The organism is Pseudomonas sp. AP19 (genome assembly GCF_001728855.1).
GTDB lineage: Bacteria > Pseudomonadota > Gammaproteobacteria > Pseudomonadales > Pseudomonadaceae > Aquipseudomonas > Aquipseudomonas fluorescens.
In genome coordinates, this window is the sequence record NZ_LXJP01000053.1 from 1 (window position 1) to 46,686 (window position 46,686).

At 61.1% G+C, this 46,686-nt stretch carries 38 protein-coding genes; 13 read left to right on the forward strand and 25 right to left on the reverse strand.

Annotated features, from left to right (window positions below):
- Nucleotides 1-493: 493 nt before the first annotated feature.
- Nucleotides 494-1,654, reverse strand: a complete 1,161-nt coding sequence (locus A7D21_RS27080) for an AAA family ATPase (protein WP_053255768.1) — start codon at nucleotides 1,652-1,654, stop codon at nucleotides 494-496.
- A gap of 120 nt (nucleotides 1,655-1,774) precedes the next feature.
- On the opposite strand from A7D21_RS27080, the gene A7D21_RS27085 reads away from it, so the two are divergent.
- The 4 genes from A7D21_RS27085 (at nucleotide 1,775) to A7D21_RS27100 (ending at nucleotide 9,285) form a co-directional block, all read left to right on the forward strand.
- Nucleotides 1,775-2,857 (forward strand): efflux RND transporter periplasmic adaptor subunit, encoded by a 1,083-nt coding sequence (locus A7D21_RS27085; RefSeq protein ID WP_069553112.1) that lies wholly within the window; start codon nucleotides 1,775-1,777, stop codon nucleotides 2,855-2,857.
- The gene (locus A7D21_RS27090) at nucleotides 2,854-3,924 is read left to right on the forward strand and encodes an efflux RND transporter periplasmic adaptor subunit (protein ID WP_069553113.1); all 1,071 of its coding nucleotides are present in this window, start codon (nucleotides 2,854-2,856) and stop codon (nucleotides 3,922-3,924) included. Before A7D21_RS27085 ends, A7D21_RS27090 begins: the two co-directional genes overlap by 4 nt.
- Nucleotides 3,921-6,974, forward strand: coding sequence for an efflux RND transporter permease subunit (locus A7D21_RS27095; protein ID WP_069553114.1), 3,054 nt, complete (start codon nucleotides 3,921-3,923; stop codon nucleotides 6,972-6,974). Before A7D21_RS27090 ends, A7D21_RS27095 begins: the two co-directional genes overlap by 4 nt.
- Before the next feature lie 115 nt (nucleotides 6,975-7,089).
- Nucleotides 7,090-9,285: a glycoside hydrolase gene (locus A7D21_RS27100; protein ID WP_069553115.1), complete on the forward strand. Its 2,196-nt coding sequence runs from the start codon at nucleotides 7,090-7,092 to the stop codon at nucleotides 9,283-9,285.
- A 109-nt stretch (nucleotides 9,286-9,394) separates the two neighbouring features.
- Here the strand turns inward: A7D21_RS27100 and A7D21_RS27105 are convergent, their stop codons facing one another.
- From A7D21_RS27105 to A7D21_RS27160, 12 genes are all read right to left on the reverse strand, one after another.
- The gene (locus tag A7D21_RS27105) at nucleotides 9,395-10,021 is read right to left on the reverse strand and encodes a bifunctional 2-polyprenyl-6-hydroxyphenol methylase/3-demethylubiquinol 3-O-methyltransferase UbiG (RefSeq protein WP_053255722.1); all 627 of its coding nucleotides are present in this window, start codon (nucleotides 10,019-10,021) and stop codon (nucleotides 9,395-9,397) included.
- 39 nt (nucleotides 10,022-10,060) lie between these two features.
- Nucleotides 10,061-10,705, reverse strand: coding sequence for a methionine ABC transporter permease (locus tag A7D21_RS27110; protein ID WP_016974994.1), 645 nt, complete (start codon nucleotides 10,703-10,705; stop codon nucleotides 10,061-10,063).
- Nucleotides 10,695-11,810 carry a methionine ABC transporter ATP-binding protein gene (locus tag A7D21_RS27115; RefSeq protein ID WP_069553116.1) on the reverse strand — a complete coding sequence of 372 codons (1,116 nt, stop codon included), beginning with the start codon at nucleotides 11,808-11,810 and terminating at the stop codon, nucleotides 10,695-10,697. Before A7D21_RS27115 ends, A7D21_RS27110 begins: the two co-directional genes overlap by 11 nt.
- A gap of 2 nt (nucleotides 11,811-11,812) precedes the next feature.
- Nucleotides 11,813-12,622: a MetQ/NlpA family ABC transporter substrate-binding protein gene (locus A7D21_RS27120; RefSeq protein ID WP_053255724.1), complete on the reverse strand. Its 810-nt coding sequence runs from the start codon at nucleotides 12,620-12,622 to the stop codon at nucleotides 11,813-11,815.
- A 145-nt stretch (nucleotides 12,623-12,767) separates the two neighbouring features.
- Complete coding sequence (locus tag A7D21_RS27125) at nucleotides 12,768-14,135, reverse strand: LLM class flavin-dependent oxidoreductase (protein WP_069553117.1); 1,368 nt, start codon at nucleotides 14,133-14,135, stop codon at nucleotides 12,768-12,770.
- Complete coding sequence (locus tag A7D21_RS27130) at nucleotides 14,135-15,328, reverse strand: SfnB family sulfur acquisition oxidoreductase (protein ID WP_053255726.1); 1,194 nt, start codon at nucleotides 15,326-15,328, stop codon at nucleotides 14,135-14,137. The genes A7D21_RS27125 and A7D21_RS27130 overlap by 1 nt, the downstream gene beginning before the upstream one ends.
- A 39-nt stretch (nucleotides 15,329-15,367) precedes the next feature.
- A complete protein-coding gene (locus A7D21_RS27135; RefSeq protein WP_069553118.1) occupies nucleotides 15,368-16,609 on the reverse strand; it encodes an SfnB family sulfur acquisition oxidoreductase in 1,242 nt (413 codons plus the stop codon).
- Between the two features lie 187 nt (nucleotides 16,610-16,796).
- Nucleotides 16,797-17,582 carry a hypothetical protein gene (locus tag A7D21_RS27140; RefSeq protein ID WP_069553119.1) on the reverse strand — a complete coding sequence of 262 codons (786 nt, stop codon included), beginning with the start codon at nucleotides 17,580-17,582 and terminating at the stop codon, nucleotides 16,797-16,799.
- Between the two features lie 372 nt (nucleotides 17,583-17,954).
- Entirely contained in the window at nucleotides 17,955-18,701 is a 747-nt protein-coding gene (tcyN, locus tag A7D21_RS27145; RefSeq protein ID WP_069553120.1) for an L-cystine ABC transporter ATP-binding protein TcyN, read from the reverse strand.
- A 3-nt stretch (nucleotides 18,702-18,704) separates the two neighbouring features.
- Nucleotides 18,705-19,370 carry a cystine ABC transporter permease gene (gene tcyL, locus A7D21_RS27150; protein WP_017135731.1) on the reverse strand — a complete coding sequence of 222 codons (666 nt, stop codon included), beginning with the start codon at nucleotides 19,368-19,370 and terminating at the stop codon, nucleotides 18,705-18,707.
- Nucleotides 19,370-20,164, reverse strand: coding sequence for a cystine ABC transporter substrate-binding protein (gene tcyJ, locus A7D21_RS27155; protein WP_053255730.1), 795 nt, complete (start codon nucleotides 20,162-20,164; stop codon nucleotides 19,370-19,372). Before tcyJ ends, tcyL begins: the two co-directional genes overlap by 1 nt.
- Before the next feature lie 280 nt (nucleotides 20,165-20,444).
- Nucleotides 20,445-21,440: a D-cysteine desulfhydrase gene (locus A7D21_RS27160; RefSeq protein WP_069553121.1), complete on the reverse strand. Its 996-nt coding sequence runs from the start codon at nucleotides 21,438-21,440 to the stop codon at nucleotides 20,445-20,447.
- A 167-nt stretch (nucleotides 21,441-21,607) separates the two neighbouring features.
- Here A7D21_RS27160 and epsC point away from each other — a divergent pair, with 167 nt between their 5' ends.
- The 4 genes from epsC (at nucleotide 21,608) to mgrA (ending at nucleotide 27,585) form a co-directional block, all read left to right on the forward strand.
- Nucleotides 21,608-22,534, forward strand: a complete 927-nt coding sequence (epsC, locus tag A7D21_RS27165; protein WP_069553122.1) for a serine O-acetyltransferase EpsC — start codon at nucleotides 21,608-21,610, stop codon at nucleotides 22,532-22,534.
- Nucleotides 22,535-22,939: 405 nt separating this feature from the next.
- Nucleotides 22,940-24,901 carry a choline transporter BetT gene (gene betT, locus A7D21_RS27170; protein WP_171902645.1) on the forward strand — a complete coding sequence of 654 codons (1,962 nt, stop codon included), beginning with the start codon at nucleotides 22,940-22,942 and terminating at the stop codon, nucleotides 24,899-24,901.
- 208 nt (nucleotides 24,902-25,109) lie between these two features.
- On the forward strand, nucleotides 25,110-26,438 hold the full coding sequence (locus A7D21_RS27175) for an OprD family outer membrane porin (RefSeq protein WP_083272245.1): 1,329 nt from the start codon (nucleotides 25,110-25,112) through the stop codon (nucleotides 26,436-26,438).
- A gap of 109 nt (nucleotides 26,439-26,547) precedes the next feature.
- Nucleotides 26,548-27,585, forward strand: a complete 1,038-nt coding sequence (gene mgrA / locus A7D21_RS27180) for an L-glyceraldehyde 3-phosphate reductase (RefSeq protein ID WP_053255735.1) — start codon at nucleotides 26,548-26,550, stop codon at nucleotides 27,583-27,585.
- 962 nt (nucleotides 27,586-28,547) lie between these two features.
- Here the strand turns inward: mgrA and tauD are convergent.
- The 7 genes from tauD to A7D21_RS27220 form a co-directional block, all read right to left on the reverse strand.
- Complete coding sequence (tauD, locus tag A7D21_RS27190) at nucleotides 28,548-29,384, reverse strand: taurine dioxygenase (protein WP_069553126.1); 837 nt, start codon at nucleotides 29,382-29,384, stop codon at nucleotides 28,548-28,550.
- 11 nt (nucleotides 29,385-29,395) lie between these two features.
- On the reverse strand, nucleotides 29,396-30,232 hold the full coding sequence (gene tauC, locus A7D21_RS27195) for a taurine ABC transporter permease TauC (RefSeq protein ID WP_069553127.1): 837 nt from the start codon (nucleotides 30,230-30,232) through the stop codon (nucleotides 29,396-29,398).
- Complete coding sequence (tauB, locus tag A7D21_RS27200; RefSeq protein ID WP_069553128.1) at nucleotides 30,229-31,008, reverse strand: taurine ABC transporter ATP-binding subunit; 780 nt, start codon at nucleotides 31,006-31,008, stop codon at nucleotides 30,229-30,231. The genes tauC and tauB overlap by 4 nt, the downstream gene beginning before the upstream one ends.
- Nucleotides 31,009-31,025: 17 nt before the next feature.
- Nucleotides 31,026-32,003, reverse strand: a complete 978-nt coding sequence (gene tauA / locus A7D21_RS27205) for a taurine ABC transporter substrate-binding protein (protein WP_053255741.1) — start codon at nucleotides 32,001-32,003, stop codon at nucleotides 31,026-31,028.
- Between the two features lie 263 nt (nucleotides 32,004-32,266).
- Nucleotides 32,267-33,850, reverse strand: coding sequence for a glutamate--cysteine ligase (gene gshA, locus A7D21_RS27210; RefSeq protein WP_069553129.1), 1,584 nt, complete (start codon nucleotides 33,848-33,850; stop codon nucleotides 32,267-32,269).
- 214 nt (nucleotides 33,851-34,064) lie between these two features.
- Nucleotides 34,065-34,448, reverse strand: coding sequence for a PaaI family thioesterase (locus A7D21_RS27215; protein WP_069553130.1), 384 nt, complete (start codon nucleotides 34,446-34,448; stop codon nucleotides 34,065-34,067).
- Nucleotides 34,448-36,772 (reverse strand): Tex family protein, encoded by a 2,325-nt coding sequence (locus tag A7D21_RS27220; protein ID WP_053255744.1) that lies wholly within the window; start codon nucleotides 36,770-36,772, stop codon nucleotides 34,448-34,450. Before A7D21_RS27220 ends, A7D21_RS27215 begins: the two co-directional genes overlap by 1 nt.
- Before the next feature lie 356 nt (nucleotides 36,773-37,128).
- On the opposite strand from A7D21_RS27220, the gene ompR reads away from it, so the two are divergent.
- Nucleotides 37,129-37,869, forward strand: a complete 741-nt coding sequence (gene ompR, locus A7D21_RS27225) for a two-component system response regulator OmpR (RefSeq protein ID WP_053255745.1) — start codon at nucleotides 37,129-37,131, stop codon at nucleotides 37,867-37,869.
- Between the two features lie 117 nt (nucleotides 37,870-37,986).
- Nucleotides 37,987-39,300 carry an ATP-binding protein gene (locus A7D21_RS27230; protein WP_069553131.1) on the forward strand — a complete coding sequence of 438 codons (1,314 nt, stop codon included), beginning with the start codon at nucleotides 37,987-37,989 and terminating at the stop codon, nucleotides 39,298-39,300.
- Nucleotides 39,301-39,379: 79 nt separating this feature from the next.
- Here the strand turns inward: A7D21_RS27230 and rimK are convergent, their stop codons facing one another.
- The 3 genes from rimK to A7D21_RS27245 are packed head-to-tail and all read right to left on the reverse strand — an operon-like array spanning nucleotide 39,380 to nucleotide 41,557.
- Nucleotides 39,380-40,285 (reverse strand): 30S ribosomal protein S6--L-glutamate ligase, encoded by a 906-nt coding sequence (rimK, locus tag A7D21_RS27235; protein WP_003213178.1) that lies wholly within the window; start codon nucleotides 40,283-40,285, stop codon nucleotides 39,380-39,382.
- Nucleotides 40,282-40,746, reverse strand: a complete 465-nt coding sequence (locus A7D21_RS27240) for an ATP-dependent zinc protease (RefSeq protein ID WP_169876466.1) — start codon at nucleotides 40,744-40,746, stop codon at nucleotides 40,282-40,284. Before A7D21_RS27240 ends, rimK begins: the two co-directional genes overlap by 4 nt.
- A gap of 31 nt (nucleotides 40,747-40,777) precedes the next feature.
- Nucleotides 40,778-41,557: an EAL domain-containing protein gene (locus A7D21_RS27245; protein ID WP_069553132.1), complete on the reverse strand. Its 780-nt coding sequence runs from the start codon at nucleotides 41,555-41,557 to the stop codon at nucleotides 40,778-40,780.
- 117 nt (nucleotides 41,558-41,674) lie between these two features.
- On the opposite strand from A7D21_RS27245, the gene A7D21_RS27250 reads away from it, so the two are divergent.
- The gene (locus A7D21_RS27250) at nucleotides 41,675-42,082 is read left to right on the forward strand and encodes an RNA-binding S4 domain-containing protein (RefSeq protein ID WP_053255749.1); all 408 of its coding nucleotides are present in this window, start codon (nucleotides 41,675-41,677) and stop codon (nucleotides 42,080-42,082) included.
- Between the two features lie 88 nt (nucleotides 42,083-42,170).
- Here the strand turns inward: A7D21_RS27250 and A7D21_RS27255 are convergent, their stop codons facing one another.
- Complete coding sequence (locus A7D21_RS27255; protein WP_069553133.1) at nucleotides 42,171-42,974, reverse strand: phosphatase PAP2 family protein; 804 nt, start codon at nucleotides 42,972-42,974, stop codon at nucleotides 42,171-42,173.
- A 103-nt stretch (nucleotides 42,975-43,077) separates the two neighbouring features.
- On the opposite strand from A7D21_RS27255, the gene hslO reads away from it, so the two are divergent.
- Together hslO and A7D21_RS27265 are read left to right on the forward strand one after the other, a co-directional pair.
- Nucleotides 43,078-43,980 (forward strand): Hsp33 family molecular chaperone HslO, encoded by a 903-nt coding sequence (gene hslO / locus A7D21_RS27260; protein ID WP_053255751.1) that lies wholly within the window; start codon nucleotides 43,078-43,080, stop codon nucleotides 43,978-43,980.
- Between the two features lie 179 nt (nucleotides 43,981-44,159).
- Nucleotides 44,160-45,701: a phosphoenolpyruvate carboxykinase gene (locus A7D21_RS27265; RefSeq protein ID WP_069553134.1), complete on the forward strand. Its 1,542-nt coding sequence runs from the start codon at nucleotides 44,160-44,162 to the stop codon at nucleotides 45,699-45,701.
- A 56-nt stretch (nucleotides 45,702-45,757) separates the two neighbouring features.
- Here the strand turns inward: A7D21_RS27265 and A7D21_RS27270 are convergent, their stop codons facing one another.
- Complete coding sequence (locus A7D21_RS27270) at nucleotides 45,758-46,621, reverse strand: DMT family transporter (RefSeq protein WP_256556511.1); 864 nt, start codon at nucleotides 46,619-46,621, stop codon at nucleotides 45,758-45,760.
- Between the last annotated feature and the right edge of the window lie 65 nt (nucleotides 46,622-46,686).

Genomic DNA, 46,686 nt, shown 5'->3' on the forward strand with positions numbered 1-46,686 from the left:
CTGACCCACCGCCTTCGCGAGCAAGCCCGCTCCCACAATGTTGACCGAGTTCAGTTGCCTGCACCGCAGTGCTCTGCTTTTCTGTGGGAGCTGGCTTGCCTGCGATGCAGACACCTCGGTACATCAGGCAAACCCAGTCGCAGACCCCATGCCAGCTCCCAGATTGACCCAATACAGTCTGAAGAGCAGCCCACCCTCTGCCTGATGTACCCAGTTCCAAATGTGGGAGCGGGCTTGCTCGCGAATGCGGTGGGTCAGTCACCCACTCCATCAACTGACACACCACTTCGCTTGTGCTTTTGATCTAACCACTCAGGTCGGCTGTCAGGCCGCCGTGCTTTGCTTTTGACTTTGATCTTAGGTGCCGAGTGGTGGGGCAAGAGCCCTTTGGTTACTTTGGGGCTTTTCCAAAGTGACCCGCCGTAAGGGCGGAACCCATTGCGGCCGTGACCCAAACAACGGATATGTACTCAGCGCCCCCCACAGTCACCCTCTATTCCGGCCAATGCCACGCCGGCGCATCCAAAACCCCTTGCCCCACAATCCGCGTCTCGCCCAGCACCTTCTCCAGCACAATCGAATGACACCCTTCATCCTGCTGCAGCGCTGCAATCAACCGACTGGCATGGGATACCACCCACACCTGGCACTGCTGTGACGCCTGGATAATCAAGCGCGCCAGCGCCGGCAGCAAATCCGGGTGCAGGCTGGTCTCCGGCTCGTTCAGCACCATCATCGTGGGCGGCCGGGGCGTCAGCAGCGCGGCAACCAGCAGCAGATAACGCAAGGTGCCGTCCGACAACTCCGCGGCCGACAGCGGCCGCAGCAAACCTTCCTGATAAAATTCAAGCGCGAAACGCCCGCCTTGCAGCGGTTGGATATTCAAGCGCGCTCCGGGGAACGCATCGCTCACCGCGCGCTGCAAGGCCTCGGGGTCGCCAATCTCTCGAATGGTCTGCAACGCGGCTGCCAGGTCGCGCCCGTCGTGATGCAACACCGGCGTGCGCGTGCCCAGTTGTGGCTGGCGCACGGGCGCATCGACGTCGCTGCGAAAGTGATCATAAAACCGCCAGCCCCGGATGCTTTCGCGCAGCAGCAACACCTCCGGCGAGCCGCGCAGGTTGCCGACCTGGTCGAACAGGCTGTGGTAATTCGGTGTGTGCTGAGCCAACACGTCCCAGGCACGTCCTTCACGTGCTCGCACCATCGGCCCGGAACGCTGCACCAGCAGGCTGGCCGGGCGGTAGAGGTGGCCAGCCCAGATGCATTCCTTCTTCACTTCCGGGTCCAGGGAAAAATACGACTGGGTTTTTTCCGGCAGGCCCAGGGAGATCGCATAGCTGAAGTCCTCCCCGGCAAACCCCAGGCGCAGGCGTTTGACGCCTTGGCGTACCATGGGCTCCACCGGCACCTCGCCATTGCGCATGCGCCGGCTGATGGTTTCCGGCCCGGCCCAGAAGGTCGAGTCCAACCCGCCCTCACGGGCCAGCGCATTGATCACCCCGCCTTGGGCGGTTTCCGCCAGCAGCCGCAGGGCGCGATACAGGTTGGACTTACCGCTGCCATTGGGGCCGGTGACCAGGTTCAGCCGGTCCAGGGGCACCACCAACTTATTGATCGAGCGATAATTGGCTACTGCGAGGGTTTTCAGCATGTGCATTCAGTCTGCAGGGGAACCCTTGGAGTATGGGTTCCTGCCGGCAGATAAGGAACCCTGATCTAAGCTCACAGTCGCATACAAACTGGCACATCGCGTCACGCAAAAGGAGCCTGCATGGGCGGTCGCACTTCAAGAGTTGTACTCAGCCTTGGCCTGTTGGCGCTGCTGAGTGGCTGTGGTCAGGAAAACACCGAACCCAAGGCGCATTCACGGGTATTTGTGCAGACCGTACAGTCGGCGGATTTTGCCGCAGCGGTCACGCTGACCGGTGACATCCAGGCCCGCGTACAAACCGATTTGTCCTTTCGGGTGGGCGGCAAGATCATCCAGCGCATGGTCGACGTGGGCGACCGCGTGACCGCCAAGCAAGTGTTGGCCAAGCTCGACCCCAAGGATTTGCAGACCAACGTCGATTCCGCCCAGGCCCAGGTCGTGGCCGAACAGGCGCGGGTCAAGCAGACCGCCGCCGCCTTCGTGCGCCAGGAAAAGCTCCTGCCCAAGGGCTACACCAGCCGCAGCGAATACGACGCTGCCCAGGCCGCGCTGCGCAGCAGTCAAAGTGCCCTGGCGGCGGCGCAAGCCCAACTGGCCAACGCCCGTGAGCAACTCGGCTATAGCGCGTTGATCGCCGATGCGCCCGGCGTGATTACCGCTCGCCAGGCCGAGGTCGGCCAGGTGGTGCAGGCCACTGTGCCGATTTTCAGCCTGGCCCGTGACGGTGAGCGCGATGCGGTGTTCAACGTGTACGAATCGCTGTTAGTGGAGCCGCCGCCTGACGCACCGATCACGGTCAGCCTGTTGGATAACCCGAGCATCAAGGTCCAAGGCAAGGTCCGTGAAGTCACCCCAGCCGTCGCGGCCAATACCGGCACCGTGCAAGTCAAGATTGCGTTGCAGGCGCTGCCCAAAGACATGCAGCTGGGTTCGGTGGTGAGCGCCACTGCGAATGGCCCGGCCAAGGCCAGTATCGAGCTGCCCTGGTCTGCGTTGACCAAAGACCTCAACGAGCCCGCTGTGTGGCTGGTCGATGGCGACGGCAAGGCGCAACTGCACAAGGTCACGGTGGCGCGTTACCTGACCGGCAAAGTGATTATCGGCGAGGGCCTTAAAGGCGGCGAAAAAGTCGTGGTGGCCGGCGGGCAATTGTTGCACCCCGGCATGCTTGTCGAGATCGCCCAGCCAGGAGCCCAGCCATGAAACACCTGACGGCTCTACTCGCCACCAGCCTGTTGCTGGTCGCCTGCTCCAAGCAAGAACCGCCGCCCGAACCGGTGCGCCCGGTGTTATCGATGGAAGTCAAAGCCGAAGACCAGGAAAACCTCGGGCGCTTCGCCGGTACGATCCAGGCGCGTTATGAAAGCAATCTGGGTTTCCGCGTGCCCGGCCGTATTGCCCGTCGCGCCGTGGACGTCGGTGCCGAGGTGGAGAAGGGCGCCTTGCTCGCCGTTCTCGACCCCACCGACCAGCAGAACCAGTTGCGCGCCGCCCAAGGCGACCTCGCCCGTGTGCAGGCGCAATTTATCAATGCCCAGGCCAACGCCCGCCGCCAACAAGCGTTGTTCGACCGTGGCGTCGGCGCCCAGGCCCAGTTGGACGTGGCCCAGACCGACCTTAAAACCACCCAGGCCACGCTCGACCAGGCCAAGGCCTCGGTCAACCAGGCCAAAGACCAGCTCACTTACGCCGAACTGCGCACTGACCACGCCGGTGTTGTCACCGCGTGGAATGCCGAGGCCGGTCAAGTGGTCAGCGCCGGCCAGCAGGTGGTGACTCTGGCCCGCCCGGATATCAAGGAAGCGGTGATCGACCTGCCCGCCGGCCTCGCCGAGCGCTTGCCCGCCGATGTGGTGTTTCTGGTCGCCGGGCAACTCGACCCAAACGTCAACACCACCGCCATCGTGCGCGAAATCGAGCCTCAGGCCCAAAGTGCCACGCGCACCCGTCGCGCACGGCTGACCCTGGCCGAGACGCCGCCGGCGTTTCGCCTGGGAACCGCGATCAGCGTGACCTTGAGCAGCGCGATTGCGCCACGTATCGAACTGCCTGTCAGCGCGTTGCAGGACGTTGGCGGCAAAACCCGCATCTGGCTGCTCGATACCCAAAGCCAGACCGTGCAACCGCGTGACGTCACCGTGATCAGCCGGGACGCCGACAGCGCCTTGCTCAATGGCGGCGTCAAACCCGGCGAACGCATCGTCACCGCCGGTGTGAACAGCCTGAAAGCCGGGCAAAAAGTCAAAATCGACGAGGACAGCCCGCGATGAAAGGGAGCTTCAACTTATCCGACTGGGCCCTCAAGCATCAGTCCTTCGTCTGGTACCTGATGTTCGTCGCGCTGCTGATGGGCGTGTTCTCCTACATGAACCTTGGCCGTGAGGAAGACCCCTCGTTCACCATCAAAACCATGGTGATCCAGACCCGCTGGCCCGGTGCGACCCAGGAAGAAACCCTCAAGCAGGTCACCGACCGCATCGAGAAAAAACTCGAAGAACTCGACGCCCTCGACTACGTGAAAAGCTACACGCGGCCGGGCGAATCCACGGTATTCGTGTTTCTCAAGGACACCACCAGCGCCAAGGCCATCCCGGAGATCTGGTACCAGGTGCGCAAGAAGATCGACGATATTCGCGGCACATTCCCCCAGGGTTTGCAGGGGCCGTCGTTCAACGATGAGTTCGGTGACGTGTTCGGTTCGGTGTACGCCTTTACTGGCGATGGCCTGTCGATGCGCCAGTTGCGCGACTACGTGGAACAGGTATGTGCCGAGATCCGTTCGGTGCCGGGGTTGGGCAAGGTCGAGATGATCGGCCAGCAGGACGAAGTGATTTACCTGAATTTCTCCACGCGCAAACTCGCGGCACTGGGGATTGATCAGCGCCAGGTCGTGCAAAGCCTGCAATCACAGAACGCGGTGACCCCCGCCGGGGTCATCGAGGCCGGGCCGGAGCGGATCTCGGTGCGCACCTCGGGCCAGTTCGCCTCGGAGAAGGACTTGGCGGACGTTAACCTGCGGCTCAATGACCGTTTCTACCGTTTGGCGGATATCGCCGACATCAGCCGTGGCTATGTCGACCCGGCGCGGCCGCTGTTCCGTTTTAACGGCCAGCCGGCGATCGGCTTGGCCATCGCCATGCAGAAGGGCGGCAATATCCAGTCGTTCGGCAAGGCCCTGCACACGCGCATGGATGAGCTGACCGCCGACCTGCCGGTAGGCGTCGGCGTGCACAAAGTGTCCGACCAGGCGGAAGTGGTCGAGGAGGCGGTTGGCGGCTTTACCAGCGCCTTGTTTGAAGCGGTCATCATCGTCCTGGTGGTGAGCTTTATCAGCCTCGGTATGCGTGCCGGGTTGGTGGTGGCGTGTTCGATCCCGTTGGTGCTGGCGCTGGTGTTCGTGTTCATGGAGTACAGCGGCATCACTATGCAGCGGGTGTCGCTGGGCGCCTTGATCATCGCCCTCGGCCTGTTGGTGGACGATGCGATGATTACCGTGGAGATGATGATCACGCGCCTGGAAAAAGGCGAAACCAAGGAGCAGGCAGCGACGTACGCCTACACCTCGACCGCCTTCCCGATGCTTACCGGCACGTTGGTGACGGTGGCCGGTTTCGTGCCAATCGGCCTCAATGCCAGTTCGGCGGGCGAATACACCTTCACCCTGTTCGCGGTGATTGCCGTGGCGATGCTGGTGTCGTGGGTGGTGGCGGTGCTGTTTGCGCCGGTGATTGGGGTGCATATCCTCAGTGCCAATGTGAAACCGCATAACGCCGAGCCAGGGCGCATCGGCCGCGCGTTCAATGGCGGCATGCTGTGGGCGATGCGCAACCGCTGGTGGGCCATCGGCATCACCGTGGGCCTGTTCGTGGCGTCGGTGTTCTCCATGCAGTTTGTGCAGAACCAGTTCTTCCCGTCGTCGGACCGCCCGGAAATCCTCGTCGACCTCAACCTGCCGCAAAACGCCTCGATCAACGAAACGCGCAAAGCGGTCGACCGCCTGGAAGCCATCATCAAGGATGACCCGGACATTGCCCGCTGGAGCACCTATATCGGTCAGGGCGCGATTCGTTTCTACCTGCCCCTCGACCAGCAATTGGAAAACCCGTACTACGCCCAGTTGGTCATCGTCAGCAAAGGCCTGGAAGCTCGCGGCGCCTTGATTGCGCGCCTGCAAAAACGCCTGCGTGATGACTTTGTCGGTATCTCCAGCTATGTGCAGCCATTGGAAATGGGCCCACCGGTAGGCCGGCCCATTCAGTATCGGGTCTCCGGTAAAGACATTGACCAGGTGCGTAAACACGCGATTGAACTGGCAACCTTGCTGGATCAGAACACCCACTTGGGCGAGATCATCTACGACTGGAACGAGCCCGGCAAAGTGCTGCGCGTGGACATCGCCCAGGACAAGGCGCGGCAACTCGGGCTGTCGTCGGAAGACGTGGCGCAGTTGATGAACAGCGTGGTCAGCGGCGCCTCGGTCACCCAGGTGCACGACGATATCTACCTGATCAACGTGGTCGGCCGCGCCGAGGATGCCGAACGCGGCACGCCGGAAACCTTGCAGAACCTGCAGATCGTCACGCCCAACGGCACCTCGATTCCATTGCTGGCTTTTGCCACCGTGCGCTATGAGCTTGAGCAACCGTTGGTATGGCGCCGCGACCGCAAGCCGACGATCACGATCAAGGCATCGGTGCGCGATGAGATGCAGCCGACCGACCTGGTCAAGCAGTTGGCGCCGACGATCGAAAAATTCAGCGCCGGATTGCCGGTGGGTTACACGGTCGCCACCGGCGGCACCGTGGAAGAAAGCGGCAAGGCCCAGGGCCCGATCGCCAAAGTGGTGCCGTTGATGCTGTTTTTGATGGCCACCTTCCTGATGATCCAGTTGCACAGCGTGCAGAAGATGTTCCTGGTGGCGAGTGTTGCGCCGCTCGGCCTGATTGGTGTGGTGCTGGCACTGATTCCCACCGGCACGCCCATGGGGTTTGTGGCGATCCTCGGCATTCTCGCGCTGATCGGCATCATCATCCGCAACTCGGTGATTCTAGTGACGCAGATCGACGCCTACGAGCGCGACGGCTACACGCCGTGGGATGCCGTGGTGGAAGCCACCGAGCACCGACGCCGACCGATCCTGCTGACGGCGGCGGCGGCGAGTCTGGGCATGATCCCGATTGCGCGGGAAGTGTTCTGGGGGCCGATGGCGTACGCGATGATTGGCGGGATCATTATCGCCACGTTGCTGACGCTGCTGTTCCTGCCGGCGCTTTATGTGGCCTGGTACAAAATTCGTGAGCCCAAAGACCATCAGGCCTGACCCGCGAGGCCTTCCTGCGAGGGTGTAGGAAGGCTCCTGGAAACACTTTCCCTACAGTTGCCGGGCGCCAAGTGTTTTACCCTCCGGGCCTGATCCCGTTTGGAAGACCTGTGCCATGCGCCCTTTTGTGTTGGTTTGTTGCCTGTTGCTGTCTCCGCTGACGTACGCGGGGACGGTGCTGGAAAACGCCTTGTGGCGCGTCGAACTCGACCCCGCCACGTTGGCGCTGCGCGTCACGCCGGCAGGCGAGGCGCCCGTGCAAGCCTCCAGCGGCGTGGCGGCGCAGGTTGTCAGCGATATGCAGGCGGGCACTGAACAGGCGGCCTGGCAATGGGACAGCGGCGCCTATCGTCTGACGGCTCGCCTTGAGCAGCGCGACCTTGCCGTGACCATCAGCGCCCGCGAGCCGGGTACATTGCCGCTGCTGCGCCAACCCGCCGAGGCCATGGGCCAAGGGTTGATCTGGCCCTTGGCCGAAGGGCACTACGTGCCCGCAGGTAACCCCGTATGGAACGCGTTTTTGCTCGAACAGGGCGAGCTCAACACCACGCAGGACTTGAGCCTGCCGTTATGGGGCGTGGATCACGGGCGCTTTACGCTGAGTTGGTTGCTGACCAACCCCTATAACAATCACCTGGTGTGGCAAGCCGACGGAAAAGGCCTGGCGCTGCTGGCATCCCATACGTTCACCGCACTGGAGCCCAGCGCGCCGATGACCCTGCGCCTGCACCTGGGCGACGCCGACCCGTTGGCCGGTGCCAAGCGCTATCGCCAGTGGCTGGTGGAGCAGGGGCGTTATGAACCGTTGACGGACAAGCTGCGGCAAACGCCTGAAGCGCAAAAGCTGCTGGGGGCCAGCCAAGTCTATCTGTGGGGTAATGAGCTGTTGGGGGCGGATGATGTGCGTGATTGGCCGCTGCTGGTGAAAGTGCTGCGCGGCCACGAACTCAAGGGCTTGCTGGATAAAGAGGCCACGCAAGTGCTGGCGCAGTCCGCTGCGTTGGACCGCTATCAAAAGACGGTGCTGTTGCGTGGCCTCAACGCGGCAATCAATAAAAAGGCCCGGCAAACCTGGCAGGCTACCGAGGAGCCGGACATGCTCAAGCTCGCTGATGGCTATGGCGCACTGCGCCGTGAGCTGGCGACGGCGTTCAGCGGCGCGCTGCGTGACGGCCCTGAAACCTGGGGCAGCACGCTCTCGGCCAAGACCCTGAAGTCCCTGCAAGACGCTGGGCTCCCGCGCCTGCTGCTGGCCTTGGGCGACGGTTGGGAAGGTGGCCTGTGGCATCCCGAAGCGATTCAGGCGGGCGTCAACGCCGGTTACCTCATGGCACCGTACGATTCCTATGAAACGGCGTTATCCACCACCGAAAACCCGGACTGGACCACCGCCCACCTGGGCAGCAAGGCTTACCGCGAGTGTGCCATCGTGTTGAAGGACGGCAAGCTCAAGACCGGCTTCCAGCAATCGGGCCACTACACCGATCCACGCTGCGTTCGGCCATTGCTGGAAGCCCGGGTGAAGGCCGTGCAGGCCAAGGCAGGGTTCAACGCCTGGTTCCTCGATGCCTACGCCACCAGCATGGTCTTCGACAGCTATCGTAACGGCGCCCCAATGACCCAGGCGCAAAACGCCGAGGGCAATATCGACGCGTCGCGCTGGATCAACACCGCGCTCAAGCTGCCCGCCGGCTCCGAAGACGGCAACGCCATCACGGCCCAGGGCATCCTGTTCGCCCACGGGATGCAGACGCCCGTGATCGGCTGGGGTGACCACGCGATGACTCAGGACAAGCAGTCGCCCTATTACGTGGGCAACTGGTACCCGCCGGAGCAACCCGCGGTGTTCTTCAAGTCCGTGCCGTTGAAAGAGCCGTTTCGTACGGTGTACTTCGAGCCGACGATGCGTTTGCCGTTGTACCAGGCGGTGTTCCACGGGTCGGTCATCACCACCCACCACTGGCTGTTCGATAGCCTCAAGCTGAGCAATGTGCAGGCTGCAAACGAGCTGACTCAACTGCTGTACAACGTGCCGCCGCTGTACCACCTCAGCGCGGCGACGCTTAAGCAGCGGCTGCCGGTGATCCAGCGGCAGGACCGGTTTTTCCGGCCATTGCATCAGCGCTTGGCGACTCAGGCGATGACCGATTTCCGTTGGTTGACGGCGGACAAGCAGGTGCAGCAGACCACGTTTGCCGATGGCACGCGGTTAGTGGTGAATTTTGCTGCCGAGGAGCACCAGGGCTATGCCGCCCGCAGTGTGACCGCGTTGGTAGTGGGGGAAAAACCGCTGGTGTATCAGGTGCAGTAGCGCTGCCGGTCAAACCGCTATCGCAGGCACGCCAGCTCCCACAGGCAAATGCATTTCAACCGGAGGGAGCGGGCTTGCTCGCGAAGGCGTCAGCCCTGGCAACAAACATCTATAACGTGCGCCACACGCTCGCCAACCAAGGCTGCTGTTCCCGTGGCAACCCGGCGGGCCGGTAATAATGCTCCAGCTCCACAAACCCGGCCGCCGTGAGTAAACCCTGCCACGCCGCCAGGTCGTGGTAAGACCCGTACCGAGGCCCATTCCAGCCTTCCTGGTTTTCACCGCGAGGGTTGGAGCTGAACAGCACGCCGCCCTGTTTCAAGGCGCCATGTAGTTGCTTGAGGATGCGCGGTAATTCCTGCTTGGGGATATGAAACAACACCGCGTTGGCAAACACGCCATCAAATCGCCCGGCAGGCAAATCCAGCTTCAGGAAATCCTGCTGCAACACCTCACAACCACTGTCATCGCGGGCCATCTGCGCAAAGCGCTCGGAGCCATCCAGCCCCACTGCAATGTGCCCCATGCGGGTAAACGTCTGCAGATCGCGCCCCGGCCCGCAGCCGAAATCCAGCAGGGTAAACGGTGGCGTGCCGTGGATATGCCGCAGCAAGGCGTCGATGTTCTGGCTCACATCGTGATCGCGGGTGCCTTCACGGAAGTCCTCGGCCACCTGGTTGTAGTGGCCGAGCGTGGTGGACGTGATCTGGTCGAGGTCGTCGGGCTTAAGGGTCATGACGGGGAATACCGGGTACTGAGATAGCCCGACTATACCTCACCGCTTGTTGAGCACTCGCGCCAGGCGATCGCCCCCCAGCTGAATCACGGCCACCAGAATCACCAGCAGCACGATCACCGTCAGCATGATCTGTGTATCAAACCGCTGATAGCCATAGCGGTAGGCAATATCACCCAGGCCTCCCGCGCCGATCGCGCCAGCCATGGCCGACGAGTTGATCATCGTCACCAGCGTAATCGTAAACCCGCCGACGATTCCTGGCAGCGCTTCCGGCAACAACACGTGCCAGATGATATGCCAGCGTCGGCAGCCCATGGCTTGTGCGGCTTCGATCAAACCGTGGTCGACTTCACGCAAACTGACCTCGGCGATCCGGGCAAAGAATGGCGTGGCGGCGATGGTCAGCGGCACCACGGCCGCCCATACGCCATAGGTGGTGCCGACGATCAGCCGGGTAAACGGGATCAGCGCCACCATCAGGATCAAAAACGGAATGGAGCGGAACAGATTGACGAACGCCCCCAGCACGCGGTTCAGCGCGGGTGCCTGGTAGATCCCGCCCTTGTCGCTGGTGACCAGAAACACCGCCAGCGGAATGCCCACCAGCAATGCAATCAGTGACGACACGCCGACCATCAACAAGGTATCGATGGCGCCCTGCACTAAACGATCAAACCACATAACCGAGCACCTCCACGTGTTGCGCCCAACGCCCGGCGCGATTGCGCAATTCTTCAGCGTTGTGGGGCGAGCCATTCACCGCCAGCAGCAACTGCCCGAGGGCATGACCCTGAATGCGTTCCACACCGCCTTGCAGCAAGCGCACACGCCCGCCGAGGGCGTTGAACAGCGCGGCCAGGTCGGGTTCGTCGCTGGCGCTGCCGGTCAACTGCAAGCGCAGCACCAGTGCCGCGTCGGCAGATGGCCGGGTCAGTTGCAAGCGGCTTTGCAGTTCGTCCGGCAACCCGTGTTGCAGCGGCGCCAACAGGGTTTTGCTGACCTCGTGCTGCGGGTTGCCGAACACTTGCCACACCGGGCCTTGCTCCACGATGCGGCCGTGTTCCAGCACCACCACGCGGTCGCAGATTTCGCGAATCACCGCCATTTCATGGGTGATCAACACAATGGTCAGCCCCAGGCGCCGGTTGATCTTGCGCAGCAGGCCGAGGATCGATTGCGTGGTTTCCGGGTCGAGCGCCGAGGTGGCTTCGTCGCACAGCAGAATCTGCGGGTCGTGCACCAGCGAGCGGGCGATGCCCACGCGCTGTTTCTGCCCGCCGGAGAGCTGCGCCGGGTAGGCCTTGTGCTTGTCCTTGAGGCCCACCAGCTCGAGCAGCTCGCGGACCTTTTGCTCGCGTTGCAGCTTGGGCACACCGGCCACTTTCAGCGGCAACTCGACGTTTTGCCACACGGTCTTGGCCGACATCAGGTTGAAGTGCTGGAAGATCATGCCGATACGCCGACGCAACGCCACCAGTCGGTCTTCGTCGTACTCGCCGATGTCCACCTGATCGATCAACACCCTGCCGCTGCTGGGTTGCTCCAGGCGATTGATGGTGCGGATCAGCGACGACTTGCCGGCGCCGCTGCGGCCGATGATGCCGAACACTTCACCGCGCTGGATCGCCAGGTCAATGCCTTGCAAGGCCTGCACGGTGCCGTCATAGGTTTTGCCCAGGTTGATAAAACGCACATGGGCGCGGTTCAAGTCGGGGTGCAGTTCTGTCTGCTCGGCGTGCCTGGGCGGTAAGCCCAGGTCGCGCAGTTGCGTGTTGGCGGCGCTCATATTCAGCCTTCCCAGCCGACTTGGTAGAGCTTGCCGAGGGATTTATCCAGGGCCGCGCGCACCACCGGCGAGTGCTGGTAGATGTCGACGAACTTGATCACGCGCGGATCGGTTTTACTCTTGGGCTGGACGACAAACTGGATCACGTACTCCGGGTGGTCGAGGCCGTCGAACAGCAGTGCCGACTCGGCATCGAAGGTTTTGGACAGGCGGATATACGCCGGGTAGCCCTGCACCAGATCGGCGTCGTCATAGGCGCGCACCAGCTGCACGGCTTCTACCTGCAGGATTTTGATCTTCTTCGGGTTGGCGATGATGTCTTCTTCAGTGGCCTTGTAGCCCACCCCCGGCTTGAGGGTGATCAAGCCCGCTTTGGCCAGCAGTTGCAGGCCGCGACCACTGTTGATCGGGTCGTTGGCAATCGCCACGCTGGCGCCTTGAGGCAGGTCGTTGAAGCTTTTGTACTGCTTCGAATACAGCCCGACGTTGTTGATGATGCCGGGCGCATACGGCTCCAGCTTGAAGCCGGCGGCGGCCTTGGCGTTTTCCAGGAACGGGATGTGTTGGAAGTAGTTCACGTCGATATCGCCGGCCGCCAGGCTCACGTTGGGAGCGATCCAGTCGGTGAACTCCACCAGCTCGACTTTCAGGCCTTGCTTACCGGCTTCTGCCACGGCGGCTTCCAGGGGGATCGCGAACGCGGCGGTGGTGCCGACTTTCAGCGGCGCATCGGCAGCAAACACGGCCGAGCTCAATAATCCGAGGGTCAGGGCCAGTGCTTTGACTGGGTGGGTGAGCAGGGTCTTTTTCATGATCGGTTTCCAGTCATAAGAGAGTCGGTCAAACAATGAGGTTCTAATGCGGGAGCGGGCTTGCTCGCCTAAGCGGTGGGTCAGCAAACGAATCTGGTGACGGAATCACCGCATTCGCGAGCAAGCCCGCTCCCACAGTTTTGGTTCAGTGTCGGTAGGTCGATCCGGTGTGTTGTTCGGGTAACCGCGCCGTGCCCTGGAAGACTTTTTCGCGCAGCGTTCCTTGCGCGTAGGCGGTCTTGTACGACCCGCGCCGCTGCAACTCCGGCACCACCAGGTCGATAAAGTCGACATAGCTTTCCGGCGTCACAATGCGCGTCAGGTTGAAGCCATCCAGCCCGGTTTCGCTGATCCACGATTCCAGTTCATCAGCCACGTGCTCGGGTGAACCGACCAGGGTGATGTAGCGCCCGCCGAGGGCGTGTTGCTCAAGCAACTTGCGCCGGGTCCAGTCGTTGTTTTGCAGGTTCTTGGTGGCCGACTGGATCGCGTTGCTTTTCACGTACTGGATCGGTTCATCGATGTCGTATTGGGCAAAATCAATCGCCGTCGACGCGGAAAAATGCGCCACGCCGGCTTCAGGGCTGGCGTAGCTCAAGTACTCGGCGTGCTTGGCCCAGGCCAGTTCGTGCGTGGCGCCAACAATCACGTTGAGGCCCATGAACACCTTGATGTCATCCGGGTTGCGTCCGGCTTCGGCGGCGCTGGCGCGTACCTTGTCGACCTGGATTTTGGTCGCCGCCTTGTTCTGCCCGCTGATGAACACACACTCGGCATGTCGCCCGGCAAACAGCAGGCCACGGTCTGAACTGCCGGCCTGGAACAGCACCGGTGTGCGCTGTGGCGACGGCTCGCAGAGGTGATAACCCTCCACTTGATAGAACTCGCCATGGTGCTCGACCTTGTGCACCTTGCCCGGCTGCGCGTAGACCCGTTGCTGCGGATCATTGATGACCGCATCGTCTTCCCAGCTGCCTTCCCAGAGTTTGTACAGCACCTGCAGGTACTCGTCGGCCTGGTCGTAACGCCGGTCATGCTCGACCTGTTCGGTAAGGCCCATGGCCTTGGCGGCGCTGTCGAGGTAACCGGTGACGATATTCCAGCCGACCCGGCCACGGCTCAGGTGGTCGAGCGTGGACATGCGCCGGGCGAACAGATAAGGCGGTTCGTAGGTCAGGTTGGCAGTGAGGCCGAAGCCGAGGTTTTTGGTCACGGCGGCCATGGCCGAGACGAGCAGCAGCGGGTCATTGACCGGCAGTTGGATCGACTCTTTGAGCGGCACGTCGATGGAATTCTGGTAGACGTCGTACACGCCGACGATGTCGGCGATGAACAGGCCGTCGAACAGCCCACGCTCCAGGGTCTGCGCCAGTTCGGTCCAGTATTCGACGGTTTTATACTGCGTCGAGGTGTCCCGTGGGTGAGTCCACAAACCGTGGTTGATATGCCCGATGCAATTCATGTTGAACGCATTGAGCAGGATTTTTTTCTTTGGGTTTACCGGCAGGCTCATCAGATAGTCCCCCGCAGTGGCGGGTTTTCATCGTTGAGGTAGTAATTGCCCACTGCGTGGTACTTCCAGCGCACCGGGTCATGCAGGGTGTGCACCCGGGCATTGCGCCAGTGGCGGTCGAGGCCGTGTTCGGCCAGGGTCGCCTGGCTGCCGGCCAGTTCGAACAGGGTGCTGCCGGCGGCCAGGGAAATTTCCGTGCTCAGGGCGCGCACTTCGGCGACGGCGATGGAGGCCGCCGCGACGTTCTCGGCCGTGCTGTCGGCCTGGGCGCGGTCGAGAAATTCGCCGGAGCGCTCCAGCAAGGCCTCGGTGGCATGCAGCCGAATGCTCAGGTGGCCGAAGCTTTTCAGGGTGAGCGGGTCTTCGGTGGCCTTGTCGTTGCCGGCGTCGATCCACGGGCGGGTCTTGGTGCGCACAAAGTGCAACGCATCTTCGAAGGCGGCGCGCGCGATGCCGGTGTCGATGGCGGCGTGAAGAATCTGTGCCAGCGGGCCGACGGTGGTCGGGCGCTCGAAAGCGCTCTGGAACGGGACCACGTCCTGCGCGGCGACCCACACATTATCGAACACGACGGAGCCGCTGCCGGTGGTGCGCTGGCCGAAGCCACTCCAGTCGTCGATCACCGTCAGGCCTTCGCTGTCGCGGGGCACAAACGCCAGTTGCTGCACGCCGTGCTCATCCACCACCGACGTCGGGATGCGTTGCGCGTAGATCGCGCCGGTGGCGTAGAACTTGCGGCCGTTGATGCGAAAACCATCGCCGTCACGGGTGAGGGCGGTCACGCGGTCGTGGGCGGTTTTGGTGCCCAGTTCCGCCAGGGCGTTGCCGAAACGCTGGCCGGCGAGCACTTCGGCGTACAGGCGGTGTTGCTGCGCGGGGCTGCCGTTCACGCGCAACACTTCAAGGGCGTAGAAGTGGTTTTGCGGGATCTGGCCCAATGAGGCGTCAGCCTGGGCGATCAGTGCAATGACCTTGGCCAGGGTGACAGTGGAGACGCCGGCACCGCCGTGTTCCTTCGGCACGCTGATGCCCCACAGACCGGAGCGGGAGAACACCTCCAGTTCGGGCAAGGGCAGGCGGCGCTCGCGGTCGCGCTGGGCGCTGTCGCGGCGCAAGTCTTCGGCCAGGTCGCTGGCGACAATGAGCGCTTGTTCGTCGCTGGTGATAACCGCGACGTTTGTAGAAAAAGTCATGTTTGCTCCAGAAGCTTGTAGAGAAAGTGTTCTGGTCGGTTAAATCCAGGAGTGACGAGCAGGCAACGTGCCGTTCAATCGATAGGCGCCGACGGCGTGATACTTCCAGCGCACCGGGTCGTGCAGGGTGTGCACGCGGGCGTTGCGCCAATGGCGGTCGAGGTTGAACTCGGCGAGGGTGGCGCGGCTGCCGGCCAGTTCGAAGAGCTTTTCGCTGACCAGCAGCGACACTTCGGTGGTCAGCACTTTCGCCTCGGCCACGGCAATCGAGGCCCGTGCGGCGGATTGCGCGGTGATGGGTGCCGCACTCACCTCGTCCAGCACCTTGCCGGCCTTGCGCAGCAGCGCTTCGGCGGCGTGCAGTTCGATTTTCAGCTTGCCGATATCGGCAATCACATACAGGTCATCGCTGGCGCGCTCGACCTTGGCGTCGATCCACGGGCGCGAGCGTTCACGCACGAAGGCGATGGTGTCGTCGAGGGCGCCACGGGCGATGCCGGCGTCGATGGCTGCCTGGATCAGTTGCGAGACGGCGCCCTGGATATTCGGGCTTTCGCCGATACGCCAGTTTTCGACGACCAGCTCCGCGTCTACCGCAACGTTGTCCAGCACTACAGTACCGCTGGCCGTGGTGCGCTGGCCAAACCCTGACCAGTCATCGACGATGCGCAGCCCTTCAGTGCCACGGCGTACAAAGGCCATGACCTGTTTGCCGTCATCATTCAACGCTTTGATGGCCACCCAATGGGCGAACAAGGCGCCGGTGGAGTAGAACTTCTGGCCGCTGATCACATAGCCGTCGCCTTCGGCGGTGAGGCGCGCCTTGAGCTCCAGGGTGTTTTTGGTGCCGCGTTCCGGGCCGCCATTGCCGATGCGCCAACCGTCGAGGACGTTTTGGAACAGCTGCTTTTTCTGGCGCTCGGTGGCGGTGCCCTGCAACAGGTACAGGATGCCGAAATGGTTCTGTGGGATCTGCCCGAGGGCCGGGTCCGCTGCGCTGATGATCGCAAAGACTTCAGCCAGGGTAACGAACGATACCTCTGGGCCGCCGTATGCACGGGGAATGGAAATACTGCCGAGCCCGCTACGGGTGAACTGCTCGAGCTGCGCCCATGGCAGCGTGCGCTGCTGGTCGCGTTTGGCCGCTTGCAGGCGCGCAGCCTGGGCCAGCTCAAACGCGGCGCTCAACGCCTCGGCATCGTTGCGCAGCACAGTGGCCGGCAACAGCAGTGGGGCTACGTCCAGATCATTCTGGGGGGGTGTTAGAGCCAAGTTAGACATCAGCGCCGCTCCTTGGCTGCACGTAATGCCCTGGCGTTATGCACCGGGGTAATTCTGACCATACCGACCTCGCATTCAATGAAATAAAAACAGAAAAATCAGAGATGTCCGGTGGTCCGGTGCATATACCCTAAGCGTGTTAAATTTTTTAATAAACTAACTTTTAGGAATATGCATAGAAGGGCAGTCACCCAGGCTCGCAGGGCGAACCGGGCTGGCGCGGTTGATAAGTCGACGCGGCCCTGGCCAGGCGGGTCGGCGCCTGTGGCACGCAGGCGGCGATCTTCAAGGTGCGCACCGGTGCCCAGCGCGAATTATTGCCGACGCGGTCGAGGATGCAGTACGTCACGTCCAGGCGGGCGTCGTCGCCCGCTTCGACAATCACCACTGACGGCACCCACACCTGCATCGGCAGGCCGACGCTTTCGGCCTGGATTGGCGGCAGGTCGAGGCGCGCGTCACCCCAACGCAAGGTAATCGCGTCGCCTATGGCCATGTTCAGGTAAGGCTCAATGGTCAGCGGGACACCCCGCCGTACCTGGCTGCTGTTGACGCCGTGACGTCGAATGGTGTCGGGCAGGCCCACCGGGGCGAGGTTCTGATTTTCGTCGCCCGAGAGTGCAGACGGCAGGCCACCCGGATAGCAGGTCTTTACTCCCACCTGGGCGATGGCCGAGCGTGCCGGGCCGTGGCCGACGTGCAGGACCTGGTAGTGAACCCGTGCCGCGCCATCCTGGATAAAACTTTCCGGGACGCGCAGACGGGTCGCTGTGCCGACCTTGCACGCGGTAATCCGACGCGAGTCGGCGAAGCAGTGGTTCCAGAACAGTTCGATCAGGTCGCCTTCCTCCATGCCGGGGTAGGGCGCGATATCCACCTGCAAGTGGGCGGCGGCGAGGGCATTGATGCCGTGCCGGTTAGCCTGGGGCAGGGTTGGGGCAGGAAGCAGGGTCGAGGTTGCAGTGCGCGTCATAAGTAATCTCCTTGATGCAGCCAGCAGCAATCGTTCCGGCGCCCGTGGCACGGATGTGCGCAGGGTGCCGAAAGGAACGATTCAGTGAATAGCCGGGATAGGATCCAATCCTCTGGGCGCTAGATAAGAGGGTTGGCCAACGGCCGTCAATGGCGGCAAAGGGCTAAACGGCGGGTTGGAGCAGATTCAGAACAAGCTGACGGGCAGGGGGATTTTAAGCAGGCTGTTGCGTGGACTTTTACGGATTGGAATGAGGATTTCTTGTAGGAACACCGTCCTGTGGACGCTGGCGTGCCTGCGGTGCAGGCACCCTGGTTTATCAGTCACACTGCGGTGATGCTATCGCAGGCACGCCAGCGCTCACACGGACGGTCAGTGGGCGAGAAATTTGCTCAGGAACTGCTGGGTGCGTTCTTCCTTGGGGTTGGCAAACAATGCCTTGGCGTCGCCCTGTTCCACGATCACGCCTTTGTCGAAGAAGATCACCCGGTTGGCCACATCCCGGGCAAAGCTCATTTCGTGGGTGACGATGACCATGGTGCGGTTTTCTTCGGCGAGGCTGCGGATAGTCGCCAGCACTTCGCCGACCAGCTCCGGGTCGAGGGCCGAGGTGGGTTCGTCGAACAGAATCACCTCCGGCTCCATGGCCAATGCGCGGGCAATCGCCACGCGCTGTTGCTGGCCACCGGACAAGCGTCGCGGGTACGCGTCTTCCTTGCCCGCCAGGCCGACCCTGGCCAGCAGCTTGCGGCCCAATTCGACGGCCGCTTCGCGCGGCATCTTCTTGACCACGATCGGGCCTTCGATGACGTTTTCCAGCGCGGTGCGGTGGGGGAACAGGTTGAAGTTCTGGAACACAAAACCCACGTGCTGGCGCAAACGCCGCACCAGGCTTTGTTGCTGGTTAAGCGGTTTGCTGCTGTCGATCTCGATGTCACCCACCTTGATGCGACCACTGGTGGGTTGTTCGAGGAAATTCAGGCAGCGCAGGAAGGTGGTTTTACCGGAACCGCTGGGGCCAATGATGGCGACGACTTCGCCTTCCTTGACCTCAAGGTCGATCCCGTTGAGCACCACCTGACCCTTGAATTGTTTGGTCAGTTTTTCAACCACGATCATGCTTCAAGACTCCAGGTCATGCCGGTTGACCCGGTCTTCCAGGCGATTTTGAAAATGCGCCAGGATGCTTGCCAGTATCCAGTAGATCAGGGCAGCGGAGAGGTACATGGTGAAGATTTCGAAAGTGCGCGCCGACACCAACTGAGCCTGGCGGAACAGTTCGGGCACCTGGATGGTGGCTGCCAGCGCCGTGTCCTTGACCAACGAAATAAAGCTGTTGCCCAGCGGCGGCAAGGCCGTGCGCATGGCCTGCGGCAGGATGGCCCGGCGCAACGTCTGCGCGCGGGTCATGCCGATACTGGCAGCCGCTTCCCACTGGCCGCGCTCGATGGAGCTGATTGCGGCGCGCAGGATTTCACAGGCATAGGCGGCCATGTTCAGCGAAAAGCCGATCATGGCGGCCGGGATCGGGTCCAGCTCGATGCCCACTTGCGGTAAGCCGTAGTAGATCAGGAACAGCTGCACCAGCAAGGGCGTGCCGCGAAAGAACGACACGTAGACGCGGGCGGTCCAGCTCAATAACTTGAAGCGCGACAAGCGCATCAAGGCCAGGCCGAAACCCAGCAGCAAGCCGAAAAACATTCCGCCCAGGCTAAGAATCACCGTGTAGTACGCGCCCTTGAGCAGAAAGGGCGCGGAGTCCAGCGCGAGTTGGAAACCTGCTTCCATTATTGAGTGACGTCAGCGTTGAAGTATTTCTCGGACAGCTTCTTCAAGGTGCCGTCGGCGCGCAGCTTGTCGAGGGCCTTGTTCACGGCGTCGAGCAGTTCAGGCTCGCCTTTGCGCAGGGCGATACCGGCTTCCTGGCGGGAGAAGGCATCACCAGCGGCGGCGGTGTCCGGGGCTTTTTTGGCGTATTCCAGGGCGGCCAGGCGGTCGATCAGGATGGCGTCGATGCGGCCGATGCGCAGGTCCTGGAACTTGGTTGGGTCATCGTTGTACGTCTTGATGATGGCTTTGGGTTGGTTGTCCTTGAGCCATTGCTCGTAGTTGGTGCCCAGGCCTACACCGACTTTCTTGCCGGCCAGGTCGTCGGCGGTTTTGATGGTGTCGACGTTTTTCTTCAGCACCAGCGCCTGGATACCGGAAACGGTGTAAGGCTTGGAGAAGTCATACTTTTTCTTGCGCTCTTCGGAGATGGTCACTTGGTTGACCACCGCGTCCAGGCGCTTGGATTCGAGGGCGGCGAGGATGCCGTCCCACGGTGTGGCTTGCAGCTTGACCTTGACGCCCAGCTCCTTGGCCAGCGCTTCGGACAGCTCGACTTCGAAACCGCTGAGCTTGCCGCTTTCATCGACAAAGCTGAAGGGCGGGTAGGTGCCTTCCAGGCCGATCTTGATTTCGCCCGCCTTCTTGATGGTGCTCAGCTGCTCGCCGGCAACCGCCTGGCCCAGCCAACCGGCCCCAAGAGTCAGGCCCAATGTGCCCACCAGCAATGTGCGACGCAATACAGAAATAGTCATGAAGAGCCCCTGTGTTTTTATGTTGAGCGAAGCAGGTGACGCGGTAGTCGTATCCTGCCTTAAAGCGCGAAGCGCGTCTTCGCCTTCGGCGCGACTATAAAGCGAGTTTTTAAGACTTGAAAATAATATAAATCTAATTTGATATTCTATTTAGGAATATCACGCTGATCTAATGTGGGAGCGGGCTTGCCCGCGATAGCGCAGTGTCAGTTTGCAAATATGTCGACTGATACACCGCTATCGCGGGCCAGCCCGCTCCCACCTTTCGATCTGTATTCGTTCAGTTAAACGCGGCGCCATAGGCAAACAACGCCGGCGCCCCACCGGTGTGCAGGAAAATGATCGGACCGTCCTCGAACCGCTGACGCCCGATACCATCGAGCAAGCCGGCCATGGCCTTGCCCGTGTAGACCGGGTCCAGCAGCAGGCCTTCCTGGCTGGCCAATAGCTTGACCGCGGCGAGGGTGCCGGCGTTCGGTTCGCCGTAGCGCGGGCCGAAATATTCGTCCCACAGAATCACGTTGAAGGCTGTGGGAATGTCCACGCCAAGCAACTCGGCGGTGCGTTCGGCCAGGCCTTGTACTTTCGGGCGCTGGGCTTCATCGGTGCGTGACACGGTGACGCCGATCACGGGCAAATTCGGCAGCACTTCACTCAATGCCAGGGCCAGGCCGCTGTGAGTACCTGCGCTGCCCGAGGCGAGGACCACGGCGGAGAATTCAATCCCGCTGTCTTTGATCTGCCCGGCCAGCTCCAGCCCGGCGCGCACATAACCCAAGGCACCCAGGGCATTGGAGCCGCCGATCGGCACCAGGTACGGCTTCTTGCCGTTGCTGCGCAGGCGGGCGGCGAGGGCGTTGAGCTGGTCGTCGGCGTGGTCGAGGTTCTCGACCAATTCGACTTTGGCGTCGAACAGCTCCAGCAACAGGCGATTGCCGTTGCCCAGGTAATTGGGGTCTTCGGTGCCGGTGGGGTTTTCCAGCAGCGCAACGCAACCCAGGCCGAGCCTGGCGGCCAGCGCGGCGGTTTGGCGGACATGGTTGGACTGAATGGCGCCGGCAGTCACCAGCGTGTCGGCACCCTGTGCGAGGGCATCGGCGGCCAGGTATTCAAGTTTGCGCAGCTTGTTGCCGCCCATGGCCAGCGGCGTGGTGTCATCGCGTTTGACGTAGATATCCCTGCCCAGCCAGGTCGACAGCCGCTCAAGTTTTTCGAGGGCAGTGGCGCCGCCCAGCAGTTCCAGGCGGTTAAAGCGGTCGAGCTGTTGTTTGATCATGGCTACGCACAGTGGCTAAGTGATGGGGCGACTATAGGCAGGCACTTTTCAACGGGCAACCCGTCAATCGCTTATGTCGGATAGTTCTTAGTATCACACCATTGGTTCTTAAGGGCGGCCAGGGTCCATACCGTAAAGTGATGGCCATTTCGTCAGGAGTGAATACCGTGAGTGAGCGTTCCAGTCATTGGCAATTGCAGACCATCGTCAGCCAACTGCGCAGCGCCCGGGACCAGTGGCGAACGCGCAATGGCCGCTTGAGTGGCGAGCATGGCGGCCGCGAGTTGCCGTCGCGCGAAGCGGTGGCGCAGATTCTTGAAGCGCTGTGCGGTGCGTTGTTTCCCATGCGCCTGGGGCCGGTGGACCTGCGTGAAGAAAGCGAAGATTTTTACGTCGGCCATACCCTCGACGTCGCCCTGAACGCGTTGCTCGGCCAGGCACGCCTGGAGTTGCGTTATGCCGCTCGCCAAGGCGGCAAAGACGATGCCGAGGTCGACGCATTGGCCATTCGCCTGATCCAGGATTTCGCCCTGGCGTTGCCGTCCCTGCGCGGCCTGTTGGACACCGACGTACTGGCCGCCTATCACGGCGACCCGGCGGCGCGCAGTGTGGATGAAGTGCTGCTGTGCTATCCGGGGATTCTGGCGGTGATTCACCATCGCCTGGCCCACCACCTGTATCGCGCCGGGTTGCCGTTGTTGGCGCGGATCAGCGCGGAAATTGCCCATTCGGCGACCGGTATCGACATTCACCCGGGCGCGCAGATTGGCCCGAGCTTCTTTATCGACCACGGGACGGGCGTGGTGATCGGCGAAACGGCGATCATCGGCGAGCGCGTGCGCATCTACCAGGCCGTGACGCTGGGCGCCAAGCGCTTCCCGGCGGATGAGGATGGCCAGTTGCAGAAGGGCCATCCACGCCATCCGATTGTTGAGGACGATGTGGTGATCTATGCCGGGGCGACGATCCTGGGGCGCATCACCATCGGCAAAGGTTCGACGATTGGCGGCAATGTGTGGCTGACCCGCAGCGTGCCGGCGGGGGCGAACATTACGCAGGCGAATCTGCAGCATGAGGATGGGGCGCAGAAGTAGCGACTGAGCCAGAGCCTGTCACTGAGTCCTGTGGGGGCTGGCTTGCCTGCGATGGCGGTATGTCTGATCCGGCACTATCGCAGGCAAGCCAGCTCCCACAGTGCACGGCATTCCAGCTTTGGGTAAGTTTTCACTCAATAATCGCTGAACGTTTTGCCATCACCAGCCGTCATACCAATCCTTGAGCTAGTGTAGGAACTATCTACCGCTCAGCCTTGCGATTAGTCCAAAACCGCCTATTCATGTTTAACTTGAATGTTCGTTCAAGTTAAATCCGGCGGTTCGCTGCCCGCTCACAACAGGAGGCTTACCTTTGCTGAGTCCGTTATTTACAGCCACATCCCACACCTTCGGGGTGCATCGTTCATGAGTGCATCGTCCACCCCATCCAGCGGCCTGGTGCGCATGAATGCGCCGGTTTTCTACTTTGCCGCAAGCTTTATCCTGCTGTTCGGCATCACTGTCATCGCTATCCCGCAACAGGCCGGGGCCTGGTTGCTGGCGGCGCAAAACTGGGCGGCCAATACGGTCGGCTGGTACTACATGCTGGCGATGACCCTGTATCTGGTCTTCGTGGTGGTCACCGCGCTATCGGGCTACGGCAAGATAAAACTCGGTGCCGACCACGACGAGCCCGAATTCAGTTACCTGTCCTGGGCGGGCATGCTGTTTGCCGCCGGGATCAGCATCACGCTGTTTTTCTTTTGCGTGTCGGAGCCGCTGACGCATCTGGTGCAACCGCCCCAGGGCGCCCCGCTGAACGCCGACGCCGCGCGCCAGGCCATGCAGATCCTGTTTCTGCACTGGGGCCTGCATGGCTGGGGCGTGTTCGCCTTTGTCGGCATGGCCCTGGCGTATTTCGCCTACCGGCATAACCTGCCGCTGGCGCTACGCTCGGCGCTGTACCCGCTGATCGGCAAACGCATCAATGGCCCCATCGGTTACGCGGTGGATGGCTTCGGCATCATCGCCACGGTATTCGGCCTGGGCGCCGACATGGGTTTTGGTGTGCTGCACCTCAACTCAGGCCTGGACTACCTGTTCGGCATTGCCCACACCCAGTGGATCCAGGTCGGCCTGATCACACTGATGATGGGCGCGGCGATCCTCGTCGCCGTTGCTGGCGTGGACAAGAGCGTGCGGGTCATGTCCGACATCAACATGCTGCTGGCCTGTGCGCTGCTGCTGTTTGTGTTGTTCGCCGGGCCCACCCAGCACTTGCTCAACACCCTGATCCAGAACATCGGTGACTACCTCGGCGCGTTGCCGACCAAGAGCTTCGATGTCTACGCCTACGACAAACCCAGCGACTGGCTGGGCGGTTGGACGGTGTTCTACTGGGCCTGGTGGATTGCATGGTCGCCGTTCGTGGGCCTGTTTATCGCACGCATTTCCCGCGGGCGTACCATCCGCGAATTCGTGTTTGGCGTACTGCTGATTCCGTTGGGCTTTACCCTGGCGTGGATGTCGATCTTCGGCAACAGCGCCATCGACCAGGTACTCAACCACGGGATGACCGCCCTCGGCCAGTCGGCCATCGACGACCCGTCGATGAGCCTCTACTTGCTGCTGGAAACCTACCCGTGGAGCAAGACGGTGATCGCCGTCACGGTGTTTATCAGCTTCGTGTTCTTCGTCACCTCGGCCGACTCCGGCACCGTGGTGCTGTCGACCCTGTCGTCCAAAGGCGGCAACGCCGATGAAGACGGGCCGAAGTGGCTGCGTGTGTTCTGGGGCGCAATGACCGCGCTGGTCACCAGTGCCTTGTTGTTTGCCGGCAGTATCGACTCGTTGAAATCCGCGGTGGTACTGACCTCGTTGCCGTTCTCGCTGATCCTGCTGTTGATGATGTGGGGGCTGCACAAGGCGTTCTACCTCGAATCGCAAAAGCAGATCGCCCAGATGCATTCCCTCGCGCCGGTGTCCGGTTCACGCAAGGGCACGGGCGGATGGCGCCAGCGTCTGACCCAGGCCGTGCATTTCCCGTCGCGCGATGAGGTGTACCGTTTCCTTGAAACCACGGTGCGCCCTGCGATCGAAGAAGTGACGGCGGTGTTTGTCGAAAAAGGCCTCAACGTCGTCACCCAGCCCGACCCGTCCAACGACAGCGTCAGCCTGGAAATCGGCCACGGCGAAGAGCATCCGTTCGTGTACCAGGTGCAGATGCGCGGCTATTTCACGCCGTCCTTTGCACGCGGTGGAATGGGCTCCAAGCAGCTCAACAACCGACGCTATTACCGGGCGGAAGTGCACTTGAGCGAGGGCAGCCAGGACTACGACCTGGTGGGCTACACCAAGGAGCAGATCATCAACGACATCCTCGACCAGTACGAGCGTCACCTGCAGTTCCTGCACTTGGTGCGCTAGCAACCTGTGGGAGCGGGTTCGCCCGCTCGCACAAAAAAGCCCGCAAAGCCCCGTCCTACGGGGCTTTCTTAAATTTAATTTCATTCGTTGCAACCGCGCTTTGACGCGTAACTGTCATCTGGCCACTGCGTAATTGTGTGAAGCGTTTGACGCTTTCATTTCAGTACAGTGACGGAGACCGGTAACAATGAAGACGTTAATAAGCCCTATGGTGGGTGCCGCCATGGCGAGCTTTATGCTGTCCGCCCATGCCGATTTTATCGACGACAGCCACGCCGATGTGACCTTGCTCAACCGCTACCTCAACCAGCAAGGGCATGATGTGGTGAACAGCAGCGCCAAGGCCCACAGCGTGCGCGATTGGGGCCAGGGTTTCGAGTTCAACTTCAAGTCCGGCTACACCGAAGGCCCGGTAGGTTTTGGCCTGGACCTGCAAGCGTTCTACGGTTTGAAACTGGATTCCGGTGGCGACCTCAATGACAAGGATCACCAGGGCCGCTACCCCGGCAGCATGTTCCCGCTGGATGACGGCAAGTCGGCTGACCAGTTCGGCGTGCTGAGCCCGACATTCAAAATGCGCTTCGCCAAAGATGAATTGCGCCTCGGCACGCTCTACGGCAACAACCCGGTGCTGGCCAACACCGACGGTCGCTTGTATCAACAGACCAACACCGGTGTGCAACTGGTCTCCAAGGACCTCAGCGACTTCACGTTCACTGGCGGCGATATCTTCAAGACCAAGATCCGCAACGAAACCGGCGACCAGGGGATGATTACCGCAGGTGGCACCAAAGAGAGCGACCGCTTCCTGTTCGGTGGTGCCGATTACACCGGCATACAGAACACCACCGTCAGCCTGTGGTACTCCAACCTTGAGGACTACTACCAGCAGTTCTTCCTCGGCGCCAAGCGTCATGACGCCTTGTCCGTGGGCGCGATCGACACCGACGTCCGTGTGTTCCGCAGCCTGGGTGTGGGCGCCAACGCCGATGGCGATAAAGACTTTGCCGGCGCAGGCCTCTACGGCGATGGCACCAGCAAAGGCCGCATCAACCAAACCACCGCCAGTTTGCTTGAGAGCTACAGCCTGGACGGCCACACCGTTGGCCTCGGTATCCAGAAAAACAGCGGCGACAGCGACTTCCCCTACCTCGACTCCGGCCTGAACAGCGGTGACGCGCGCCAAGGCCCAGGCTCAGGTGCCGACACCCCGGCGCTGACCAACATGCAGTTGAACAAATTCCAGCACGCCGGCGAACGCACGTGGCTGGCCCAATACAAATATGACTTCGGTAAGCTCGGCCTCAACGGCCTGACCTTTTCCGCCGCTTACGCCCATGGCGATGACATCCGCACGGCACAGGGCGATACCAGCGAATGGGAACGCAACATTGCCGTGGCTTACCAAGTACCCACCGGCACCCTCAAAGGCCTGGGCGTTACCTGGAAAAACGCACATGCGAGCCCGGACATTACCGGCGCCACCGTACAAGATGAAAACCGCTTCTATGTCAGCTATGTCGTTCCACTCTGGTAGGAAATTGCTGTAAAACGAAAGGGCAGACTTAAGCGATTCAGCCGCTTAAAAGGCCTGGGAATAGCGTTATTCCCGGGCCTTATTTGCCCTAAGTTCAAGAGAGGATTCGATGACTTATATTGCTGCCGAAAACCGCTATGAATCTATTCCGTATCGCCGCGTAGGCCGCAGTGGACTGGTGCTGCCGGCACTCTCCCTGGGCCTGTGGCACAACTTTGGCGACAGCACCCCGATCGACACCCAGCGCGCCTTGCTGCGTACCGCGTTCGACCTGGGTATCAACCACTTCGACCTGGCCAACAACTACGGCCCGCCCTATGGCAGCGCCGAGATCAACTTCGGCCGCTTGCTGCGTGAAGACTTCAAGCACTACCGCGACGAACTGATCATCTCCAGCAAAGCCGGTTGGGACATGTGGCCCGGCCCCTACGGCCAGGGCGGCGGTTCGCGCAAATACGTGCTGGCGAGCCTGGACCAGAGCCTGCAACGCCTGGGCGTTGACTACGTGGATATTTTTTACTCGCACCGTTTCGACGCCGACACCCCGTTGGAAGAAACCGCCAGCGCTTTGGCCACGGCCGTGCAACAAGGCAAGGCGTTGTACATCGGTATCTCGTCTTATTCCGGCGTGAAAACCCGCGAAATGGCGGCGTTGCTCAAGGAGTGGAAAGTACCGTTGCTGATCCACCAGCCGGCGTACAACCTGCTCAACCGCTGGGTCGAAAAAGACCTGCTGGACACCACCGAGGAACTCGGTGCCGGGGTGATTGCATTCACGCCGCTGGCCCAGGGTTTGCTGACCGACAAGTACCTCAACGGCGTACCGGCCGATGCGCGGGTCAACCGTCCAGGTGGCGGATCGTTGCAGGCCAAGCACTTGTCCGAGGCCAACATCGCCCATGTGCGCGGGTTGAATGAAATCGCCAAGCGCCGTGGCCAGAGCCTGGCGCAACTGGCCCTGGCCTGGACCCTGCGTGACCCACGGGTGACCAGTGCCTTGATTGGTGCGAGTCGGCCGGAGCAGATCATTGAAAACGTCGGTGCGTTGAAGAACCTGAACTTCAGTGCAGAAGAATTGGCGGAGATTGATCGGTTTGCGCAGGAAGGCGGGATCAACCTGTGGGAAAAACCGTCCACTGCTGAATAAGCTGGCACAACCCGGTCAAAAATGTGCGAGCGGGCTTGCCCGCGATGGCGGTGGATCAGTCGATGAATCTGTTGGCTGACACTGCGCTTTCGCGAGCAAGCCCGCTCCCACAGTTTGATCTTCAGTGGGGTCAATTCACTCGTTGGTACGCGGTCAATGTGGGAGCCAGGCTTGCCCGCGACGGCGGTGAATCAGTCGATGAATTTGTTGGCTGACACTGCGCTTTCGCGAGCAAGCCCGCTCCCACAGTTTGATCTTCAGTGTGGTCAATTCACTCGTTGGTACGCGGTCAATGTGGGAGCCGGGCTTGCTCGCGATGGCGGTGAATCAGTCGATGAATCTGTTGGCTGACACTGCGCATTCGCGAGCAAGCCCGCTCCCACAGTTTGATCTTCAGTGGGGTCAATTCACTCGTTAGCACGCGGTCAATGTGGGAGCCGGGCTTGCCCGCGATGGCGGTGAGTCAGTCGATGAATTTGTTGGCTGACACTGCGCTTTCGCGAGCAAGCCCGCTCCCACAGTTTGATCTTCAGTGTGGCCAATTCACCCGCTGGTACGCGGTCAATGTGGGAGCCGGGCTTGCCCGCGATGGCGGTGAATCAGTCGATGAATCTGTTGGCTGACACTCCGCATTCGCGAGCAAGCCCGCTCCCACAGTTTGATCTTCAGTGTGGCCAATTCACTCGTTGGTACGCGGTCAATGTGCGAGCGGGCTTGCTCGCGACGGCGGTGAATCAGTCGATGAATTTGTTGGCTGACACTGCGCATTCGCGAGCAAGCCCGCTCCCACAGTTTGATCTTCAGTGTGGCCAATTCACCCGCTGGTACGCGGTCAATGTGGGAGCCGGGCTTGCCCGCGATGGCGGTGAATCAGTCGATGAATTTGTTGGCTGACACTGCGCTTTCGCGAGCAAGCCCGCTCCCACAGTTTGATCTTCATTGATGCAGAGGTTGTGCCTGGCTTAGAAGGGCACGTCGCCCAGAATCGTGGCGCGATGCATCACCCGCCGCTGCGGCCGGTAGTCATCCACCGCGTAATGCTGGGTCACGCGGTTATCCCAGAACGCCACGTCATTCTCCTGCCAGCGCCAGCGAATGGTGAATTCCGGCCGTGTTGCGTGGGCGAACAGCAGTTTCAACATTGCCTCGCTTTCAGCCGGCTCCAGCTCGTTGATTTTGGTGGTGAAGCCATCACTGACAAACAGCGACTTACGCCCGCTCACCGGGTGTGTACGCACCACCGGGTGCGACAGGGGCGGGTTCTTCTTGCGGGTTGCTTCCCAACGAGCGAAGTCTTCGGCCGTATTACCAAAACGCTCCAGCGGGAAGGATTTAGTGAAATCGTGAGTCGCCGTCAGGCCATCGAGCAGGCGCTTGAGCGGCGCCGACAACGCCTCGTACGCCGCAATGCCGCTGGCCCATAACGTGTCGCCGCCGAACGCCGGCAGCCGCTTGGCGCTGAGCACTGCACCGAGTGCAGGCGTCGGCAGAAAGGTCACGTCGGTGTGCCACACCGCGTTGTCACGCACATCGGTCACCGCGGTGTCGAGGATCAGCACTTCCGGTTGTTCCGGCACGTTGGGGTAGATCGGGTGAATATGCAGGTCACCAAAATGGGCCGCAAAGCGTGCCTGTTGCTGCGGCGTGATGGCGTGGCCGCGGAAGAACAGCACCGAGTGGGTGAGCAACGCCTGTTCGATGGCGTTGCGTTGTTCCGGGCTCAGCGGCTGGGTGATATCGACGCCGCTGATCTGGGCGCCCAGGGCGGTGCTTAATGGCGTAACGGTCAGGCTGCTCATGCTGTTCTCACTTAGTGTGCCTGGCCATGCCAAGGCACCCATTTGCGTTGCAGGGCACGCAGGCCCATTTCCATGGCGAAGGCGATCAGGGCGATTACCAGAATCCCCAGCACCACCACGTCAGTGACCAGGAACTGCGCTGCCGACTGCACCATAAAGCCCAGGCCGCTGGTGGCGGCGATCAACTCGGCGGCGACCAGCGTCGACCAACCCACACCCAGGCCGATGCGCACACCGGTGAGGATGTCGGGCAGGGCGCTCGGCAGGATCACATGGCGAATCAACTGGGCACGGCTCGCACCCAAAGACTGCGCGGCACGCAGCTTGGCCGGGTCGACCGTGCGTACGCCGGTCGCGGTGGCGATGGCGATGGGCGCGAAAATCGCCAGGTAAATCAGCAGCACCTTGGACAGTTCGCCGATGCCGCACCAGATCACAATCAACGGCAGGTAGGCCAACGGCGGAATCGGCCGGTAGAACTCGATCAGCGGGTCGAGAATGCCGCGGGCAATACGGTTGGCGCCGATGGCAATGCCGACCGGCACGGCAGTCAACACTGCAAAGCCCAAGCCCAGGCCGATACGGCTCAAGCTCGCACCCAGGTGCTGCCACAAGGTAGCGTCCATGTAGCCCGTAGTCGCCAGCAGCCAGCCTTTTTGCAACACGGCAGACGGTGGCGGCAGGAACAAGGGCTCGATCAAACCGGTCGCGGTCACGGCCCACCAGATCGCCAGCAAGGCGCCAAGCGTCAGCCCGCTGATCCAGCGTGTGCTCAGCCTGCGGCGTAGCGGGGTAGGCGCGAGAGCCACGGGCTTGGCAGCCGTGGCGGGGAGTTCATAGCTGCTCATGCGGACACCTGCCGTTGGGAGAACACCTTGCCCAGCACGTGCTCACGGGTTTCGATAAAGCGTGGGTCGGACTTGATCGCCCGGGCCGATTCACCGGCGGCGTAGCGTTGGCCGAAGTCCAGGTGCAGGCGTTCGACGATCTGGCCCGGGTTGGGCGCCAACAGGATCAAATCGGTGGCGAGAAAGACCGCTTCTTCGATGTCGTGAGTAATCAGGAATACCGGTTTGGCCGTGCGCCGCCAGACTTGCAGCAGCAACTCCTGCATCTGTTCGCGCGTGAAGGCATCCAGCGCGCCGAAGGGTTCATCCATCAGCAACACGCGAGGGGCGGCCGCCAGGGCACGGGCCAGGCCCACACGCTGCTTCTGGCCACCGGAGAGTTGCCAGATGCGGCGGCTGTCGAAACCGGCCAGGTCGACCAGGGCAAGCATTTCCCGGGCGCGCACTTCACGTTGCGCCTTGGGTACGCCGGCCAGTTCGAGGCCGAAGCCGACGTTGGCCAGCACGTCTTGCCAGGGCAGCAGGGCGTCGTCCTGGAACACCACGCCACGTTCGGCACTGGGGCCTTTGACGGGCACGCCATCGAGGGTGATGCGCCCGGCAGAGGGCTCGACGAAACCGGCAATCAGGTTCAACAGCGAGGTCTTGCCACTGCCGGACGGCCCGAGAGCCACCAGCAATTGCTGGGGCCCCAGGTCGAGTGAAATGTCAGACAGTACCGGTTCTGTGGCGCCTGGGTACTGTGCGCTGATGCGCTCCAGTTGTAGCAAGGCCATCGCAATGAACTCCTGAATCAGTGAGTGATGAACTGGGCGCTGATGTAAGGCGCGTAGTCCGGCAGCACGGCGTCGACCTTGCCTTGTTCCTTGAGGAACGCGGCGGTATCCGTCACGGCTTTGGTGGTCGGTGCGCCCAGCAGCGTCACTTGGTCAGCGGCCAGTGGGTAAACATTGCCTTGCAGCAGCAGTGGGATATCGCTGGCCTTGGCGCCGGAGAGCTTCACCAGTTTGTCGACGTTGCTTTGGTCGGCGAGCCAGGCTTGTGGGTCTTTGCGGTACGCGGCGTAGGCATCCAGCGTGACGTTGGCGAAGGCGCTGACGATTTCCGGGTGCTTTTCGGCGAAGTCTTTACGCACGATCCACGCATCGAAAGTCGGCGCGCCGAACTTGGCCAGTTCGCCGGAAGTGATCAGTACCTTGCCGTTTTCCTTGGCCACACCCAGGGCGGGGTCCCAAACGTAGGTCGCATCGATATCACCGCGCTTCCAGGCGGCGATGATCGCCGGTGGCGCGAGGTTGAGGATGGTGACTTTCGACGGGTCGATGTTCCAGTGCTTGAGCGCGGCCAACAGGCTGTAGTGGCCGGTGGATACGAACGGCACGGCGATTTTTTTGCCGACCAGGTCCTGCGGGCTATTGATCCCCGAACCATTGCGCGCCACCAGGGCTTCGGCGCCACCGATCTGGGTGGCGATGAGGAAGGTTTCCACCGGTACTTTGCGGGTGACGGCAGCGGTCAGCGGGCTGGAACCGAGGTAGCCGATCTGCACGTCGCCGGAGGCGATGGCGGCGATGATGTCGGCGCCATTGTCGAATTTGCGCCAGTCGATCTTGGCGTGGGTGGCTTTTTCATACGCGCCATCGGCCTGGGCGACTTTGGCCGGGTCCACGGTGGTCTGGTAAGCGATGGTCACATCCGCCGCCTGGGCGAACAGGCTGGCACCGGCCAGGGACAACGCCGCCAGGAGGCGGAGAGGGACATGCAGTTTCAAGGGGAAGCTCCTCAATCAGGCGGCCGAGGGTCGGCGTGCGAGGAGACTAAATGATCTAAGAATCCGAAAATAAATAACATTTTCGAATTAGCTTATGAGGAGAAAGGTGAAAGCCGGTCTTCAGTCAAATGAGGGCAAATGTGCGAGGGGCTTGCGCCCGATGGCGGTGGGCCAGTCAATGATCGGTGACTGACGAATTCGCTATCGGGAGCAAGCCCCCTCCCCTATAAAGCCCATTCCCATTAGGGATTGAGCGCGGCTTTTTAGTTGCTGATCGCCAGAATGCTCGCCTGGTACGAGCCGACAAACACATCAAAATCGCCCACTTCGTTCTGCTCCAGCTCCGCCTGTTGCGCCAGCGACGTGCGCGCCAGTTCTTCAAAGCGCGCCTGCTCGGCTGCCGGCAGCGGCTCTTTACGGAAATGCTCGGCATGCACCTCGCTTTGGTGCAGGGAGAACTGCGCAAAGCTCTCTTTGCGCTCGGCCATCGCCGCCAGCACTTGGGCCGAGGGCGTCAGAGAAGGGTCTTTGACCTTCGCCAATTGAGCGTCCAGTGCCTGGCTGTGTTCCTGGATACCGTGGCTCTCGTCAAGCAACGCGGCCAACGGCGCAATCTGCTCCAGCAGCTCCGTGGCCCATTCCTTCATGTCCACGGGCTGGCCTTCACGCTGCAACTGCAGGCCTGGGCGGCGACCTTCCTTGACCACACTGAGGAAGTTGGAGGTGGCATTACCGCACTCGTTGTTGGCGAACAGCGGGCTGTCGTTCAACGCGCAGTACAGCAGGAACGCGTCGAGGAAACGCGACTCCGGCAGGTCGATACCCATCGGCAGGAACGGGTTGATGTCCAGGCAACGCACTTCGATGTACTGAATGCCACGGGCCATCAGTGCCTGAATCGGCCGTTCGCCGGTGTAGGTGACGCGCTTGGGGCGAATGTTGGAGTAGTACTCGTTTTCGATCTGCAGGATGTTGGTGTTGAGCTGAACCCACTCACCGTCCTTATGGGTGCCGACTTCGACGTAAGGTGCGTAGGGCGTTGCCACTGCTTCACGCAGGCTGTCGGTGTAGCTGCTCAGATCGTTGTAGCACGGCGTCAGGCCCGTCTGAGCGTTGCTCTGGTAACCCAGGTCGCTCATGCGCAGGCTGGTGGCGTAGGGCAGGTACAGCGTGTCGGCGTCCAACACTTCCAACTGGTGCGAGCGACCGCGCAGGAAGCCGGCGTCCAGCGCCGGTGAGGCACCAAACAGGTACATCAACAGCCAGCTGTAGCGACGGAAGTTACGGATCAGCGCGATATAGGCGGTGGACTGGTAGTCGCGGTCGGTGCCGACGAAACCTTCGGTTTCCTTGAGCAACGGCCACAACTGTTCCGGCAGCGAGAAGTTGTAGTGGATGCCGGCGATGCACTGCATGGTCTTGCCGTAGCGCAGGGCCAGGCCCTTGCGGTACACGTACTTGAGCTGGCCGATATTCGAGGTGCCGTAGTAGGCAATCGGAATATCTTCCTCGGCCGGCAACGGGCACGGCATCGAAGGGCTCCACAGGTACTCGTTGCCGAGTTTGCTGTAGGCAAAACGATGGATCTTGTCCAGGCTGCTCAGGGTATCGGCCGGGTTGGGCAGGGCGGGAGTGATGAACTCCAGCAGCGACTCCGAGTAGTCGGTGGTGATCAATTCGTTGGTCAACGCAGCGCCCAGGGCTTCAGGGTGCGGCGTTTGTGCCAGGCGACCCTCATCTGTGACGCGCAGGCATTCGCGCTCGATGCCGTGCAAGCACTGCTCTAGCAGGGAGAGGTGTTCGCGCTTGCCGAGCAAGGCCAGGCGGCGGTTGAGAAGTTCGCTCAAGTTGGATTCCTTCACGCGTCAGTCGCCCCAATATGGGGGTGGGCAGGACGGTCTACAAGGGTGAAGTTAAAACTGGCGTTATCGCCTGGTTTTGAGTCGATTTGACCCGCTTTGAAAAAGCCTACTTCACTCCATGAATTGGGCTATAGCGCAGCAAGAAAATTCCGACGATGTTGTCGCAGCGCCGAAATTAACTCAAATCGAGGGCGGGGAGCTATAGGACAGCGAAGGTGCCTTGTGCTTTTGCGACCAGTTTGTCGTCCTGGTACACATCCGCCTCGACCACCAACGTGCGTCGACCGGCGTGAATCACCCGGCTGGTGCACACCACGTCGCCGTCAGACACGGCGCGGATGTAGTTGATTTTGCATTCGATGGTTGCACTCTGCTGATCGAAACCATGGGAACTGGAGCAGGCCAGCCCCATGGTGATATCGACCAAACTGAAAATCGCCCCGCCATGGAGCTTGCCCGCGCGGTTGCGCAGGTGCGGCTCCAGGGTCAGGGCCACCTCGGCAACGCCTTCTTCAAGGCGTTGCAGGCGGCAGCCGATCAGCTCACTGAAGGCGCTCTGGGTCAAACCGGCTGGAATTTCCATCAACGTTTCTTCAACTGCTTGGCATTGGCGAACAGCGACGCCATGGCGTTGTTGCTCGGCGCGGCCGTGGCGGTTTCCTTGCGCGGTGCGTTGTGCTGCGACTGGCGCGGCGCCGAGCCAGGACGTGCACCACGGGCTCCGTCGATTTTCTCGCCGGGGGTGTCGCTCATGCGCATCGACAGGCCGACGCGTTTGCGTGGGATATCGACTTCCATGACCTTGACCTTCACCACGTCACCGGCTTTCACGGCTTCACGAGGGTCCTTGATGAACTTCTCCGAAAGCGCGGAGATATGCACCAAACCGTCCTGATGCACGCCGATGTCCACAAAGGCACCGAAGTTGGTCACGTTGGTCACCACACCTTCGAGGATCATGCCCAGTTGCAAGTCCTTGAGGTCTTCGACGCCGTCCTGGAACTCGGCCGTCTTGAACTCGGGACGCGGGTCGCGGCCCGGTTTTTCCAGCTCTTGCAGGATGTCGGTGATGGTCGGCACACCGAAGGTTTCGTCGGTGTACTTCTTCGGGTCCAGGCGCTTGAGGAACGCGGCGTCGCCGATCAGCGAGCGGATGTCGCGGTCGGTCTCGGCGGCAATACGTTGCACCAGCGGGTAGGCTTCCGGGTGAACCGCGGAGGCATCCAGCGGGTTATCACCGTTCATTACACGCAGGAAGCCTGCGGCCTGCTCGAAGGTTTTTTCGCCCAGGCGTGCGACTTTTTTCAGTGCCGCACGGGTTTTGAACGCGCCATTCTCGTCGCGGTGGGTGACGATGTTCTGCGCCAGGGTGGCGTTAAGGCCGGAGATGCGCGCCAGCAGCGCCACGGAGGCAGTGTTCACGTCCACGCCCACGGCGTTTACGCAGTCTTCCACCACCGCATCCAGGCCGCGTGCGAGTTTCAGCTGCGATACGTCGTGCTGGTACTGGCCGACACCGATGGATTTAGGGTCGATTTTCACCAACTCGGCCAACGGGTCTTGCAGGCGGCGAGCAATGGAGACCGCGCCACGGATCGACACGTCGAGGTCCGGGAATTCCTTGGAGGCCAGTTCCGAGGCCGAGTACACCGAAGCACCGGCCTCGGAGACCATGACTTTGGTCATCTTCATGGCTGGGTATTTTTTGATCAGCTCGGCGGCCAACTTGTCGGTTTCACGGCTGGCGGTGCCGTTGCCGATGGCGATCAGGTCCACGGCGTGCTTGGCGCACAGCGCGGCGAGGATCGCCAGGGTCTGGTCCCACTTGTTGTGCGGCACATGCGGGTACACGGTGGCGTGGTCCAGCAGCTTGCCCGTGGAGTCGACCACGGCAACCTTGCAACCGGTACGCAGGCCTGGGTCGAGGCCCAGTGTGGCGCGCGGGCCGGCCGGTGCGGCCAGCAGCAGGTCGTGCAGGTTGTGGGCGAACACGTTGATCGCTTCGGTTTCGGCGCCGTCGCGCAGTTCGCCGAGCAGGTCGGTTTCCAGGTGAGTGTAGAGCTTGACCTTCCAGGTCCAGCGCACGACTTCACTGAGCCACTTGTCCGCAGGACGGTTTTGATTCTGGATGCCGAATTGTTGACCGATCATGCCTTCGCACGGGTGCATGGTGCCCGGCAGCTCGTCGCCGACTTTCAGCGCGGAGCTGAGAATGCCTTCGTTGCGACCTCGGAAAATCGCGAGTGCGCGGTGGGATGGCATACTTTTCAGCGGTTCATCGTGCTCGAAGTAATCGCGGAACTTGGCGCCTTCTTCCTCTTTGCCGGCGATGACGCGGGCGCTGAGGATGGCTTCCTGCTTGAGGTAGGCGCGCAGTTTTTCCAACAGGCTGGCGTTTTCGGCGAAACGCTCCATCAAGATGTACTTGGCGCCTTCGAGGGCGGCCTTGACGTCGGCGACGCCTTTTTCGGCGTCGATAAAGCGCGCGGCTTCAGTTTCCGGGGTCAGCGACGGGTCATTGAACAGGCCGTCAGCCAGGTCGCCCAGGCCGGCTTCCAGGGCGATCTGGCCCTTGGTGCGGCGTTTCTGTTTGTACGGCAGGTAAAGGTCTTCGAGGCGGGTCTTGGTGTCGGCGAGCTTGATGTCGCGCTCCAATTGCGGCGTCAACTTGCCCTGCTCCTCGATGCTGGCGAGGATGCTGATGCGCCGTTCGTCGAGTTCTCGCAGGTAGCGCAGGCGCTCTTCCAGGTGACGCAACTGGGTGTCGTCGAGGCTGCCGGTCACTTCTTTACGGTAACGGGCGATGAAAGGCACCGTGGAGCCTTCATCCAGTAGAGCGACGGCCGCTTCGACCTGTTGTGGGCGTACACCGAGTTCCTCGGCAATGCGGCTGTTGATGCTGTCCATAAAACCACCTGAAATTCTGAAAGCAGCTCGCAGGCCCGGAAAACAAGGCGTTGCGAGGCTGGTTGAGCGGCGCTATCGGCGCCGCTGCCTGGGTCGATAGGCTGCCTATTGACCCGCGAAATCGGGAAATTGCTGCCCGCCGCTGAAAAAACTGCTGAGGCAGTAAACAGTAAAGTCTGACAGTGCCCTGCACGAAGGCGCCGCATTATAACCAGCGTTCTGCCCTTGGGGGGTACTGCACCGGTGGTTGTAGGACGCGGGTTCGCTGGCGGTGGAGGAAAAATCTGCTAACAATGCACACGGTGCGTATAACGGCAGCTACGCCATAATGCGCGCCGAGATAAGAGGAGCATCTAATGAGCAGCACTGCACAAACTGCTGAAGGCGAAAAAATTCTCATCGTTGATGACGATCCGGGGCTGAGCAGCCTGCTGGAGCGTTTTTTCAACTCCAAGGGCTACCGTGCACGCGCGGTGCCGAACACCGAGCAGATGGACCGCCTGTTGGGGCGCGAAGTCTTCAATCTGGTCGTGCTCGACCTGATGTTGCCCGGCGAAGACGGCCTCACCGCCTGCAAGCGCCTGCGCGGTGCGAACAACCAGATTCCAATCATCATGCTCACCGCCAAGGGCGATGAGCTGAGCCGCATCAAGGGCCTCGAACTGGGCGCTGATGACTACCTGGCCAAGCCGTTCAACCCTGACGAGTTGATGGCCCGGGTCAAAGCCGTACTCCGTCGCCAGGCAGCTCCGGTTCCTGGTGCGCCGGGCAGCGAAGACGAAAGCGTCACCTTTGGCGACTACGAACTGTCGCTGGCGACGCGTGAGCTCAAGCGTGGCGAAGAAGTGCACATGCTCACCACCGGTGAATTCGCTGTGCTCAAGGCCCTGGTGATGAATGCTCGCCAGCCGCTGACCCGCGACAAGCTGATGAACCTGGCCCGTGGCCGTGAGTGGGACGCCCTGGAGCGCTCCATCGACGTGCAGATCTCCCGTCTGCGCCGGATGATCGAGCCGGACCCGTCCAAGCCACGGTATATCCAGACCGTGTGGGGCGTGGGTTATGTGTTTGTGCCGGATGGCACTGCAACCAAGTGACCGATGATTTGCAGGGGCGGGCATCCTGGCGTTTGACTCCATGAGGGTCGACGGGATGCCCGGCGTCTGCAATTCTGCGAGCGCCGCTCGTTCTTGCAAGGTGTCTAGCTGTCTCCTATGAAAACCCCGCTGTGGTTCCCACAAAGTTTCTTCTCCCGCACCCTTTGGCTGGTGCTGATCGTCGTTCTGTTTTCCAAGGCACTGACGCTGGTTTATCTGTTGATGAACGAAGACGTGCTGGTCGATCGACAATACAGCCACGGTGTTGCCCTGACACTGCGCGCCTATTGGGCTGCCGACCCCGAAAACCGCGAGAAGATCGCCAAGGCCGCCACCTTGGTTCGCGTCGCCGGAGCCGGTGTGCCGGAAGGCGAGCAGCATTGGCCCTACAGTGAGATTTACCAACGCCAGATGCAGGCCGAACTGGGTGAAGACACCGAAGTGCGGTTGCGTATGCATGTGTCACCGGCGTTATGGGTGCGCGCGCCAAGCCTGGGGCAGGATTGGCTGAAAGTGCCGCTGTACCCGCATCCATTGCGAGGGCAGAAGATCTGGAACGTGCTGGGCTGGTTCCTGGCGATCGGCTTGCTTTCAACGGCGTCCGCGTGGATTTTCGTGCGCCAGCTTAACCAACCCCTCAAACGCCTGGTATTTGCCGCTCGCCAACTGGGACAAGGGCGCAGCGTGCGCCTGCCGATCAGCGACACGCCCAGTGAGATGACCGAGGTGTACGGCGCGTTCAATCAGATGGCCGAAGATGTCGAACAGGCCGGCCGCGAACGCGAGCTGATGCTGGCGGGCGTGTCACATGACCTGCGCACACCGCTGACGCGCTTGCGCCTGTCCCTGGAATTGATGGGCAATCATTCCGACCTGACCGATGACATGGTGCGCGATATCGAGGACATGGACGCGATTCTTGACCAGTTCCTCGCGTTTATCCGCGATGGCCGTGATGAGGTGGTGGAAGAAGTCGACTTGACGGAACTGGTGCGTGAAGTGGTGGCGCCCTACAACCAGAACGGTGAGCAGGTGTGCATGCGCCTGGAGCCGATCCAGCCGTTTGCGCTGCGTCGCATTTCAATGAAGCGTCTGCTGAACAACTTGATCGGCAACGCTTTGCATCACGCCGGTTCGGGTGTCGAAGTGGCCGCGTATGTGTCCGGCGACAGCACCGCGCCTTATGTGGTGTTGAGTGTGATGGACCGAGGTACGGGGATCGACCCAGCGGAACTGGAAGGTATTTTCAACCCGTTCACCCGTGGCGACCGTGCCCGGGGTGGTAAAGGTACGGGGTTGGGGTTGGCGATTGTGCGTCGAATTGCGTCGATGCACGGCGGCAATGTTGAACTGCGCAACCGGGAAGAGGGTGGCCTGGAGGCGCGGGTGCGGTTGCCGCTTGGCCTGATGCTGCCAAGAGACGCGGTCTGACAAACAACTCGAATCAAATGTGGGAGCAGGCACGCCAGCTCCCACCTTGTTTTTAACGCCTGCCAAAGTTTGCTGCGTATCAGCCCTTACCCTTGGTCCGCGTCATATTCGGGCCACCACTCTTCTCCAGATGCTGAATGATGATCCCCGCCACATCCTTTCCGGTGGTGGTCTCGATCCCCTCCAGGCCCGGCGATGAATTCACTTCCATCACCAATGGCCCGTGGTTGGAGCGCAAGATATCCACGCCCGCTACGCTCAACCCCATCACCTTGGCTGCCCGCAGCGCAGTCATGCGTTCTTCCGGGGTGATCTTGATCAGGCTGGCACTGCCGCCACGGTGCAGGTTGGAACGGAATTCGCCTGGCTTGGCCTGGCGCTTCATCGCTGCAATCACCTTGTCGCCCACCACGAAGCAACGGATATCCGCACCGCCGGCTTCCTTGATGTATTCCTGGACCATGATGTTCTGTTTGAGGCCCATGAACGCCTCGATCACCGACTCGGCAGCAGTGGCGGTTTCGCACAGCACCACGCCGATGCCCTGGGTGCCTTCGAGCACCTTGATCACCAGCGGCGCACCGTTGACCATCTCGATCAGGTCGGGGATGTCATCGGGAGAGTGGGCAAAGCCGGTCACCGGCAGGCCGATGCCGCGACGCGACAGCAACTGCAGCGAGCGCAGCTTGTCCCGCGAGCGGGCGATGGCCACCGATTCATTGAGGGGAGACACCCCCATCATTTCGAACTGGCGCAACACCGCGCAGCCATAGAACGTCACCGACGCGCCGATCCGTGGGATCACCGCATCGAAACCTTCCAGTGGCTTGCCCCGGTAGTGGATCTGCGGTTTGTGGCTGGCAATGTTCATATAGGCACGCAACGTGTCGATCACCACCATTTCATGGCCACGTTCGGTGCCGGCCTCGACCAGGCGGCGGGTGGAATACAGACGCGGGTTTCGCGACAGCACAGCAATCTTCATGCAGCACCTGGGGCAGAAATAGTAGAGACCGGGAACACCGGCTTGTCTTGAACGTACTTGACGCCGGGGTTGACCACCAACTGGCCGTCAATCAGCGCCTTGGAGCCCAGCAGCAGGCGGTAACGCATGGCCTTGCGGCAGGCGAGGGTAAACTCCACCCGCCACACCCGGTCACCCATCGCCAGGGTGGTGCTGATCACATAGCGCACCTGTGCGTGGCCGTTGGAGCTCTTGATGGTTTTCATCGTCACCAGCGGCGCCTCGCAACGACGGTGACGCAATTGCACCACGCTGCCCAAGTGCGCGGTAAAGCGCACCCACTTCTCTCCGTCGCGCTCAAACGGCTCGATATCGGTAGCGTGCAGGCTCGAGGTGCTGGCACCGGTATCGATCTTCGCGCGCAGGCCAGCCACTCCCAAGTCGGGAAGCGCCACCCACTCACGCAGACCAACAACGGTCAAATGGTCAAATGTCTTCAATATGGGTAACCGGTCAGTTCGCCCAGGCCTTGGGTGAAACCTCGGCCAGGGCTTTGAATGCAGGCTTGGCGAACCAATAACCCTGCATCAGAAATATTCCGCAGTCGGACAGAAAGTCACGCTCGCTGGCACTTTCGATGCCTTCGGCAATGACAGTAACGCCCAACTGCTCACAGATTGTGACAATCCCCTGGACGATTACCTGGCGGACACGATCCTGGTCGACATCGCGAATCAGCGCCATGTCGAGTTTGATCAAGTCAGGTTGGAAATCAGCCAGCAGGTTCAGCCCCGAATAGCCCGCACCGAAATCGTCGATGGCGGTCTTGAAGCCGAATTCGCGGTATTCACGCAGAATATTGGTCAAATGGCGATAGTTATCTACGTGCTCGCTTTCCAGTGTTTCGAAAATCAGCTGATTCAGCGGAAAGTTATGCGCGCGGGCCGCCTCAAGGGTGCTGCGAATACACAGCTCCGGTCGGTAAACGGCATTGGGCATGAAGTTGATCGAAAGATGGGTTTGCATGCCCAGGGCGGAGGCACCGGCAATCGCCTGGGTGCGGCAGCGTTGGTCGAAGCGATAACGGTTGTTTTTGTTGACCTGACTCAGCACTGATAACGCCCCTTCCCCGTTGGGGCCTCGCACTAAGGCTTCATGGGCGAAGATCGAATGGTCCCGAAGGTCTACGATAGGCTGATAGGCGAACGAAAAATCAAAACCCAGGGGTTCGCTTTGCTGGCAGCCCACGCAAGTCTGGTTGGGCGAGGTGAGTGAAGCAGGAAAATCGGTCACGGCGTATCCTCGCGAAAACAGGGTGGGTGCCTGGCGTATCTTAGGTGAGCGTTGGGGTTTATGCGTCGAAGCACTTCAACGGTAAAGTTGCGACATTTTTCAAAGCGAGGAATTCAAGTGGCTCAAAAGCAGGAAGAGGAAGAAAAGGTCCGTTTGGACAAGTGGCTGTGGGCCGCGCGTTTCTTTAAAACCCGTGCCTTGGCCAAGGCCGCCATTGAGAGTGGCAAGGTGCACCATCGCGGTGAGCGCTGCAAGCCGGGCAAGGAACCGCGCGTCGGTGATGAACTGCAGATTCGTGCGGGGTTTGATGAAAAGACCGTCGTCGTGCAGGCCCTGTCCGTGGTGCGCCGTGGGGCACCCGAAGCGCAGGCGCTTTACACGGAGACCGAAGCCAGCATTGCCAAGCGCGAAAACGCCGCGGCCATGCGCAAGGCCGGAGCGACCGGCATGACCACCGATGGCAAACCGAGCAAGAAGCAGCGTCGCGATTTGTTCAAGTTTCGCGGCAGCGGCAATGATGATTGATTGCGAATCTCCAGCAACATGGCGATCAACTGTGCGCGCTGACTCTCCGCTATCGCGGACAAGCCAGCGCCCACCTGAATCGACTGCTTCAAGCGGCTGTGCGTATGACGCTCAATCGCCCGACCACTGGCAGCTTGCCCAGTAAGCCGAAGACCGGCGCCGTCAGCCGCAACAAAGCCCCCGACACCTTCGCAGCAAACGGCGTGTAATACCCCCAGCCCAGCGCCAACAACGCCAGCAGCATGCCGCCGATGTAATCGTCCTGTCCCCAATGCGCGCCCGCCACCAATCGCGGCATCATGAACAACAGCGCGAGGCCCCAAATCACCAGCACCTGGCTGATGCGCTTGGCAAACACCGTCATGAACAGCCCCCAGATCAACAGCACTGAAGCATGATCACCCGGGAAGCTCTGGCTGGAACGGTCCTTCAGCTCCCAGGTTTTCTCCAGGCCGGGGAAATAATCACTCATATGAATCGCGCCAGCGATCACCATCGACGGGCTGCTGTGCTGCCAGCCCATCTGCGCCGCCAGTTTGGAAAAGAGCATGCGGATAAACAGCAACAGCAGCAAAATGCCGAAAAAGCCAAAAAACGCCTGGCGGACTTGAACGGCCTTGAACACCCAGTCGCCACGTATCAGTAGCATCAGCAAAATCACCCCGACGACCGCGTCAAATGGCCGCAAACTGGCCACAGCCCACACATGCAACCACACTGGGTTGCTGGCCAGCGGGTCGTTGAACAGATGAAACAGCCATTCGTCGAATAGCACACACAGCATCTGGCCCGTGGGCCACAGCCAAAAAACCAGCAGCCCGATAGCGAGTAGATTGCAAAAGGCCCACCCCCCGAGGTTCCACTTGGCTTGGAACAAACCCGGATTGTTCATAAACTGTCCCCCACTGCTCTAGAAAACCGCACCAAAATGGTGCTAAAGCGTCTAATTCTATAAACCTTGTAATTAATTTGTCATCAATTCAGATACCAGACCTATGACTGATCTACCGGATACCGACTTCACCCAACGCTTCATCTTCGACGAGAACGACGCCCGCGGCGAACTGGTCTCGCTGGAGCGCAGCTACGCCGAAGTCCTCGCCAAGCACCCCTATCCGGAGCCGGTCGCGCAACTGCTCGGGGAGTTGATGGCGGCGGCGTCGCTGCTGGTGGGCACCATGAAGTTCGACGGTTTGTTGATTCTGCAGGCGCGCTCCGAAGGCCCGGTGCCGATGCTGATGATCGAATGTTCCAGCGAGCGTGAGATCCGTGGCCTGGCCCGTTACGACGCCGACTTGATCGCGCCGGACGCGACCCTGTCCGACCTGATGGCCAACGGCGTGCTGGCGATCACTGTTGACCCGACGGAAGGCCAGCGTTACCAGGGCATTGTCGATCTCGACGGCGAGACCCTGTCGGACTGCTTCACCAACTATTTTGTGATGTCCCAGCAAGTCGGCACCAAGTTCTGGCTCAATGCCGACGGCAAACGCGCCCGTGGCCTGTTGCTGCAGCAACTGCCGGCCGACCGCATCAAGGACGACGATGAACGCACCGACAGCTGGCGCAAGCTCACGGCCCTGGCCGGTACCCTGACCGCTGAAGAGCTGCTGGGCCTGGACAACGAAACCATCCTGCACCGCCTCTATCACGAAGAGGCCGTGCGCCTGTTCGACGCACAGGGCCTGCGCTTCCGTTGCAGCTGTTCCCGTGAGCGCTCGGCCAATGCCTTGGTCAGTCTCGGCCTGGAAGATGCGCAGAATCTGGTGGTGGAGCACGGCGGCAATATTGAGATCGACTGCCAGTTCTGCAACCAGCGCTACCTGTTCGATGCCGCCGATGTCGCCCAATTATTCGCTGGGGCAGGCATCGAGACCCCTTCTGACACCCGCCACTAAAACGTTTAAGCACAGGTAAATCACCTGACAAACGCCGGATTAGCGCAGTTCTGACGGGAGGGCCCTACTTTTTTTGGGCTTTTCTGGCATAATCCGGCCCACTTTTTTCGCGGTAGTAGTGCGCAACTTTCTACTACAAAACGTTTGGAGCACTCGGCCATAGGCCGACGGGGAACCTCATGACGCAAGCCAATAACGCCGTATACACCGATCTGAGTGTTGACGATCTGGTTAAAGAAGCCCTGCAGCGCGGTGAAGGCGTGCTTGCCGATACTGGCGCACTGGTCGTAGAAACCGGTCATCGTACCGGCCGTTCTCCGGTCGACCGTTTCATCGTTGAAGAGCCTTCCACCCAGGACGCAATCGCCTGGGGCCCGATCAACCGCAAGTTCCCGGCCGACAAGTTCGATGCCCTGTGGGCTCGCGTCGAGGCCTTCAACAATGCGCAAGAGCATTTTGTTTCCCACGTTCACGTAGGGGCTGCAGAAGACCACTACCTGGCCGTGAAAATGACCACCCAGACTGCCTGGCAGAACCTGTTCGGTCGTTGCCTGTTCATCAACCCGGCCCAGTACAACCCGGCCGGTCGTGATGAGTGGCAAGTGCTTAACGTGGCCAACTTCGAGTGCGTGCCAGAGCGTGATGGCACCAACTCCGACGGTTGCGTCATCCTCAACTTCGCCCAGAAGAAAGTGCTGATCGCCGGCATGCGTTACGCCGGTGAAATGAAAAAAGCCATGTTCTCGGTGCAGAACTTCCTGCTGCCGGCCGCCGACGTGCTGCCAATGCACTGCGCCGCCAACATCGGCGAAGCAGGCGACGTGACCCTGTTCTTCGGTCTGTCGGGCACCGGTAAAACCACCCTGTCGGCCGACGAAAGCCGTTACCTGATCGGTGACGACGAACACGGCTGGGGCGAAGGCGTAGTGTTCAACATCGAAGGCGGTTGCTATGCCAAGTGCATCGACCTCTCCGAGAAGAACGAGCCGGTCATCTGGAAAGCCATCAAGCACGGCGCCGTGCTGGAAAACGTTGTGATCGACGAGGCCAAGCACGCCGACTACACCGATGTCAGCCTGACCCAGAACAGCCGCGCCGCCTACCCGCTGGAACACGTTGCCAAGCGTTCCGAGAAGAACCTGGGCGGCGAGCCAAACGCGGTCATCTTCCTGACCTGCGACCTGACCGGCGTACTGCCGCCCGTGTCGATCCTCAGCGAAGAACAAGCGGCTTATCACTTCCTGTCCGGCTACACCGCACTGGTGGGCTCGACTGAAATGGGTTCCGGCAGCGGCATCAAGTCGACGTTCTCCACCTGCTTCGGCGCGCCGTTCTTCCCACGCCCGGCTGGCGAATACGCTGAGCTGCTGATCAAGCGTATCCGTGGCTTCGGCTCCAAGGTTTACCTGGTCAACACCGGCTGGACCGGCGGTGGCTATGGCGTCGGCAAGCGCTTCAACATCCCGACCACGCGCGGCGTTATCGCAGCGATCCAGAGCGGCGCGTTGATCGGTGCTGAAACCGAACACCTCGATACCATCAACCTCGACGTGCCATTGGCTGTGCCGGGCGTTGAGACTGGCCTGTTGAACCCACGCAACACCTGGGCCGACAAAGCGGCCTACGACGAAGCAGCGAAAGCGCTGGCGGGTCTGTTCACCGAGAACTTCAAGAAGTTTGACGTGAGCGATGCGATCAAGGCGGCTGGGCCTCAGTTGTAAGGTTCGCTTGTTGTAAAAAAACCGCCCCTCGTGGGCGGTTTTTTTATGCGCAAGCGTTAGTCGGCGAGGTGCAAAACCACCGCCCCGACCAGCACCAACGCTACGCCCACGACCTGCACCGCTGACAACCGCTCCTTGAAAAACACAAACCCCAGGATCGCCGCGATCCCGCCCGACAACGTGCTGATCACCGTCACTACCGACACCGACCCCGCCATCGCCCCCCACGAAAATGCCGAGAACCCGCCCAGGTTCATCAAACTCGCGCCGGTCAACGTGGCGCAGTTTTTCAGTGGCGGAATCTTCAGGCCGTTTTTGATCTTCAGCACCATCACCACCAGCACGCACAACCCCACCAAATAACCCAGCCACAACATGGTAATCGGCCCCAGCGCGGGCAATGTGTAGCGGCCTTGCAACCAGAAACTGGTGCCGTACAGCGTTGCTGCGAGCATGGCGTAGGCGATGGACTGGCGTGGGTTGTTATGGGGCACGCCGTTGTCCTTGTGAAGGCTGGAGAGGATTACGCCGAGGACGCATAAGCCGATGCAACCGAGCTGGATCAGGCTGATGTGTTCGCCGCTGGCCCAGGACAGCAGCGTGGTGACCACGCCGTAGGAGGTCACCAGTGGCGCGACGATGGCGGCTTTGCCCAGGGCGAAGGCCTTGGACAGCGCAAGCGCCCCGGAGACGGTGAGCAGGGCGGCGGCAATGCCCAGCAGCCAGACGCTCAACGGGGCATTCAGGGACTTGAACAGGAACACCGGGAAGATGACCAGCAACAGGGTCATGATCAGGAAACCGAGGGCCTGGCCGAAGTACACCGCGCGTTTGACGCCGACGGCGCGCGCGTTGAGACCCACGAGAAAATCCGTGCCGCCCCAGAGCAGGGCGGCCAGCAGGCCCATTATTACGTCCATGTAAGGTCCTTGTTATGTAAGCGATTCGCCAGGTTAGCGCATAACCCATGTGGGAGCGGGCTTGG

What these genes read in the sequence shown, in the direction of transcription:
- A7D21_RS27215 (WP_069553130.1), bottom strand. Translation starts at nt 34,448, where the DNA reads ATGGAAATTCCAGCCGGTTTGACCCAGAGCGCCTTCAGTGAGCTGATC.
- tauB (WP_069553128.1), bottom strand. Translation starts at nt 31,008, where the DNA reads ATGGCCTTGCTACAACTGGAGCGCATCAGCGCACAGTACCCAGGCGCC.
- tcyL (WP_017135731.1), bottom strand. Translation starts at nt 19,370, where the DNA reads ATGGAAGCAGGTTTCCAACTCGCGCTGGACTCCGCGCCCTTTCTGCTC.
- A7D21_RS27130 (WP_053255726.1), bottom strand. Translation starts at nt 15,328, where the DNA reads ATGACTTTTTCTACAAACGTCGCGGTTATCACCAGCGACGAACAAGCG.
- mgrA (WP_053255735.1), top strand. Translation starts at nt 26,548, where the DNA reads ATGACTTATATTGCTGCCGAAAACCGCTATGAATCTATTCCGTATCGC.
- A7D21_RS27100 (WP_069553115.1), top strand. Translation starts at nt 7,090, where the DNA reads ATGCGCCCTTTTGTGTTGGTTTGTTGCCTGTTGCTGTCTCCGCTGACG.
- A7D21_RS27105 (WP_053255722.1), bottom strand. Translation starts at nt 10,021, where the DNA reads ATGACCCTTAAGCCCGACGACCTCGACCAGATCACGTCCACCACGCTC.
- tauC (WP_069553127.1), bottom strand. Translation starts at nt 30,232, where the DNA reads ATGAGCAGCTATGAACTCCCCGCCACGGCTGCCAAGCCCGTGGCTCTC.
- A7D21_RS27220 (WP_053255744.1), bottom strand. Translation starts at nt 36,772, where the DNA reads ATGGACAGCATCAACAGCCGCATTGCCGAGGAACTCGGTGTACGCCCA.
- A7D21_RS27110 (WP_016974994.1), bottom strand. Translation starts at nt 10,705, where the DNA reads ATGTGGTTTGATCGTTTAGTGCAGGGCGCCATCGATACCTTGTTGATG.
- betT (WP_171902645.1), top strand. Translation starts at nt 22,940, where the DNA reads ATGAATGCGCCGGTTTTCTACTTTGCCGCAAGCTTTATCCTGCTGTTC.
- A7D21_RS27090 (WP_069553113.1), top strand. Translation starts at nt 2,854, where the DNA reads ATGAAACACCTGACGGCTCTACTCGCCACCAGCCTGTTGCTGGTCGCC.
- ompR (WP_053255745.1), top strand. Translation starts at nt 37,129, where the DNA reads ATGAGCAGCACTGCACAAACTGCTGAAGGCGAAAAAATTCTCATCGTT.
- A7D21_RS27160 (WP_069553121.1), bottom strand. Translation starts at nt 21,440, where the DNA reads ATGATCAAACAACAGCTCGACCGCTTTAACCGCCTGGAACTGCTGGGC.
- A7D21_RS27265 (WP_069553134.1), top strand. Translation starts at nt 44,160, where the DNA reads ATGACGCAAGCCAATAACGCCGTATACACCGATCTGAGTGTTGACGAT.
- A7D21_RS27085 (WP_069553112.1), top strand. Translation starts at nt 1,775, where the DNA reads ATGGGCGGTCGCACTTCAAGAGTTGTACTCAGCCTTGGCCTGTTGGCG.
- A7D21_RS27120 (WP_053255724.1), bottom strand. Translation starts at nt 12,622, where the DNA reads ATGAAAAAGACCCTGCTCACCCACCCAGTCAAAGCACTGGCCCTGACC.
- A7D21_RS27135 (WP_069553118.1), bottom strand. Translation starts at nt 16,609, where the DNA reads ATGTCTAACTTGGCTCTAACACCCCCCCAGAATGATCTGGACGTAGCC.
- A7D21_RS27115 (WP_069553116.1), bottom strand. Translation starts at nt 11,810, where the DNA reads ATGAGCGCCGCCAACACGCAACTGCGCGACCTGGGCTTACCGCCCAGG.
- rimK (WP_003213178.1), bottom strand. Translation starts at nt 40,285, where the DNA reads ATGAAGATTGCTGTGCTGTCGCGAAACCCGCGTCTGTATTCCACCCGC.
- A7D21_RS27095 (WP_069553114.1), top strand. Translation starts at nt 3,921, where the DNA reads ATGAAAGGGAGCTTCAACTTATCCGACTGGGCCCTCAAGCATCAGTCC.
- A7D21_RS27175 (WP_083272245.1), top strand. Translation starts at nt 25,110, where the DNA reads ATGGTGGGTGCCGCCATGGCGAGCTTTATGCTGTCCGCCCATGCCGAT.
- A7D21_RS27140 (WP_069553119.1), bottom strand. Translation starts at nt 17,582, where the DNA reads ATGACGCGCACTGCAACCTCGACCCTGCTTCCTGCCCCAACCCTGCCC.
- hslO (WP_053255751.1), top strand. Translation starts at nt 43,078, where the DNA reads ATGACTGATCTACCGGATACCGACTTCACCCAACGCTTCATCTTCGAC.
- tcyJ (WP_053255730.1), bottom strand. Translation starts at nt 20,164, where the DNA reads ATGACTATTTCTGTATTGCGTCGCACATTGCTGGTGGGCACATTGGGC.
- A7D21_RS27255 (WP_069553133.1), bottom strand. Translation starts at nt 42,974, where the DNA reads ATGAACAATCCGGGTTTGTTCCAAGCCAAGTGGAACCTCGGGGGGTGG.
- A7D21_RS27125 (WP_069553117.1), bottom strand. Translation starts at nt 14,135, where the DNA reads ATGAGCCTGCCGGTAAACCCAAAGAAAAAAATCCTGCTCAATGCGTTC.
- tcyN (WP_069553120.1), bottom strand. Translation starts at nt 18,701, where the DNA reads ATGATCGTGGTTGAAAAACTGACCAAACAATTCAAGGGTCAGGTGGTG.
- tauD (WP_069553126.1), bottom strand. Translation starts at nt 29,384, where the DNA reads ATGAGCAGCCTGACCGTTACGCCATTAAGCACCGCCCTGGGCGCCCAG.
- A7D21_RS27230 (WP_069553131.1), top strand. Translation starts at nt 37,987, where the DNA reads ATGAAAACCCCGCTGTGGTTCCCACAAAGTTTCTTCTCCCGCACCCTT.
- A7D21_RS27080 (WP_053255768.1), bottom strand. Translation starts at nt 1,654, where the DNA reads ATGCTGAAAACCCTCGCAGTAGCCAATTATCGCTCGATCAATAAGTTG.
- A7D21_RS27270 (WP_256556511.1), bottom strand. Translation starts at nt 46,621, where the DNA reads ATGGACGTAATAATGGGCCTGCTGGCCGCCCTGCTCTGGGGCGGCACG.